This window comes from Agrobacterium sp. CCNWLW155 (assembly GCF_036888815.1).
GTDB lineage: Bacteria > Pseudomonadota > Alphaproteobacteria > Rhizobiales > Rhizobiaceae > Agrobacterium > Agrobacterium radiobacter.
On record NZ_JBAKFW010000006.1, the window covers coordinates 56,355 to 113,540 of the forward strand.

Below are 57,186 nucleotides of genomic sequence, written 5' to 3' on the forward strand. Positions count from 1 at the left end.
GCGAAGCGGCGTCGATGGCGGCGGCCTCATAGAGGTCCTTCGGGATGGCCTGAAGGCCCGCCAGCAGGATGAGCGTATAAAAGCCCATATGGAACCAGACAGAGACCACCACGACGAAGAAACGCGACCAGCCGACATCGAGAAGGAAGATTTCCGGCGGCACGCCCAGCATCTGGAAAAAGGCGTTGAGCAGGCCGTTGCGGTCGAGGAACCATTTCCAGATGAGGCCGATGACGACCGGCGACAGCAGGACCGGGTAAAAAAACATGGCGCGGAAGAAACCGCGCGCGGCGATCGCCCGATTGAGGATGAGCGCGGTGATGAGCGCGACCAGCAGCGTGGCGATGACGTTGAAGCCGACGAACCACAAAGTGTTCCAGATCGCCGTCCAGAACAGGGATTCCCGGCAGCTTCCGGGGTCCATATAGCTCTGGCAATCCAGCAGCTTGCCGAAATTCTCGAAACCGACGAAGGGGCGGTCGGTGATCAAAAGTTCGGTGCCGCCGGTAAAGGCGTAACCGACGGCAATCGCAATCGGCAGGAAGGTGAAAATGCCGAAGAGAACGAGGTTCGGCATCAGGAAAATATAGGGCATGCGCCTCTTGCCGATCAGCCGCTCGATGAAGTTGAGCGGCACTTCGGCAATCGCCATCACGGCATCGAGCACACGGTCGGACAGTCTCGCGAGCTTCGGATTGGCCATGCTACCCTCTCCCTTCGCTCGCAAGGCGCGGCAGCGCCAGTTCGGTGGCGGGATCGAAGACATGCACCTTCTCACGCGCCGGCATGATCTTCAGCACCGAGCCGGAAGCGGGCGCGAAATGGCCCGCCTGATGCACGATGATCTGCTCCTTCTCACCCTTGATATTGCCGTAGAGATAGGTCTCGGTGCCGAGGCTTTCGTGGTACTGCACCTCGAAGGGCAGACCGGCATCCGCGATGGTGAAATGCGAGGGGCGTATGCCCGCCAGAACCGCCTGTCCCGGACTGACGGTTGCCGGATCGACAAGGCAGGGCAGGGACACGTCGTAGCCGGCGTCGATGGCGATGCCGCCGTCGCTGCCCTTGGTGATGACGCCCTTCAGCATGTTCATGCGCGGCGAGCCAAGGAAACCGGCGACGAAGAGATTGCGCGGATTGTCGAAAAGCTCGAGCGGGCTGCCCACCTGCTCGATGCGCCCGGCGCGCAGCACCACGATCTTGTCGGCCATGGTCATGGCTTCCACCTGATCATGGGTGACATAGATCATCGTCGTCTTGATATCGCGATGCAGCCTCGTGATTTCGGCGCGGGTCTGGACGCGCAGCGCCGCATCGAGGTTCGATAGCGGTTCGTCGAACAGGAAGATATCAGGCTCGCGCACGATGGCGCGGCCGATGGCGACGCGCTGGCGCTGGCCGCCGGAAAGCTGTTTCGGCTTGCGGTCGAGATAGGGTTCGATGGCCAGCATGCGCGCCGCCTCGTTGATGCGGCTTTCGATTTCCGCCCGCTTGAAGCGCAGGTTCTCCAGCCCGAATGCAAGGTTCTTGCGCACGCTCATATGCGGATAAAGCGCATAGGACTGGAAGACCATGGCGATCTTGCGCTCGGCGGGAGAAAGCGCGCTGACATCGCGATTGCCGATGGCGATTGTGCCCGACGTGACGTCTTCGAGACCGGCGATGATGCGCAGCAGCGTCGATTTTCCGCAGCCTGAAGGGCCGACGAAAACGACGAATTCGCCGTTTTCGATCTGAAGGTCGATGTCATGCAGCACATGAACGGCGCCGAACGCCTTGTTGAGGTTTTCAAGTTTCAGACTTCCCATCACCTGCTCCCTTCATCAGAGCCCGTCGTCGCGACGATCTCCTGCCTGTTCCAGCCCTCGGGCAAGGGCGTCGATCTTTTAATGGCGACATCATGCGCCGAAAATCCGTGAACGCCCTCAAGGTAGATCGCGGGCATGCCGCCCGGATAATCCTCCATGCCGACGATCCGGCCCTCAGCATCTTGCGTCCAGGCATTGGCGCGGCCGGCCGCATCGGCGCTTGGCGCAATATCGGCATTGGTGGGGCGCAGATCATATTGCAGGCCGGTGCCGAGCTTGCCGGGTTGCTGCGCAAGCGTGATGCGCTCCAGCCGGACATTGTGAATGCCGGCCTTCGAGGTGGCGACGAGGTTGATCGCGCCTTCCATCGAGCCGCTCAGGTCTTCCACGACCAGATTGTCCACACTGCCGGCCTGCCGTTCGGGGCGACGATCGACAACGGTGACGGTGACCGCTTCACCCGAACCCCAGAAGCCGCCCGGCGTTTCGTGGCACTCGGCTTTAATCCGTGAAAAGCGGATGTTGCGCATCGCGCCGCCATCGCGGGAGAAAAGGCCGACACCGCGGTTGGACTGGACGATACTGCAATCCTCGAACACGACATTGGTGAAGTCACCGAAGGATTCCGTGCCCAGTTTCAGCGCGCAGCTCATGCTGGAAACGGTGCAACGGCGAACGGTGATATCGGCGCAGACCCCCACCGCCTTGCCATCCGGTCCGGCGCTGGTCTTCAGGCAGATGCCGTCATCGGCAGTGGAGATAAAGCAGTCCTCAATCAATGCGCGGCGGCAGGCATCCAGCACGATGCCGTCCGTATTCGGCAGGCGGCGGTCGTTTTCGATGCGGAGATTGCGGAAATGGAGGTCTTCGCAATCGACCATATGCAGCGTCCACATGGGTGAAGCGCTGACGTGGAGGTTTTCGAGGCACACGTTGCGGCAGGCTTCCAGCACCATGACGCGCGGGCGTTTTTTGGCTGGAACATAGGTGCCCATGGCCTTGTCGTCGCCGATGATGAAGTTCTCACCGCCGGCCTCGATGCGGCCGGGACCGGTGACGGCGATGTCGTGCGCGCCGCTCGCGATGATCATGCCGCGGTTGGAATCCTCGGCGATGACCGAAACCGTCGTATCCGCATAGGCCTCGTAATCGGAAACGGGTGCAAGTACCGCCTCTTCGGCAAGGTGCAGTTCCACGCCGCTTTTAAGAACAAGGCCGCCGCTGACATGGCGCCCGGCTGCGAGCGATACACGCCCGCCGCCTGCGGCCGATACGGTGTCTATTGCCAGCTGGATAACGGCCGTGGCGTCGCGGCCATCGGCTGCGGCTGTGATTTCGCGGTTCATGCTCATGATGCCTGCGGCCTTTTCAGAAAAACGTCGATCAAAAGCAGCATCGTCAGCGCCTGCCCGTAGGGTGTGGGCAGATTGGGAATGCGGCGGTAGAAGTCGAGATCATGACCCATCGGCGTACCGTCGGAAACGCCGTGGACGACGCCCTCATCGTCGATATTGCCAAGCACCGCCTTCAGCGCGCGTTCCGCATGCGGCCGGTTCTCTTCGCCGAGGATGCCGGCCTCAATGCCGCGCAGAATGCCATAGGCGATGCCTGCCGTCGCCGATGTCTCGACCGGCGATGTGGGATCGTCGAGCAGCGTGTGGAACATGCCGTCCTCACGCTGGTATTGCCTGAGCGACCGCACCTGGCTCGCCAGTACATTGGCGAGGAAACGTTTGTCCTTTCCGGCAAGCGTCGGCACCAGTTCGAAGAGTTCGGGAATGGCGACGGTGATCCAGGAATTGCCGCGCGCCCAGAAGGCGTCAGCGAAATTATGGCGGCCGTTGAAGGTCCAGCCGTGATACCAGAGGCCGGTGACGGGGTCCGACAGATAACGCGTATGGATCATGAACTGATAGACCGCTTCGTCGATCCAGTCCTGGCGTTTGCAGACGACGCCGGCGCGGGCGAGGAACAGACAGGCCATGAACAGCGTGTCGTCCCATAATTCGCCTTCATTCAGCCGTTCCTTGACGACGTGCTGGAAGCCGCCATCTTCGGTTTTCGGCAATTCATGCACCAGCCAGTCGGCCCAGTCTTCCACCAGCGCACGGAAATTCGGCCGGTCGACATGTTCGGTCAGGATGACAAGCGGCAGCATCGGCGCGGAACTGTTGATCTGGCGCGGCGGCAGGCCACGCTCGATCTGCCAGCCATACCATGTCACGAGGTCGTCCAATGCCTTCTGGTCGTTGGCGGCCAGCGCCCGGCGCAGGAAACCGTACAGGCCCACACCCACTTCCCAGTCCCATTCATCGAACTGGATCTTGCCGTCGGAACTGCCGCTGACCAGACCTTCCTGAATGCCCTTGAGGCGGCTGAAGGCGGCGGCGACATTGTCGATCGTCGTCCTGAGAGTGTCTTTTTCCGTGCTTGGCTGGTTCATCTGTCAATTCCGCTTAGGAGTAGAAGGGTCGTGTCGCGCCGCCCGAGGCGGGATCGGCACTTTCGAAGGTAATTTTGGGTTGGGGCTGGTCGTGGTCGAAGGCCATGGCCTGACCGCCGATGGTGAATGCGCCTTCCCAGGTCAGGGTAAGCTCAGGTCCGCCCGGCGGCGTGACCGAGAGCAGCCGCCTTTCGGCATTGAAGGTGACCTGTGTGGCGAGAATTTTCTCGCGGAAACGGGCGAAGGCTTGCCCGTCGCCGCAGCCGATGACGCCCACCCAGCCGGCGCGGCGGCCGGGTGATCTGATCTCGCGATTGGCGGTGGCGCCGGCAGTGATGGGCTGAAGCCCGTTTGTTGCATAAAGCGCGGCAAAGCCACGGCCCGAACGGGTGATGAGCCAGTTGCCCTCCATCAGCACCTCGTCCAGCCCGTCGCGGCCGAGATAGGCATGGGTCCAGTCGTTGCGGTGATCGTCCGTGTCGAAGATCAGCATGGCCAGATCGCGATGCTGCGCCACACGCGGCAGGATGCCGCTTCCCGCCCAATAGGAAGGGCGCTGCGTGCCCCATGGATCGTCTTCACCGGGATGATTGACCCAGAGCCGCGCCATCGGATGGCCGGCAAGCTTGATGTCCATGACATGCTGCTGGTGGCCCTTGCGGCCGGTCTTGTGGTCGACAACGGTGGAAAGCTGGGCGGCCTCATTCTTGAACAGCACAAGCTTGCCGGGCTCCAGCCCCTGCGCATACCGCGCCTCGACCATGCGGCCGGTTTCCAGCTGGGAGAGGGCGGCAAGATGCGCCGGCGGCAGGTAGTCGCCGCAGCAGAACATCGGTAGCGAGGCGACGCCATTATTGAGCCAGCCTTTGCCAAAGGCGACCTCAGCAAAGGGCGCCAGTTCCGTCAGCGGCCCGGCGCGCAGTTCCTTGTCATAGGCTCTGCCTTGCGAACCGGAAGGGACGCCGCCGAGTGTGTGCAACGCGATCATCTCGAAAATGAGATCGAGCTGATGGCGGGCACGGGCGGCAAGTTCCGGCCCCGCCCAATGTTCGATGGCAAGAAGGCCGATGAAATCCACCGGGTAGTAGGCGGCGGAGTTCCATTCGGCGAGGCCATGCGCCTCGACGCTGTCGAACCAGCGCTCCAGACGGTCGGCGGCCAGCGCCGCCTGCTGCCGGCCGGAGCGGCCCGACGCGGTGAAAAGGGCATCCGGCAAATAGTCGCCGGCCAGCAGCTGGCTGGTGTGGAAACAAAGAACATGGTTCTCACTCCAGAACCACATGACGTCATTGCCCGGTTCGTCCACCCAGTAACGATAGCCGAGGATCGTTGCATCGATCCGCGCCCGCATGTCGGCCGGCAGCCGGTCGCCATAGGCGCGCACCAGCCAGAGCAGCGGGATCATCACGAAATCGGAGCAGTCTTCGCGCCTGTCGATGGAATGCAGCGTCGCATCAACGATGCCGCCAATCGTCTCGATGTCATCGCTGCCGGTGGCGACCATCGCCAGCGCGCGGCCGATGCGCCAGGCGCCGAAACGGGCGCTGAAGGAGAGGGCCGCCTTTTTGCGCTCGTTGATATCGGCATTGGATGCTTCCGGCGCGATATCATGCATGAAGGCGGCGTCGATGAGGCGGGTGACCGTCCCCGCTCCCGAACCCATGGTGATCCTGACACCGTGATACCCGTCCGGAATGCCCGACGTTCCGGGGATCGTCAGCGCGGATTGCCCGGCCTTCAGCACGGTGTCCACTTCCGCAAGCGCGGCGCGCTCGTGGCCATGGCTTTTGACGGCAATATGCACCGGCAGGTCGTTTGCCGGGGCCGCGCCGAAGACCAGTTCGAGAGGCGTGCCGGAAAATACATCCCGCGCCGGGTGAACGTCGCGCACCAGTGCGGCCAGACGCTTCGTCTCCTCCCGGTCGAGCGGCACCGGCAGCACGACGGTGAGCGGCACCGAATCGATGACCTCAAGTTCGAAAAACCAGATGATGTCGCGCTCCGCCAGATCTTCGCAGAGCAGCAGCACCTCGTTATCGCCCACCGCAAGATCGAGCGTGATGTCACGGCTGCTTTCGACATTGCGGATAAAGGGTTCGAAACGGACCTGTTCGACGCCGCCGACCCAGATGCGCACGCCGCCGCAGGTGCGCAGCCGGAAATGCGCCTTCCTTGCGGTCTCGCTGCGGAAGGTGCCCTTCAGCCAGCGCTGTACGTGGGTCGGAACATGCCAGAAGCCGGTGAATTCGACGCGGCGGTTGGAGCCTGGCAGGTTGAGGTGTGACACCGGCCACCCGGTATCGGGCGCGATATCGCGGCCGATCATGGTTTCCTGGAAAGCCTTGCGGCAGGGCAGGTCGCCCACATCCACGAAACCATTGATGAAGCGATAGTTCACGCGGTCTTCGGCGGGGGCTGCGATGCCGGGAAACGACGTCTCCACGAGATCGGAGACGATCCAGGCGGTCACCGTCTCGCCATCCGTGACGGTATATGTCGGCTGCGACGCATTCGCCGCAAATGCTCCATCCGTCATAATGGATCGCCTCCCGTCGATCTATAATGAAATTATTTTCACAAACCTGCTTTTCGCTTTTCTGCGCCGATTTGTGCGATTTCGCCAAAACAAACAGCTTGACGTTTATTCTGTCAAGTCGCAAAACATCATAAATCGAATTAAGCAGAGGAGCTTCCATTCGATTTATGAAAATGTTTTCATTGGGAGGATGAGCATGATGAAATTGTTTTCGGGCGTCAGCGCCCTCGTAATGGCCTCCGTCGCCGGTCTTGCGACGGCCCAGGCCGAGACCCGCACGATTACGTTCCTTTTTACCGATGACGACCAGGGGTACGTGCAGCGCATGTCAGAACTCAGCAAGGAGTTCGAGACGGCCAATCCCGGCGTGAAGATCAATTTCGTATCGTCGGGCTATGACGCCGTTTCCAAGCAACTGCCGGTGCAGCTGGCGGTGGGCGAGGGCCCTGACATCGCCAAGATCACCGACTGGCAGCTCGCACCCTATTATCTCGATATGCGGCCGTACATGAAGGATGCGAAAGCCTTTGCGAAGCTGCATGGTTCCAGCCTCGACCAGCTTCGCCTGCCCAATGTCAACGACCCGAAATCAATCAATGGCTATATGGCGTCGCAGACGCTGAACCTGCCTTTCGTCAACAAGACGCTGTTTGAACAGGCCGGTGAACCCTTGCCCGGCCCGACCGCCAAGTTCAGCGAGATCGTGGAAGCGTCCGCCCGCGTCGCCAAGGCGACCGGCGTGCAGATCCCCTTCACCATGGACCGTTCCGGCCACCGCTTTTCCGGCGGCGCCTTCTCTTACGGCTCGACCTATGTGAAGGACGGCAAGTTCAGCTTCCCTGATGATGCGGCGAAAAAATACATTGCCGATCTCTTTTCATGGACGCAGAACGGCAGTTTCCCCAAGGAGATGTGGGGTGCGGCCGGCGGTTCCCAGTACAAGAACATGGGTGACGAGTTCGTCAACGGCAATGTCGTGACGTATCTGGCCGGCAACTGGATGGTCAATCCGTTCCAGAACAAGATCGGCGACGGTTTCGAATGGACCGCGATCAATGCGCCCTGCGGCGATGCCGGCTGCTACGCCATGCCCGGGGGCACCGCAATCGTCGGCTTCAAGCGCACCAAATATCCCGAGGATGTCGCCCATTTCATCGAATTCCTCGGCTCCGAAAAGGTGCAGCGGGAAATTGCCGAGAACTATGTCATCCTGACGGGTGCCGAGATCGTCGATCCGCAATACAAGCTGAAGAGCGAAAACGCCAAGGCGGCGATGAAGGTCTTCCTCGACAACAAGAAGAATGTGCCGCAGGCCGCGCGTGAATTCGAACGCGCCAAGGGCGGCAGCGCCATGTATCAGCAGGTCGTGCAGCGTATGAGCCAGCTCATCGTCGGTGAATTGACGCTCGACCAGACCTACAAGGTTCTGGAGGATGACGTCGCCAAGATCAACGAGGCTGTCGCGGTCAAGAAATAACGGCACGGCCATCCGCTTCTGGCGGAATGGAGAAGCCGTCGGACGATATGCCCGGAGTGATACTCCGGGCATATTCCGCCGTTTCCCTGCGGAGGCGCGCATCGTCGCCAGGGAACCGCCGCAAGAAGCCGTTCCCGTCGGCCATCGAAAAACTGAAATATGCTTTGTTTAAACCTGACGATGAGGCGCGCGGAACGTCGCGCCGCCTGTTTTCGTCACGCGTCACTCGCTGAAAATCATAGGATTCGTCATGGCCAGACTGAAGATGTCGTCTTTCTTTTCCGCACGCTCGACCCTGCTCGCCTCGGTCGCCTTGCTGTTTTTTGTTCCCGGCGCGCAGGCTTTCGATGCCGTCGAACCGGTGGGGCGGGGTTTTGCCATCACGGTGCCGGAACCGGCCGCGACATATCCGCTGCCGCTTGCCGACAATTATCGCAACCAGACCGGCAAGAATGAGAAGGGCGAGGACGTCCGCGCCTACGACGACCGGGATAATCCGATCATTGAAATCCTCTCCGGTTTTAATCGCATCTGGACGATTGGCGATGAAAAATGGGCCGATGGCGGCGCCAATGGCGATGGCCCGGCGGATTTCAGCCATGTCAAGATCGTTGATCCCGCTGTCTGGCAGGAAAACATGCGCTACGTCCTGTCCGTGACCGGCGAGAACCGCACGCGCGCCGCCGCTTTCGAAGCCTATATGAACGACCGCCGCTCGCAGGGCTACAGCGTCATCGACGGCCTGGGCCCGCTTGCCGCATGGTATCGCGAAGGGGCGGGTGCGACGACGACGATCAATCACACGCCTGCGGATTTCGATCCGAACGAGGTCATCACCCGCAAGGAGGACGACAAGGGCACCGAGGCGGGTGCGGCGGATAGCGAGCTGAAGGATTTCGTCACTTTCATGAAGGTGATCCGCGGTCCGGAAGGCACGACATCGCCGGCCAAATATTTCTATTCCTCACCGCGTCCCTGGCGCATGAACGCCAAGGGCGAGGTGATCGAGACGGGTAAGGAAACGATCGGCGACCGCTCATTCGAAAACTATGACAGCGATCCCGGTGTCATCGTGCCGGCACTGAAATATGTGCGTGAAACCCGCGGTCGCGGCAAGGATGGCGGTTTCCCGAGCGGGCACACCAATGCCGCCTATCTCGCCGCCATCGCTTATGCCTATGCTGCGCCGGAGCGCTTTTCCGAATTGCTGACGGCTGCCTCCGAACTTGGCGAGAGCCGTATCGTCGCCGGCATGCATTCGCCGCTCGACGTGATCGGCGGGCGCATCACGGCAACCGCTATGGCTGCGGCCATGTTGCAGGATCCGAAAAATGCCGAGGTGAAGAAGGCGGCGCATGAAGCCTTGCAGGCCTATTTCACTAAGCGCCTGCCGCAGGGGCAGTCGCTCGTCGATTTCGCCCATGGCGCAGGGCCGGATGCCGACCGCTTTGCCGATGCTGCCAAGAACGTGGCGGATTATCGCCGGCGCATGACGTTCTCCTTCAGCCGCGACAAAGCCGTGGGCGATGATGCGCCGATGGTGGTGCCGAAGGGCGCGGAAGTGCTGCTGGAGACTCGCCTGCCTTATCTCGATGCCGCAGAACGGCGCGCCGTGCTGTTTTCCACCGGCATCGAGGCCGGTTATCCGCTGCTCGATGACAGCAATGGCTGGGGCCGCATCAATCTGGTGGCCGCCGCCGGTGGCTACGGCGCGTTTGACGGCGATGTCGAGGTGACCATGGACGCCGCCGCCGGCGGGTTCAATGCGGCAGACCGCTGGACGAACGATATTGCCGGGGCAGGGCGTCTCGTCAAATCCGGCAGCGGGGCGCTGACGCTCAGCGGTCATAACAGCTATGGCGGCGGTACCATTTTGAGGGAGGGAACGCTGGTGGCGTCGTCTGCCGATGCGCTTGGAACCGGCGATATGCTGGTCACCGGCGGCGCGCTTTCGCTCAGGGCAGGCAAAGACGTTGTCATCGGCGGTGACTATATGCAGACGGGCGGCACGCTGATGCTTGATGCGGAAAAGGCTCCGTTGCGGATCAGGGGCAATGCGGTGCTTGAGGGCGCAACGCTGAAGCTCGTTTTCGATGGCGCTGCACCGGCCGCCGGAACGCGGCTCGACGTTATCTCCGCCAACGGCCTGACCGGAACCTTTACGTCGATAGATGCGGGCACTGTAAAAGTGCGGCCGGTCTATACGGGTTCGGCATTATCGGTGGTGGTCGAATAGGGCGCGACAGTGCGGGCGCGGTCATGCCGCCGCGCCCGAAAGGGTCTCGTTTCAGGAATTCTGCCGCCGCATCAGCAGGAATATGAAGGGTGCGGCGAGCACGGAAACGATGGCGGCAAGCGCGAAGGAGGCCTGATAGCCGAATTTTTCGGCAATCGCGCCGGCACCCAAGCCGCCCGCCATGCTGACGATGCCGTCCATGCACTGGAAGAGGGTGAAGTCGACCCCGGCCTGCCGTGGGTCTGACCAGCCCATGAAACAGGCGTAGAGCGCTACAAAGCCGATGGACATGATGCCCGAGGAGCTTGCTACCGCAACCGCCATGACCACCCATTGCGAAACGTCGCGATGGACGCTGAAATAGGCGAAGACGCAGAGCAGCGCCGTCTGTACGAAGATGGCGACGAGCAGAACCCGCGATGCGCCGTAAAGCCTGACCAGCGTGCCGCCGAGCAGCGCACCGGCGAAACCGATAATCATGCTGCCGACACCATTCAATGCGCCGATGGTGGCTAGATCAAAGCCATAATCGACCAGAAACGGGCCGAGCATAGCGAGCCCCCATTTCTGTGCGGCGACATAAACGGCCGCGACCAGAAGGCCGGTGCGCACCTCGCGCCGCTTCAGCGCGTTTCTGATGGAGGGCAGGTGATCCCGCGTCTGCACCACCGTTTTTGCCGCCGGGCCGAACAGGAAGGGCAGGGCAAGCAGGATGACCAGTCCGGCCATCACAAGCGTGGCGCTCGTCCAGCCGGACCGCTCCACCAGCACCAGAAAAAGGCCCGCGCCGATGGCCGAACCGAGATAGGAGCCGCCCACCTGTGCGGCATTGCCCCAGCCGTGATGTTCGGCCGCCAGTGTTTCGACCGCATAACCATCGCAGGCTATATCGACCGTCGCGGTCACCAGCGCGATCACCGACAGGATGACGATTGCGACGGAGACCGGCGAAGGGCCGGTGAAGGCGAGGGTGGCGAGGCCGCAGGCGCAGGCGGCGATGCCCGCGCCGACGATTATCCGCGAACGGTTCCTGCCGACCGGCGGCAGGCGGTAACGCTCCACATGCGGCGACCAGAGGAATTTCAGCGCCCAGGGCAGAACGACGAGATAAAGCAGGCCGATCTGGTCCAGCGGCAGGCCAGCGGTTCTGAGCACTGCGGGCAGACCGAGAAAGGTCAGCCCGCCAATGACGCTCTGGCCGACATAAAGCCCGCCGACCGCCACGAAGACGGCGGCGGGTGACGGTCTTGCTGCGAGGGGGTTCTGCTGCAGCATCAGAAACGATACCGGATGCTGCCGACGATCTTGCGACCCTCGTCGTAATAGCAGAAGCCCGTGGTGCAGACCTGCTTGACCTCGTTGAGGAGGTTGGTGGCGTTGACCTGCAGCTTCACACCTTCCAGCGAGGGCAGGGCCTTGCCGAGATCGTATCGCAGCGAGGCATCGACGAAGGTGCGGGATTCATTGTCGAGAATGGGCGTGTGCTGGTTGTCGCCGAAGCTCGATCCCACGTAACGCAGGCCCGCGCCGATGCCGAGGCCTTCCAGCGCGCCGCCCTGGAATTCATAATCGGCCCAGAGCGAGAAGGTGTGGTAGGGCGAGGAATTGAGCTGCCTGCCAACTGTTTCCGACGTCAGCTTGGTGATTTCGACGTCGTTATAGGAGTAGGAGCCGATAAGGCTCCAGCCATTGTCGAGCGAGGCGGTCGCTTCCAGTTCCACCCCGCGCGAGCGCAGGTCGAGCTGCCGCAGCAGGTTGATGCCGGACGAGGTTTCGTAGACCGTGGCATTGTCCTGATCGAGATTGAAGAAGGCGGCGCTCAGCAAAGCGTTATATTGCGGCAGGGCATATTTTACGCCGAGTTCATATTGCTTGCCGACCGTCGGCTGCGCCTGGCCGATGACCGTTCCCGTGGTGATGATGACGCCCGGATTGGCGACGAAGGAGGTGCCGTAGCTGACATAGGGCATCACGCCGCTGTCGAAGACATAACCGAGGCTGGCGCGGCCCGTCGTTTTTGTTTCATCGCCATCATAGGTGGGAGCCGCTGCCGCACCCGCGGTCTGGGACTGATATTCGGTATCCAGCCAGTCGTGGCGGATGCCGGCCGTCAGGCGCCAGCGATCGATTTCAACCTGATCCTGCGCATAGATGCCGAGGGTGTTCATCCTCTGCTTCAGTATCAGCGACACATCAGGCACATAGGTGAAGGTGTCGGTGAAGGGGCTGGCGCCGTTGCCCTGTTTCGATGTGTAGGACATGTGGCTGAAGTCGATACCCGTCAGCAGGGTATGTTTCGCCGGGCCGGTGTCGAATTCGGTCTTCAGGTAATTATCGGCGGAAACGCCTTCATTATCCTCGATGGTGATGCCGGGATAATTGGCGAAGACCCATTGCTGGTCGGCCGAAAGGCCGGAGTAACGCGCCTTGCTGTAGAAGGTAACATTGTCGTTGATTTCGTGCTCGAACTCATAGCCAATACGCCATTGTTTCTGCTCGAAGTCATTAAAACGGGAATCGCCGCCATAGACCGGCGTCGCGCCGGTTGATTTGCCGTCGTTGCCGTAGTTGTTGATGTAACCCCAGGTGCCGCCGGTGGTGCTGTCCATATATTCGCCGAGCAGTGTCAGCTTGGTGCCTGCATCCGGCTGGAAGGTGAAGGCCGGCGCGATGAACAGCCGGTCGTCCTTGATGGCGCTGATTTCGTTACGTCCGTCGCGGGCCACGCCGGTCAGGCGATAAAGCATGGTCTTCTCGTCATCGACAGCGCCGGAAAGATCGAAAGCGCCCTGCACGCGGCCATAGGAGCCATATTGCAGCTCCACCTCCCGCAATGTCTCCTCCGTCGGGCGCTTCGAGATGATATCGACAATGCCGCCGGAGCTGCTTGCGCCATAGATGGAGGCGGCCGGGCCGCGCAGGATGGAGACCGCTTCCACGCCATAGGGCTCAAGCCGGGCGCTGCCGTTCTGGCTGCTGACCTGCCGCAGGCCGTCGCGGAAAATGCCTGTGGTGCTGAGATCGGTGCCGCGCACCTTGAAGGCGTCGAAGCGCGGCTCCGCACCATATTGGCCGATGCGCGCGCCGGGCGTGTAGTTCAGCGCTTCGGAGAGGTTCTGCGGCTTCAGATCGTCGAGCTGCTTGCGGCTGACGGTGGTGATCGACTGCGCGGTTTCGGCAACAGGCGTATCGGTCTTGGTGGCGGTGCGGCCGGATTTGCCGACATAGCCATTGCTCTCGATGATGCCCCTGGCGCCTTCAAGGCCGGTGCCCTGCACGGTGATTGGCGCAAGCAGGGTGCTGCCGGCGGCGGCAGAACCGCCGCCTTCACCGGTCTGGCCGGCGGGATCGAAAATGCGAACCGTATTGCCGCCGGCCAGCGCATAGTTCAGCCCCGATCCGGAGAGAAGCCCGCTGACGGCCGCCGATACGCTGAGCGTGCCCTTGACGCCCGCAGTGCTGTGGCCTCTGGTGATCGCGGAGGGGTAGACCATGCGCAGATTGGCCTGGCGGCCAAAGCTGAGGATGGCGTTTTCCAGCGGCCCCGCGGGAATGGAGACGGTGACGGTCGCGGATGCGCCACTTGCGGCTGGCGGTGTCTGCGCGCTGGCGGTCGTGGCGCCCGGACCTGCCGCGACGATACCGCCTATGATCGCCGTCGTCGTCAGCCAGAACCAGCCACGTGCCTGCTTGCCCAAATTCATGTCATTCCCTCTCACTCGTGATCATGCCGCCCGCTGAAACGGGTCCTGATTGCCTAGAGTGAAAAGGCGGGTCGCCTCCTGACGTCGGAGCCGCAAAAAGTTATTTTTATCTGGAGCGGACGAAAACCAGCATTCCGGAAAGCCGTGATACCGAAACGGGAAGGCTTTCTTCGAGAATGGTGAGCGCCTGATCCGTATCCTTCAGGTCGAAAATGCCGGAAACGCGCTGTTTCGCCGCCGCCTCATCGAGAATGACGATACGACCCCGGCGATATTGCGAGAGAATATCGAGAACCTCACGCAATGGCTGGCCGGAAAAGACGAGCTTGCCCTCTCGCCATGCCATGCTGTTGGCAACATCCTTGCGGGCGCGCACCAGCCTGCCGTCGCCACCAAGGGTCACGGCCTCTCCGGGCGTGAGCACGGCGACCTCGGCCCCTGTCGTCACCTCCACCCGGCCTTCCTCCACCTGCACTTCCTGCGGCAGTGCGCCATTGCCGGTACGGACCGAATAATGCGTGCCGAGCGCTTTTGCCGTCAGCGCTCCATCCTCCACGATGAAGGGGCGCTCCGGATTTTTCGCGACATCAAAATAGGCCTCGCCGCGAAGAAGGGTAATGCGCCGTTCCTTTTGCGAATAATGGACGGCAATTGCCGTGTCGGTATTCAGGCTGATACGGCTCCCGTCTTCCAGCGCCAGCACGCGCGTTTCGCCGATGCCGGTGTAATAATCCGCCTGCCAGCGGTCCTTTAATCCGCTTTTTTCCGCAAACAGCGCCGCAAGCCCGATGAGGCAGAGACCGGCCAGGCCCGCAAGCATCGCCCGGCGGGCCCCTCGGCGTTTTTGCCGCTCGGCCGGCGCAAGATCGATCTCGGCGAGTTCTCCCCAGAGGCTTTGCATTTCCTCATAGGCGGCAGCATGGGCGGCATCGGCCCGCAGCCAGACATGAAACGCCGCGCGCTCCGCTTCCGTCGCATCTTTTGATTGCATGCGCGCCACCCACAGCGCGGCCTCCTCGGCCAGACCGTCATCGGTCAAGCCGTCATCCTTCAGACCGTCCGGGCGCTCATTCATGTCCTGATCTGCCGTTTGTTACGTGCTGATGTGTATTCCTTTTCCCTTATAGAGTGAAAAAGGATGCGAACACCTGATGCAGGTTTACATTTTTATTTGCACGCGGACCTGACGGCAGTGCAGCAGCGCCTTGATAATGTGTTTTTCCACCATGTTGCGGGAAATGCCGAGCCGGGTGGCGATCTCGCCATTGGAATGGCCATGCAGGCGGCTGAGCACGAAGACCTGCTGGCAGCGTCTCGGCAGGGCCTCGATGGCCCGTGCCATCAAAATCAGGTGCTGCCGTCCGGCGACGATCCGTTCCTGCCCCGGCTCTTCGCAGGCAACGGCAAAACCCGCTTCGTAAGGGGCGAATAACGGCCGCTCGCGCGACTGGCGAATGGCCGTCAGGCGGGCGACGGACCGGGCGATCTGGAAGAGATAGGCCTGCGGATTGTCGATCAGCGTGGCATGCGAGACTTCCAGCGCCCGCAGCAGGGTTTCCTGCATGGCATCGGCGGCATCTTCCCGGTTCTGCAGTCGCCGGCGGAAGAACCGCATCAGGCGGCTTTCCTCCTCGGCATCGAGAACCTGTAACAGGGCTTTGCTCATCAATCGACCCGGTGACGTATTGGCTTGTCGCATGATGCGGCTGCGAATATACGCGCCGCCTCATATCGCAAGAAACATGATTATTATGATCATGTTTACTGCCATCGGGCCTTTGCTGCCAGCCCGTAAAAACCCGGGGGCCAAATTGGCCTCACGTTTCCGTGATGATTGTTGCGGGATTACATCAGGCCGCTTGGGCCAGCCTACAGGAAATAGCGGACTCTGAGCGGCAGCAGCGCAGCGCCGATTGCAGAGGGATCGCCGACCGTTTCGCTAAGAACCAGTTTGGCCTCCTTCGGGCCGACGCCGTAACGGTGTTCGCGCTCCGAGGGCATGTGCGTGCGTTCGATCATCATCTGGCCCAGCGCGCGCGGCAATTGCCCGCCGAAGACGATGGCTTGCGGATCAAGAATCGAGATCAGGCTCGCCACCAGACGGTCCACCTGCGGCATGGTTTCGGTCAGCCATTCCTCGACGCCCGGCCATGCGGGGTCGAACTGCTGGTAAAGCGCCTCGATCGAATGGATGTCGACGCCGTTTTTCTGCAGGGTGGTGATCAGATATTGCAGGGCGGGACGTTTGGGCGCTTCGTCCGGGCTGTATATGCCGCTGAATTCGCCGGCATTGCCGTGAAAGCCGTGAAAAGGCTGGCCGCAAAGGATCAGTCCACCACCGAAACCGTAATTGAACGACAGATAGGCGAAGGTCTGGCACCAGGAGCCGACGCCGCGTAGGCTTTCGCCGATCGCGCCAGTGGTGGCGTTGTTTTCCAGCCAGACCGGCAGGCGGAACCGTTTCTCAAGGATCGGCTTCAGGTCCATCAGCGACCAGTCGCGCAGAGGTTCCGGCGCATTAAAGGCGCGGTCTTCCGACACGAAGAAGCCGGACATTGAAAAACCGAGGCCAAGCAGACGCTCTCGCGGGACGCCGTGTTCGGCCAGCAGCCGTTTGAGGGCCAGCGACAAGGCGGCGAGCGTCTCCTCCCGGTCCTCCGGCAGCATATCAAGTTTTTCCTCGACAATCACGTCGCAGCGAAAATCGGCGATGCAGATCACCACGGAGTCGGTGTTGATGGAAATGCCGAGCGAATAGGCCGCTTCCGGCACCAGCTCGATTGTCGGGCTCGGTTGGCCGCGCGTGCCCTTGAGCGGCGCGCCGGTTTGCAGAAGTTCGCGCTCCAGCAGGCCTTCGATCAGCCGGTGCACGGATTGCTGCGTCAGGTTGGTGTGGCCGGTGATCGATGCACGGGCAATGGGGCCGTGGCGACGGACGATGTCGAGAATAAGACGCTCATTCTCGCTGGCAAGCGGCTGGCGGTCGAAACTCTGGCGCGGGGTTTGATCCATGGTCATGGCTTTGGATAACGGCTGTGCGGGGCGGCGGCAACACGGGGCTTTGGTACACAGGGACATTATTCCCAGCCCTTGTCATAAATATTACGCCTTATGTGTATTAATTGAAGGCGACAAAATCAGCCGACCATGAGACCTGAAAGTCGACCCATGCACCGAACCCTCGCTACCTCCCACAATACCTCCAATCCCTGCAATGTGCTTGCACTCTGCTCGCGCGACAATCCGGCCATCCTGACCATCGCCCACCGTGGTTTCTGGACTGCTACGGCAGAAAACTCACTTGCCTCCGTCCGGGCCGCGGTTGCGGCGGGTGTCGAGATGATCGAGATCGACACGCAGGCGACGGCCGATGGCAGGCTGGTCGTCATTCATGATGAAACGCTCGACCGCACCACGACGGGCAAGGGGACCGTGAGCGCGCTGCCTTTCGAGGTGGTTCGCGCAGCAAAGCTGAAGGCCGGCGCGGGTGGCGATGCGGCTGACGTGACCCATGAATGTGTGCCGACACTGGAAGAACTGCTGGAAGAGGCACGGGGCAAGATCACCGTCAATATCGACATCAAATTCACCCGCGATCTGCCGCAAGTCATGGAAACCGTGCTGCGGCTCGGTGTTGAAGACCAGGTGCTGGTGAAGACCGATATCGATCCTGAGGCCAGCCGTTTCGAGGTGCTCGACACGGACTGGTTCGGCAAGATCCCGCATATGCCGATGTTTCCGGTGAGAAAGGGCAGGTTTGCCGAGGATCTGCGCCGCATCGAGGCATTGAAGGCGCCGATGATCGAGGTGAAATTCACCGATATTGCCGATCTGGCCGAAGGCCGTGCCGAGATGGAGCGTCAGAATATCCGGTTGTGGATCAACACGCTGGATGTAGCCCATTGCCTCGATTTCAACGATACGCGGGCGCTGAAAGAACCGGAGGCGGTGTGGGGCGCACTCGCCGAGGCCGGCGTCGGTGCGATCCAGACGGATGAGGTCGAAGCTTTCGCCAGCTGGCTGAAGATGGATGCCGGCAAGCATGGGCACGATGAACGAGCGCCTTGAAGGCGCCGTCGCTACCGTCGAACAAGCGACGAAGCACGTCCTTCGCTTGTTCGACGCTATCGCCACACGGTGAAGTCGCTATCGGACGTCACCCCGCCTGAGCCAGCGCAATTGCGTCAGGGCCAGCGGGAAAACGGAGCTGGCCGGACACATCATGAACGGCGCTCCAGATCGCTTCGGCGACGTCCTGTTCGCTGGTCGTCATGGCCGGTTTGGCGAAGCCTTCGAGAATTGGGCCTGCGAAGTCCATGTAATCGTCCGGCAGCAGCTCTTCCAGCGGAAGGATGGCATTTGTCGTGAAACGGGTGGTTGGTGCATAGCCCGGTTCCACCAGCTTCACCCGGATGTTGAAATGACCGAGCTCATGGGCAAGCGAACCGGAGAAACCTTCGATTGCCTGCTTGCTGGCGGTGTAGGCGGCGGCGAGCGGAAAGGACGCGAGCGTGGCGCTGGATGTGACGTTGATGATCGCGCCGGACCGGCGCTTTCGCATCTGGGGAATGATCGCCTGCGTCATTGCCATCACACCAAAGCTGTTGGTGTCGAAGATCGCGCGGATTGCCGACATTGGCGTTGCTTCGAAAGCGCCGACCATGCCGATGCCGGCATTGTTCACCAGCACATCGACCGGACCTGCCGCATCGATCAGGGCCGCGATGCTTTGCCCGTCCGTCACATCCAGCGGCAGGACGCGCAACCGGTCATTATTGCCGCCGAAGCGATCGGGATCCGGACGCCGCATGGTCGCAACGACATTCCAGCCACGCGAGAGGAAAAATTCGGCGGTCGCCTTGCCATAGCCGGATGAGGTGCCGGTGATGAGGATCGTCTTGGTCATCATAAGTCTCCATTATTCGATATGACCTGACATAGACGATGTGTCTTGGATGATGTATGCTCTGGGCACCGTAATTCATTATTGATCGTCCAGACAGTGGATCCTCTTAGCGATATCATCGATCTCTTGCGGCCGAGCGCCGCCGTTTCAAAGCCAATCTCCGGCCGGGGCCGTTGGGGTGTGCGTTATCGCGCCTATGGCGCGCCGGGTTTTGCCGTCGTTCTTGCCGGTGCGGCATGGGTCATGATCGATGGCCGGGAGCCCCTGCGGTTGACGAAGGGTGATTTCCTGCTTTTACCCTCCACGCCCGCCTTCTCGCTTTGCAGCGATCCCGACGTCGACTCTATTCCGGTCGAGCCGCAGGGCCGGGCGGTGCGGCATGGTGAACAGGAAGGGGAGCCTGATTTTGTCGCGCTAGGCGGAAGCTTCATGTTCGAGCGGGTCAATGCCGCGCTTCTGCTGTCGCTGATGCCCGACCTGATCCATGTACCGGCGGGCGCGGGCGGAGCATCCCGGCTGGCGCGCCTGATCGAGTTGCTGTCGGAAGAATGCGTGCGCGAGGATGCGGGCAAAGAGCTGATCATCCGGCGCATGCTGGAGGTTCTGCTGGTTGAAGTGCTGCGTCGGCCGAACGCGGGCAGCGAGGCAATTCCGGCGGGGCTGGTGAAGGGGATGCGTTTGCCCGGGCTTGCCCGCGCATTGTCCGCCATGCACGCCAATATCCGTGCGAACTGGACCGTGGCCGAACTGGCCGAACTGGCCGGGATCGCCGGCATGTCGCGCTCGGCTTTCGCAGCGCGTTTTAATGAAATGCTCGGCTGCGCGCCGATCGAATATCTGGCCCGCTGGCGGATGGCGCTTGCCAGAGACGCGCTGATGCGCGGGGTAAAGTCCCTCGATCATATCGCGGAGGAGATCGGTTATGAATCCGCCAGCGCATTCAGCACCGCTTTCCGCAAAAGAAACGGTGTCGCTCCTGGCATCTTTGCCCGCGCAAATGGCGACAGACGCCGACAGCAGGCAATTTTTCTCTAGCAGTTGCCGGTCATGGCGATAAGGGTCGTCCCGGTTTGTCGCGAGGGAGGGGCGGAATAGGCGCGTTCGCTCCACAGCAGGGCTTTGCTCAGCGGATTTTTGACGGCTTCGATGATGCCGCCCGGGAACAGGATGTGGTCTGCGACATCGATGGAACCGACAAGTTCGCAATCCATGGATACCTGGCCATCAGCAAGCCTCGGGCTTGCTGATGGCCAGGTATCCCAGTCTCCAATGCTGAACCGGTCCGGGTGATTTGCCTTTCCCGCAAAGGCATCGGCAATCTCCTCCTGTCCTTTGGCCAATCCTGCAACGGAAAATCGCCTGCTCACGGCGATGAGGTCGACCATGCGGCTGCTGGCGTCGATGGAGATCATCAGCAGCGGCGGCTCAGCGCTGAGCGGCATGAAGGAGGTGATTGTTCGCCCGACCTGCTCTCCGGCGTGGGCGGCCGTGGCCACAGCCACGGCGAAGGCAAGGCCGGCCCATCGAACCCTTGAATTCACGCGGGGAGATTATCGGAGACGCGCAGGCTTTCAGCGGAAGAAGTCACGGGACCTGCACCGGTTCAGCCTGGATAAAACTCCCATAAAAATTGTTGTCGGGTCAGGGGTGCCGACACCCGGCAACTTAATCCGTTATCGGGCAGGAAGGCTACCGACTAACCGCGGCTAAGCCCATCCCTTCAGCGCCCTGCCTGAATAATAGCTGGGCGTCGTGGCACGGTAGATCGGTATGCTGGCGGCACCGAGATGCGGCAGGTCACTCATCATCGATTTGCGTATTTCCGGGGGCTCTACGAAGAAATCCTCACCAAGCATTTCCAGCGACCCGATGCGCTGTACGATATGGTCAAGAATCCAGTCGGGCAATGATCCGCCAAAAATGATGGCGCCGGGATCCATCGTTCGGGCGACGGTCAGAGCCAGCAACCGAAGCTGGTCCGTTGCCCTTTCCAGCCAGGTAACCACGGCGGGATGGTCGCAATAGCTTTCATCGATATCCTTCAAACGCCGGATATCCAACCCGTGGGCGGAAAGCGTGTCGCAAAGATCCTGTCCGGAGGGACGCGGATGTGATTTTGGAAACAGGCCACCAAACTCGCCAGCATTGCCGTTCGTGCCGCGATAGAGATGACGCTGCACCACGACGGCGCCGCCGATGCCATATGTCAGCCAGATCATCGCAAAGTTACGGATACTGCGGCCCGCTCCGTAATAAAGCTCGGAGAGAATGACGGTGTTGCCGTCGTTTTCATGAAAGACCGGGAAATCGAAATAGGGTTGGAAGTCCTTGTCGACGTCGATGTCGCGCCAGCTCTCGAACTGTTTGATGCGAAAGACATGGCCTCGATCGCGCTTGAAGTGGCCCGGAAAGCTGATGCCGCAGCCGAGGACATCCTTTTTTCTGATTTTAGCCTTTTCCAGCACTTGGCGGGCAGCCGTCTCGGCCATCTCCATAATGTGCTCGAAACTGTACCCTTCAAGCTCGGACCGAATTTCCTGCCTGATCGTGCCGTTGAGATCGGCGATACAGACACGCAGATCGTCTGGATTGAAATAGACCCCGAGCGTGAAAAGCCCGTTTGGATTGATTTCGATAGCAGTGGACGGTTTTCCCCGTTTGCCGTCACTGCGCGCTTCTTCTGCTTCTAGGATCAGGCCGGATTCCAGAAGATTGGCGGTCAGGCGGGTGAGGGTTGGCGCGGAGACGTCCATCTCGCGCGCGAGTTCAATGCGCGACATGCCTCCCTTGCCACGCAAGATTTCAAGCAGGCGTCGCTCATTGTAGCCGAGGTCGATCAAACCATTCTCCCGGGAGACGTTACGCCGGATGAATAGCGCAAACTGCGTGATTGTACAGCAAATTTCCCAGCCTAAGCGGAAGCAAGTGTTCCGGACGAAGTCTGACGTTCGTTATAATGCCGTTGTTTATCAGCGATCTAGCGCATTCCGAATTCGGTAGAAAATTCACGCTTGACTTATTAATTTACGTAAAGAAAATAAATATTAGGCAACGAGCCGCGACGGGAAAAACAGCAAAAAATCATGTCGCAGCGTCTCGTCTGTCAGGGAACAAAAAACGGAGCCTCCTTATGCGTCAATCACACACTATTTTTGCGCGCCTTTTTGCTGGCGCGGCATTCATGGCCAGTGCCACTCTTGCCCAGGCGGAAGGTACTGTCGTGGTCTATTCGGCAGCGCCGCAGCAGCTTATGGACGAGTTGCTGCCCCTGTTTGAAAAGAAGACCGGCACCAAGGTCGAGCTTGTCAAAGCCGGATCCGGCGAGCTGATGAACCGCATCAAAGCTGAAAGCGGCAAGGCGGCAGGCGACGTGATCTGGAGTGTCGACGGAACGGTGATCGATTTCTCTGCAGATCTTTTCGAACCTTACAAGCCTGTCGAAGCTGCCTCGATAAACTCCGCCTTTTCGCCAAGTGCGAACTGGGTGCCTTTCACAGCTGTCGTGACGGCCTTCATAGTCAACAAGGAGGCTCTGAAAGGTGCACCGGTTCCGACATCCTGGGCCGATCTTGCCAAGCCTGAATACAAGGGCCTGATCTCTTCGGCTCGTGCCGATCAGTCCGGTTCCGCCTATATCCAGATGGCAACGGTTTTGCAGGACTTCGACAGTGAGGAGAAGGGCTGGCAGATCTATACCGGCATCCTTGGCAACTCTGTCCTATCCACCTCTTCAGGCGCCGTGCCGCGTTTTGTCAATGATGGCGAGCAGGCCGTCGGTATTACGCTTGAAGATGCCGCCCTGCGCTACAAGCTCGGCAGCGCTCCGGTCGAGATTGTCTACCCGAAAGAAGGCACGGCAATTGCGCCTGACGGCATGGCACTAGTCAAGGGTGCCCCGAACGCTGAAAACGGCAAGGCCTTTATCGATTTCATCGTCTCCAAGGAAGCACAGGAAGTCGTGGTCAAAGCCGGTCGTCGTTCGGTCCGAACCGATGTTCCGGCGAACGCGGCACTGGTTCCGCTGTCAGATGTCCCGGATGCGAAGTACGATTTCAAATGGGCTGCGGACAACCGCTCGCGCCTGATGGAAAAATGGAACGAGATCCTTCTCGACGTCCAGTAAGAACATTGCAGGGGGGCGGTACGTCAGGACACTGTCCCCCGCTTATGTCGTTCACATCCGCATCTTCGTTCCGTCCGCCGTGGTCGCGTGCCGCGCAGGATATGTCATGGAGCAGCACATGGCCGCCGTTGAAATTACCAGAATCAAGAAAAGTTACCGGGATGTCGTTGCCCTTTCCGACATCAATATCTCCATCCCATCAGGATCGTTTTTCACGCTTCTAGGACCGAGCGGTTGTGGAAAGACGACGCTTTTGCGAACGATTGCCGGTTTTCATCAGCAGGACAGCGGTAGCATCAGCATCGAAAGGCAGGCGATCGAACATGTGCCCGCCCATAAGCGAGATGTAGGCATGGTCTTTCAGGATTATGCGGTATTTCCGCATATTTCCGTATTTGACAATGTCGCCTTCGGTCTGAAGCAACGCAAGGCGTCTTCCGCCGAGATCCGCGAACGGGTCGGCAAGATCCTCGATATCGTTCAGCTTGCTCCCTATGCCAAGCGTATGCCGCACGAACTTTCCGGCGGCCAGCAGCAGCGTGTGGGCCTGGCGCGCGCGCTCGTCATCAATCCCAAAGTGCTTTTGATGGATGAGCCGCTGTCCAACCTCGACGCCAAACTCCGCGTGGACCTGCGGCGCGAACTGCGCGAAATCCAGCAAGCCATGAACATCACCACCGTCTATGTCACCCATGATCAGGAAGAGGCGCTTGCCATGTCCGATCTGGTTTGTGTCATGTATGGCGGCGTCATTCAGCAGGCTGCACCACCATGGGAAGTCTACAACAATCCCGCCAATCGTTTCGTCGCGTCTTTCGTTGGAGCGAACAACTTTCTGACGCTTGACCGCACGGGCGGACAAACATCCATCTCCGGTCAGAAGATTGCATTGCCGCAGGCCCATGCGATTTCGCCGGAACGGAAGATCGTCGCTGCGGTCCGCCCCGAGGCGATTTCCGTCGGTCCTTCTGCGAACGCTGTTGACGAGCGCATCGAACTGCCGGTGACCATACGCCAGGTCAGTTTCACCGGTCGGGAAATGAATGTCGCGGCCGTACTCTCGTCGGGTGAGGAGATCGAGGCAATTACCAAGCCATCGCCAGAGATCATCGCCCTTCAACCGAATGAGAAAACGACGTTCTCCTGGTGTGCGAGCGTTTCACAGTTGTTCGGTGAGGGTGTAACCGGGGAGCGCCTGTCGTGACGGATATGACTGTGACTTCAACGCCACGAGGTTTTCAGCTGCGGCTGCCGGGTTTCTGGACAAGTGTGACGGTACTTGCCGTTATCCTGCTGGCGATCTTCCTGATCCTGCCGATCTTCAGCGTGTTCTTTATCAGTTTCTTCGATGCCAAAACCGGTGCATTCGGGCTCAGCAACTATGCGGAGGTGTTCACGCGGCGTTTTTATACCGTCGCACTCTGGAATACGCTGCTGATCGGCGTGCTGGGCATGCTTGGTGCGTGTCTTCTCGGTGTCCCGCTTGCCTTTTGCACGTCCCGTTATCGCATCAAGGGACGCACCTTCATCGCCACCTTCGCGGTGCTGGTCCTTTGCGCGCCGCCCTTCATTGGTGCTTATGCCTGGATCATGCTGTTCGGTGCCAATGGTGCGGTCACCAACCTGTTGTCCTTCGCCGGCATTTCTTTGCCGACGATCTATGGGATCCCGGGCATCGTGATGGTCTTTAGCCTGAAGTTCTTTCCGTACATCTATTTGATGACGGAGAACGCTTTGAACACCATTAACAAATCCTATGAGGATGCAGCCGAAAACCTTGGCTGCACATCATTCGAGCGTTTCCGCAAAATCACCTTGCCCTTGGTCTTTCCGGCAGTCAGCACCGGGGCGATCATCTGCTTCGTGCTATCGATCGCCGACTTTGGAACGCCGGCAATCCTCGGCAAAGGGATCAGAACGCTTTCCACAATAGCGTATGCGCAATACACTTCAGAGATGGCCGGCACGCCGACCATGGCTGTGACGATTTCGATGGTAATGATCGCGATTTCCATGGCCGCACTTCTGTTGCAGCGGCACATTCTTGCCAAGCGCCGTTACGCCAGTTCACTGACCAACCGACCGGTCAAGCAGTCGATGCGTCCGCTGAAATCATTCCTCGTGCACGGCTTCTGCTATCTGGTGGTGTTCATCGCCATGTTGCCGTCGCTCACTGTAATCTACACCTCGTTCCTCGCAACCAACGGCCCCGTCTTTACCGGCGGCTTCGGATTGGACAGTTATGCCCGCATTCTGCGGGATTCCCCGCAGGCCATCGCCAACAGCTTCACCTTTGCACTGGCTGCCGTAGTCCTTATTGCGATCGTGTCGGGGCTCTTGTCCTTCATCGTCGTTCGGCGCGACAACGCCGTCTCCGGTTCGCTGGATCTGCTGTTGATGGTACCCTATCTCATTCCGGGCGTCGTCATGGCGATCGGTTACGTCACGACGTTCCGCTATCCGCCTTTTGATATCACCGGTACGGCGCTCATCATCATCCTTCTGGTGTTTATCCGTCGGCTACCCTACGGCGTCCGATCCACAACATCGATCCTCCGGCAGATCAAGCCTTCGATCGAGGAGGCGGCGGTTAATCTTGGGGCTTCACCTGCAAAGACCTTCCTCTCTGTGACGGTGCCATTGATGATGCCCGGCCTGATCATCGGTTCGCTAATGAGCTTCATCACCGCCATTAACGAGCTGTCCTCGACGCTCATCCTTTATACCGCGCGCACGATTACCATGCCGGTCCTCATCTATATTCAGGTGATTGACGGGGAATTTGGCACGGCAGCGGCGCTGTCGACCGTTCTTTTGCTCAGTACAGGTATCTGCGTCTTCGTTGTTTTCCGTCTGTCGGAAGACAAGGAAGCATCCTTCGTCTGACCGCTTGACCATATCATAAAAGACCACAGCAGCGGCGACCGGCGTGTCGTCGCCTGCTCCTCTCTGCAAGGAACAGACACTATGAATATCGCGAGCTTTTCGCAATCGAAATACAAGAACGCGGCAACGCCGGGGGACGATGCGGCAATCATTCTTCCGGGACGCGTTCTCGCTGTTTTCGATGGCGCCACCGACCCGACCGGAGCGAATTACGGCGGACTAAGTTCCGGCCGCATCGCCGCACTTGCCGCCGCAAATGCTGTGGCAGAGATGAGCATTAACGACACCTTGCAGAGTTGTGAGGCCGCTGCGCTATTCCAGACCATCAGCGATATACTGAAAAGGGAGGCGCAGCGCATCAATGCGAACCACCCGCCGTCCACTACTCTCGCAATCGTGGTCGATATGGGCGACAGCTTTCGGCTGCTTTTGGCTGGCGATTCCGGCGTGCGTATCAATGGCACCCGGTTGCTGCAACATGCCAAGCTCATAGACCGCGTCAGCACGTCGGCCCGCATTCACGTCTTTAAACAGCTATTCGCTCTACTTGAAGACGGTGATGCAGCGGAAGCGAAAACGCGAGCCACCATATTTTCCGGCCTGCACGCGGCTGTGAAAGCCGGCATCATGACTATGCCCGAGGCAGAAAATGTCATTGTCGCCGCCGCTGCCGCAAGCGGTCTTCAAAACGATATCGAAGCCGTCGAAGAGTTTCTGATGGGCGGCATTCGTGTCCAGCCACACTATGCAAACAGACAGGGCCATGTTCTCGGGTACGCTTCGGTCAATGGCGGAGAGGTGATAGGGGAGGGCACGGTCGATCTGTCCCTAGCCAAGGATACGGTCACCAGCCTCGAAATCTTCTCCGATGGTTATCTGTCATTGCCAACCGGCACCGACGTCACAGACTGGGAAGCGGAATTCGCCCGCGTCGAGGCAGCAGATTTTCACAAGCTCAGCGACTACCCGTCGGTGAAGGGATCGACAACGAGCGAATTCAGCGACGACAGGACGGTAATATGCCTGAAGGCTCGGTAATAAATCCGCGACGACAGGTATTCCGTCGCTGTCGGTCTTCCGCCGGGTTGCGAAAAATCCCATAACTGATTGCCGGGTTATCGCCACTTTGTGGAAATGCTAGAAGCCGATGAAAAGACGCTGTGTATCTGATCGCCGAGGGGAAGCTCCGGGATCGAGCTCGCTCCTTATCTCCGTGCCGGTATAGGAGCGGTCGCTCCAGAGCAGGGCCTTGCGTGAGGGGTCCGAGACCGATTCGATGATGGCGCCGACAAACAGGATGTGGTCTGCGGCATCGATGGAACCGACAAGTTCGCAATCCATGGATAACAGCGCATCGGCAAGCCTCGGGTTTCCTGAAGGCCAGATATCCCAGCAGCCGATGGAAAACCGGTCCCGCAAGTTGCCTTTTCCCGCAAACACGTCGGCAACTTCTTCCTGCCCTCTGGCAAGCGCCGAAACAGAGAAGCGCCTGCTTGCGGCGATGAGATCTACCATGCGGCTGCTGGCGTCGATGGAGATCATCAGAAGCGGAGGCTCAGTGCTGAGCGGCATGAAGGAGGTGATTGTTCGCCCGACCTGCTCTCCGGCGTGGGCGGCCGTGGCCACAGCCACGGTGAAGGCAAGGCCGGCCATCGAATCCTTGAATTCACGCGGGGAGATCATGGGAGACGCGCAAGTTTTCAGCGGAATATGCGCGTGATTGACGACGCCGCCGGCGATCAGCCTGAAATTATGAGACATGGTGTGCCGGGCTAACCGCCCGCTCCCGGATTTTTCGAAAAAATGGATATCTTTGCCGCAGCACCATTCATGATGTCGGCATTGTCAGGTGGTGACCTTTTCTCATGCACGCGCGGCCAGATGCCGGAATAATGGCGATTGAGGTCGAGCCAGGCATGCAGTCCCGCTTCAGTGTCCGGCCGGATCGCGGCGGCGGGGCATTGCCCCTCGCAGATCCCGCAGTCGATGCACTGATCGGGATGAATGACGAGCATGTTCTCACCTTCGTAGAAACACTCGACCGGACAGACTTCCACGCAGTCCATATATTTGCAGGCGATGCAGTTTTCGGTGACGACATAGGGCATTGAGACGCTCGAAGGGAGTTGCAGCCGGACGGCGGCTGTCCGGCTGCGCCTGATCCGGCCGGCCGCACAAGGCAGCGGGACCGGCCGGATCGGTGGGGCTCAAATCAAAGACGGGCGGCGACTGCCTGCCAGTTCACCAGATTGTCGAGAAAGTTTTCGAGATAAGCCGGGCGCTTGTTGCGGAAATCGATGTAGTAGCTGTGTTCCCAGACATCGCAGCCAAGAAGCGCTTTCTGCCCGAAGCAGAGCGGATTGACCCCGTTTTCGGTGCGGGTGATCTTCAGCGAGCCGTCGGTATCCACCACCAGCCACGCCCAGCCCGAACCGAACTGGGAGGCGCCGGAGAGGGCGAAATTCTGCTTGAACAGCGCGACCGAGCCGAAGGACTGCGTCAGCGCATCTTCCAGCACCTTGGGGATCGCATGATTTTCCGGCCCCATGATTTCCCAGAAGAGATTGTGGTTCCAGTGCTGGGAGGCATTGTTGAAGATGCCGGATTGCGCCACCGCACCCTTCTCATAGGTGCCCCGGACGATGTCCGCGAGGCTGCTTTTCTCCCATTCGGTGCCTGATATCGCCTTGTTGAGATTATCGACATAGGCCTTGTGATGGAGATCATGATGAAACTTCAGCGTCTCCTCGGACATGCCCGAGGGGGCGAGCGCATCATGGGCATAAGGAAGGTCGGGAAGCTGGAAAGCCATGGGGTATCCTTTGTCAACTGTTCGCTCAAGAGCATGGAAAGAGCCTTGCGAAAACAAGGTGACAGTACTTCTAGGACCTCAACCATGGTTCAGGTCAAGAGGTTTTTTAAAGGCCACGCGACGCTGACGGGCAAGCGGGAAGAAAGCGCTTTTGGATCCGGTAGAGCGCTCCGGCAGAGCAGAGCCACTATGCTCCACCGGTCTTAATGGCCTCTAAGACTGCCGTTCTGCTTGATATTTTGGCAGCGACTGCGCAGCATGCTTTCTGTTATCTATGAGAGGGAGAAAGTCTTGGCCAGAGCCGTTGGAATTGGTGGCGTATTCTTCAGGGCAGCAGATGCTGCCGGTCTGGCCGAATGGTATGAAAAACATCTCGGCATTGACGATCTGCATAAATCCGTGTGGCATCAGGAGGCCGGAATGACGATTTTTGGGCCTTTCGACAGAAATAGCGAATACTTCGGTCGTGCTGAACAGCAATGGATGATCAATTTCCGGGTGGATGATCTCGATGCTCTTATCGCGAAGCTGACGGCAGACGGTATCGAGGTTGAAACCCGCGCCGAATGGGATTCGGAGGTGGGACGCTTCGCCAGGATACATGACCCGGAAGGCAATCCGGTGGAATTGTGGGAGCCCGCTCAGAGCTGACGACGTTTGTGCTCACCACGTATGGAGCCGGACGGTGAGTGCCTCCCTAGCGCGACAGTTGACGCCGGATTGATGGCTGCGCCCTTTCGAAATGTGCTTTCGAGGAAGAGGCTCTCAGATTGGGCAAACCCAATCCTGACCCGGGAGATTCCGATCATTGCCGGGCGCGTTCCACCATCTCAATCCAATCGCTTACTTGCCTTGCGGCAAGATCGACACCGTCAAAGCCCGAGGAACTTGAAGGGTTTGGTGTCCTTCAGGCTCTCATTCGCCATGCCCGAATAGATATGGATTTGATTGGGGCCGAGGTCGAGTTTCTTGACCGCACCGGTTTCTTTCGAGAGATCGAGTTTCGTCATGTCGATCCAGAAAATGTTCGGCGTCAGCGCCGATTCGAAGAAATAGAGTTTGCGTTTGTGATCTATCACCGTGCGCCAGCGGGTCGAGGAAATATTCGGCTGGTCCGGCGTGGTGATGCCGTAGGGAACGGAGACGTTGCGGATGACGCTGAAGACGCTCGCGATGGCTTCGACAGGGTTCTCGCTCTTGGGAATGGCATTGGCGTAGAAAGAGGCGCGGGCAAACCGGTCCGATGCGCGGTTGGTGCCCGGCAGCATGACAGTACCGCCGATCTGCTTCCAATATTCGTTGAGCGCCAGCTGGTGGTCGAAGATCGGCGAATTGGTCATCACCTGATACTGACGGCCGTGATGGATGACCTGCTTGCCATCGATGTATTCAACGATTGCGCTGTCGCCGCTCGCATCCGAAAGGGAAAGGTGCAAGGTCGCCAGGCGTTCTTCGCCCGGCACATTGTCGGTCACGATGGTGAAGGGGTTCTTCTCTAGTGCGCTGACCGCCTCTTCGACGGTCGCGAAATTATCGAGCACATATTGCGCCCAGGCGGCGATCGACAGGCCCGGAGTTTTTCCGTCATAAGCGGGGTAACTCGATTCGACCAGCCAGAGGACGTTTGCAGCAAATCCGGCTTCATTCATGCCGTCTGTCGTGGAAATATCATAGCCCGACGCGATGACGCTGCCATATTTCGAGGTCCATTTGACCGAATTCGGGCCGGCCTCGCCGGAGCGCTCCATGCCGCGGGGGAAGACCCAGATATTGGTTCCCACATCCGTTTTCCAATCCATCGACCGGGCCGTCATCACTTGATCATTTTCGCCGAGATAAACGAATCGCGTACAGGCTTCGGCAACCGATGTGGTCAGTGTCGCGACAGACAATATTGCGGCAGTACAGGCGGAAAAAATCGGCAAGGTCTTCAGGCGCATGGAAAAGCCTCCGGTGCTCGCGGCGCAAGATACAGCGTATGATAGAAAATCGGACTTGTTGGCGAGAGTCAAATAAGCTTAGCTACGGGCGATTAATTGGGGAGAAGGCATTGCTAAAATTATCAGTTTTTGCGGCCGTTATGGCTTTTTCCGCAACCGCAGCCGCAGGTGCGGACAACGTAGCTTCCACGCCCGCAAAGGTTGATGACAGCACCGACTGGGCGTTTCAGGCCACGGGTTATCTATGGGCGACTGGTTTGAATGGCAACGTATCGCCGTTCCGGCGTGCACCGACGCTCCATGTGGAAAAATCCTTTTCAGATGTCATGGATGATCTCAATTTCGGTGGGTTTCTCAATATCTGGGGGCGTTACGACCGTTTCGTCCTTTCCGGCGATTTGATGTATGTCAATACCACCGACAGCAAGGCGGCCGGTCCGTTGCCTGCGCTGCAAATTCCGGGTTTACCAACCTTGCCGGCCGGTGCCGCCATCGATGCACATGTGGACACACAGGAATTCATGGCGACCCTTCAGGCGGGTTACCGAGTCATCGATGCTGACGGATTCTCCCTCGACGCGCTTGCCGGTGCGCGCTTCTGGCACATTTCCAATGACGTTGCGGTCACCGCCAGCCATCCCTTGATCGGCAGCGCTTCTGCCAGCCATAGGGAGAGTTTCGGATGGGTGGATCCGGTCATCGGCGCGCGGGCCTTTTTCAGCCTGACGGACAAGCTGTCCGTTCAGGGACAGGTGGATATCGGTGGTTTTGGAGCGGGATCAGATCTTACCTGGTCAGCGCTCGCAACGGTCAACTACATCTTTACCGACACATTGTCGGTCTCGGCGGGCTACAAGGTGCTCGATGTGGATTACTCACACGATGGTTATGTTTTTGATTCCCGGCTGAGTGGACCGGTTGTCGGGTTGACCTATCGGTTCTGACCCTTTGCCCACGGAGTGGCCTTGACACGACCCCCTTGGAGTCTAGACGGGTCTCGTGTTCATTAGGGAGTATAGACATGAAAACGCTGGCAGCCGTTTCGGCATTTGTAGGCAAGACCTTTGCCCTCTGGGTCATCCTGTTTGCCGTGCTCGGCTTCTTTTTTCCGGATACGTTCAAGCAGATCGCACCGTGGATCGTCACGCTCCTGTCGATCATCATGTTCGGCATGGGGCTGACGCTTTCGGTCGATGACTTCAGGGAGGTCGTCAAAAGGCCATTCGATGTGACGATCGGCGTGCTCGGCCAGTTTCTCATCATGCCGCTTCTGGCGGTACTGCTTACCCGGATCATTCCCATGCCGCCGGAAGTCGCGGCCGGCGTCATCCTGGTCGGCTGCTGCCCGGGCGGCACGTCTTCCAATGTCATGACCTATCTCTCCAAGGGCGATGTCGCTTTGTCCGTTGCCTGCACCTCGGTAACAACGCTTGCCGCGCCACTGGTGACGCCATTCCTCGTCTGGCTGTTTGCGAGCCAGTTCCTGCCCGTTGATGGTTGGGCCATGTTCCTCAGCATCGTCAAGGTCGTTCTGGTTCCGCTTGCTCTCGGCGCCGCCCTGCAGAAGCTGCTGCCCGGTCTCGTCAAGGCCGCCGTTCCGGCATTGCCGCTCGTGAGCGTCATCGGCATCGTGCTCATCGTTTCGGCGGTGGTGGGAGGATCCAAGGCGTCTATCGCCCAGTCCGGGCTGATGATTTTTGCCGTCGTAGTACTGCATAACGGGCTTGGCTATCTCCTCGGTTATCTCGCGGCAAAGGCAACGGGCCTTTCGCTTGCCAAACGCAAGGCCATCGCGATTGAGGTGGGCATGCAAAATTCGGGTCTTGGCGCGGCACTTGCCACGGCCTATTTCTCGCCTCTCGCGGCGGTTCCGAGCGCCATTTTCAGCGTCTGGCACAATATTTCCGGCGCAATCCTGGCGAACTGGTTTTCGGGCCGGGTGGAAGCAGGCTCCGGAAACAAAGCCGCCTGAGGCTCCACAACTGTCAGGCCGCCTGCAGTTCAGGCGGCCTGACCCGCCTTAGAGCGGCATAGTTTGACGTGTTACGGTCGGCGGATTGAGACGGGCAAAGCCCGCCTGCCGCTGATACGGGAAATGCGGATAGGGAGCAGTCGTCTCGCTGGCCTCGTCCAGCCGCGCCACCTGTGCGGGTGTCAGCTCCCATCCCATGGCATCGAGGTTCTGGCGAAGCTGCTCCTCATTGCGTGCGCCGATAATGACAGTGGCAACGGTGGGCCGTCTGAGCAGCCAGTTGAGCGCGATCTGCGGTACGGTTCTGCCGGTTTCTTCGGCGATAGCGTCGAGTGCATCGATCACGCGGTAGAGACGCTCATCATCCACCGGCGGGCCGAAACTGGCGGTCTCGTGCAGCCGGCTCCCTTCGGGTAGCGGCGCGCCGCGGCGGATTTTTCCGGTCAACCGCCCCCAGCCTAGCGGGCTCCAGACCATCGCGCCAAGTCCTTGGTCCGCGCCGAGCGGCATCAGATCCCATTCGTAGTCCCGGCCAATAAGGGAATAATAGACCTGGTTGACCACATGACGCGGCCAGCCATATCGGTCCGCGACGGCGAGCGATTTCATGATCTGCCAGCCTGAAAAATTCGAAACGCCGGTATATCGCACCTTGCCGGAGCGGACGAGCGTATCGAGCGTCGAGAGCACTTCCTCAACCGGTGTGAAGGCGTCGAAGGCGTGGAGCTGAAGAATGTCGATATAGTCGGTCTGGAGACGGCGTAGGGCATCATCGACCGCGCGCAGCAGCCGGGAGCGGGACGATCCGGCCTCATTCGGCCCGTCGCCCATCGGCAGGCTGGTCTTGGTTGAAATCAGAACGCTGTCCCGCCTGCCTTTGATGGCCTCGCCGAGCACCTCCTCCGATGCCCCATTGGAATAGACATCGGCCGTATCGAACAGGTTGACGCCGGCTTCGAGACAGATGTCGATCAGGCGCCGGGCTTCCGCAGTATCGGAATTGCCCCAGTTGCTGAAGAGCGGGCCGGAGCCGCCGAAGGTTCCGGTGCCGAAACTCAAAACCGGCACTTTCAGGCCGGATTTGCCGAGATAGCGATATTCCATGGGGTGTTCCTTTGTTGCTTCGGCATGGTTCTGGGCCGGGCGCCTGATGGCGCCGCGCCTCCCATCCCGTCGTGATCTGGCAGACGAAGATTGTGATGCGTTTCAATCGCTGTCTGAAGATAGACGCTGGCTCTTCAATGAAATAGAATGCCGAAAATATTATCACTTGTGAGATGAAGTCATCATGGCGCGACTTGAGATTAACCGGGCAGGGGAGATGGAAATCTTCGTGCGGGTCGTTGAACTCGGAGGCTTTTCCCGCGCGGCCGCAGCGGCGAACATGACGCCTTCAGCGGTGAGCAAGCTGATCGCACGGCTGGAAGGCCGCCTGGGCGCGCGCCTCCTCATCCGCTCCACCCGGCAGCTTCAGATCACGCCGGAGGGCTGCGCTTTTTACGAGAGGGCCACCCGCATCCTCGCCGATCTCGAAGAGGCCGAACGCGCCGCCGGCTTGGGCGAACAGCCTGTCGGCCGCGTGCGGATCAACACCAGCGCTTCTTATGCAACGCATATTCTTGCGCCCATCCTGCCACGCTTTCTGTCGCTGCATCCGGGCATCACGCTCGATATCGTCCAGACCGATCAGGTGGTCGACCTCCTCGCAGAGCGCATGGATGTCGCGGTGCGTGCCGGGCCGCTCAAAAGCTCAAGCCTCGTTGCCCGCAAACTCGGCGAGACAAGGATGATCATCACCGCCGCTCCTGACTATCTGGAGCGCTGCGGTGTGCCGCAAACAATCGCCGATCTGGAAGATCACAATCGCCTCGGGTTTGGATATGCCCGGTCAGTCGACGGGTGGCCATTGCGGGACGACGGAAAGACCGTCCTCATCCCCGCGACGGGACGTGTGCAGGTGAGCGATGGCGAAGGCCTTCGCCGTCTGGCGCTTGCCGGCGTCGGGCTGGTGCGTCTTGCCGCTTTCACCGTGAGGGAGGATATCGCCGCCGGCCGACTGATCCCCGTGCTCGATCATCTCGATACGGGTGAGACGGAGATGTTTCATGCCGTCTATGTCGGCCAGCGAGGGCCGCTTCCCTCCCGCATCCGGGCGTTGCTCGATTTTCTGAGCGAATACGGGCGGGTGAAGTGACCTTCCGGAGGCATTGGAAAACACGACCAGGATGAAGACGGCGGGGGGCAAAAAAAGGGGCGTCCCGAATGACCGGGGCCTATGGTTTCGGACCGGACAGCGTGAAAGCACCAACCGCTTTCAGCGTGATCTGCGTCTCGTCGGCAAGTGTGCTTGGTATCGCACCGCAGAGACTGCCCGTCGTCACGACATTGCCGGCCTTGAGCATGTCGCCCTTGTTGAATGCCGCATTGGCAAAGGCGACAAGCGGGGCGAGCGGATCACCATTTGGATGTTTTACCGTGGCGTCGAAAAGCTGCGCCGACCCCTCGGTAACGGTAAGCTGCGGCAGGTTCTCACCATTTCCGGCAAAGACGTCCACGATGCCTTTATCCACTTCCGGGCCGATGACGAAGCCGTGGTTGGCGAGGCGATCCGCGAGAAAAAGCGGAAACGGCACCTGATTTTTCTCCACCAGCCTGTAGCGGAGAAGTTCAGCACCAAGGTGGACCTTGTCGATATATCCTATCAGGTCGTCCCTGGTCAGCGGCCCCGCCGCCGCTGCGGGGATATCGGCGGAAAGCGTAAAGCAGATTTCGACCTCGACGCCTTCGGTGCCATCTTCAGGAAAAGAAGCGAGATTGGTTTCATCGATCCGAACGCAATCGAACATGGGCGCCCCGATGGCCTCGCCATCCGGGCGGATCGCCAGTTTCCAGCCGGCGACCGGTTCCGCCCATTTTTCAGCAAAAGCCCGCTGGATCGCGATAGCCTCTTCAAGGCCACCGGGAATGAGGCCCTCCGCCTGCAACGCCGCCATAGTGATTTTTGTACCTTCGCGGCTCGCTGTGGTGAAACTTTCGGCCAGTTTTTCGATTGCCGTCATTGCGTCTAGGGTCCCGGATGTTTCAAACGGCAGATGCTGTCATGATTTGGCGCTGTCTGCCAAGGCCATTAGTGTCGAGTTCGCCCGCATCGCCGGCCTTAAAGAGAGGTGGTGCCGAACGATGGTGAGCGTCCGGTGAGCTGTTTTTGCTGATCGGGCAAATCAGGCGATGTTCTGGCATTAGAACCAGCATTAGTGCTGACATTAATACCAGAGCAAAGAAGTTTCATGGCCCGCATGGAGATCATGTCCGGTACCGAGCGCAGGCGGCGCTGGTCGGACGAGGCGAAGCTGAGGATACTGGCGGAAGCGGATGAGCCGGGTGCTCGCATTGGTGAGGTGGCACGCCGGCATGACGTTCATCCCAGCCAGATCCGCGTGTGGCGGAGGTCGTTCAACTATGTGGATCGACCCACGGTGTTCCTTCCAGTGGAAATCATGGAGGAGGTTGGCCTAAGTCAGGCGTCTACCACGGTAACGAGGCCGGCGATCGTCGAGATATTGCTGCGGAACGGTCGGTGCCTGAAGGTGCCGATAGACGTCGAGTTGAAGCTGCTCGGCCCGCTGGTCGCTTGCGTGGAGGCGGCATGATCGGACCATCGGGGAATGTACGGGTCTATCTGGCCTGCGGAGTGACCGATATGCGGCGTGGCATTGATGGTCTGTCCCGCGCTGGTCGAGACGGTCGTGAAGGAGGTGCCGGGCTCGGGCGCAATCTTCGGCTTCCGCGGAAAGCGCGCTGACCGAATAAAACTTCTGTGGTGGGACGGCCAAGGTTTCTGCCTGTTCTACAAGATTTTGGAGCGCGGATACTTTCCCTGGCCGACGGCGAAAAAGGGCGTCGCGCACCTGACGCACGCGCAGCTCTCGATGTTTGTGGAAGGGATCGACTGGCGCCGGCCCGCATGGACGTCCGCTCCTGTTCGAACAGGATAAAAGCCATATTTTGCAGTGACATCCGGGGCTTAATGCTGGCGTGCAAGAGGCAAATCGGCTAGGTTTGCGGATATGGAAACAGCGCCGCTGGACACTCAGGACGAGCTCATTGCTTTGCGCGCACTGGTCGCCGAGCAGGCGGCGAAGCTTGAGAGCCGGGAAGCCGAGGTCATCAAGCGTGATTCAATCATCGGGCTTCTTCGCGCGCAACTGGAGCTGCTCCGCCATCGCCAGCACGGCGACTCTTCGGAAAAGATCGACCGGAAGATAGATGATGCTGGAGGAGATGAGGCTTCCCGTGCCGAGGCTGAACTGCGCTCTGGGAAAACACCCTTGCCGGAGTTGGATGACGCGCCGGACAAGCCGAAGCGCAAACCATTGCCCGATGGGCTTCCAACGGAAGAGCTGATCTATGCGCCTCCCTGTAATTGCCCGACTTGTGGTGGCACCTCGTTCCTAGAGGCGCCCGACAGGGTGGTCCAGGTGCTGGAGCACGTGCCGGCGTCGGTCAAGATTGTCCGCCATGTCGAAAAGCGCATGATTTGCAAAGAGTGCGATACGACAGTGGCTGGCGAGATGCCGACCTTGCCGATCGAGCGCGGCAAGCCCGGGCCTGGATTGCTGGCCCATATCATGGTCGCCAAGTTCGATGATCACATCCCTCTCTACCGCCTGTCCGAGATGTACGACCGGTTGGGGGTAGACATATCGCGCTCCGTCATGGCGGATTGGGTAGGACGCGTGTCGGCCCTGCTTGCGCCGCTCGTTTCGCTCATCAGGACCCATATCGCCGCGCTTGATCGAATACGTACGGACGATACCCCCGTTGATGTTCTCACCCAGGACGGGGTAAGATAAAAACCGGCAGGGTCTGGGTCTATGTCTTTGACGGCAGTGGCTATCAAACCGCCACTCCCGGTGCCATCGCTTACTTCTATAGCCCTGACCGCAAGGGCGCACATCCGGCTGACCACCTCGCCACCTTCAGCGGCGTCATGCATGCCGACGGATATGGCGGCTACAAGAAACTCTACGGCAACCAGATCGTTGAGGCCGCCTGCATGACGCATGTACGCCGCAAGTTCCATGACGTGATCAAGCTGAAGCCTTCCCCGATCGCCGACGAGGCGTTGTCGCGCATCGGCGCGCTCTACGATATCGAGAACCGCATCAGAGGCATGTCGGCTGAGCGTCGTGCCCTGCGCCAACACCACGCCAGGCCCATTCTGGATGAGTTGCGGAGCTGGATAGAAAGTACGCTCTCAACCTTGCCACAGAAGCAGCGCCTGTCTGAGGCGATGCGATATGCGCTGTCGCGATGGACGGCCTTGAGCGTCTACGTCGACGATGGCCGTGTCGAAATCGACAACAACATCGCTGAACGAGCCATGCGTCCACTCGGAATTGGAAGGAAGAACTGGCTGTTTGCCGGCTCGGACAAGGGCGGTGAGCGCATCGCCAACATCCTGACCATCATCTAAACGGTCAAACTGCACGGCCATAATCCGGAGCTCTACCTGACACATGTCCTGACCCGGATCCAGGATCACCCCAAAGACCGACTTGAAGATCTGCTACCCTGGAACTGGATGCCAGCAAAAGCTCGATGCGAGGCCTCCTGATGGCTCGCTCGAGGTTCATCTACACACTCAACCAAGTCGCCGGCATGATCGGAGAGAACCTCGAACTGATCGAAGAGGTGACCGCAAACTCGGACAACATCTCCGAGGGCGAACTGGTTTACGTCAGTGATGGTAGTGAAGATGGCACCAAGTGTCTAACTGAGAATGGCATCGAAGAACTTCAAAGCCTACTTGCCGACATCAGGACGTGGGACGGCGGTATCCGTGAGTTCCTCATCGACACATAGTGCGATCCTGAAATAATCGACCGCATCATGGCCGATGAGATGAAACGCGGCCTATAGATTCCATCTCTCGACCTGCCAAAAATGCGTTCGCCGGTACACCCGTGCTAGCACTACTTTGGCAGATTAACTGACGGTTAATCTGCCAAAGTAGTGCTAGGTCCTGTTGACAAAGTATGGCAACCATATCTTCGCGGCGGCCAGAGCGAGGAATGCTGAGAAGGATTTTCGGGTTTTGTCGTATCGGGTCGCCACGCGGCGGAACTGCTTGAGACGGTTGAACTCCGCTCGATGCGGTTTCGATCCTTGTAGGCTCGAAAGTCGCATGCAGGCGGGTTCTTCCGGTTGGCCTTCGGCGGGATTACCGGTCTGATCCCGTGGATCAGCAGTTCTTCGCGCAAGAAATCGCCATCGTAGCCTTTATCGGCAAGGAACAACCTCGGTTTGCCGACCGGTATTGCCAGCAGATCAGACACGGCGTTGTAGTCCGATGCTTCGCCGCCGGTCAGGACGAAGCCGAGAGGGCGTCCCTGACCGTCTGCGCGAGCGTGGATTTTTGTCGTAAAGCCGCCGCGTGATCGACCAAAAGCCTCCTGATAAGTCCCCCTTTTGCGCCCGCAGCCTGAGAGTGGCCGCGAACCGTGGTGCTATCGATCATGTGCTGCCAGTCATCCGTCAGCCCGAGTTCGACCAGGGTCTCAAGGAGAGCATCCCAAACGCCTTGCTCGGCCCAACGGCGGAAGCGCACATAGACGGAATTCCACTTTCCATAGCGCTCGTGCATGTCGCGCCAGGGACAGCCAACGCGCAGGACGTGAAGCATCCCGTTCAAAAAGCGGCGGTTGTCATGCGATGGGCGAAACTTGCGGCCCCGCTCTCTCGGCAGCAGCGGCTCAACTATCCGCCATTCTGCATCACTCAAATCGCCTCGTTCCAAAACCGCCTCCTAAAAAGCAGTGTTGAATCACGCTTCAAGCGATTTTGGAATCGGGGTCAATTGCAGCTGGTCGGCTTTCGTGTCCAAAGTCTCGCAAATCTCGCCATCGCGAACCTCAACCCAGGCAGATTTCTGACGCTCAGAGCAACGGTCAAATATGGTCCAACCAGGCTGGCCGTCCGCGGTCATAAACGAAGCTATACAAAGCCCGCCTGCCAATTCGATCGAGAGCTCTGGAAGTCGTCCGAATAACGATACATTTTGAACGTCACGACCGATAAGCGACCGAAAAATCTCTTCCCAACCGTTTTCGTCGCTCCAACTTCCGCACACAATCGAGTTTTCATTTTCAACCCGCCAACTCCACTCGATCATGACCGTGAAGTCGCCCTGTGAATTTCCGGCAGTACCGTCGCGTCTCATTTGGGGTGATAAGCGGCCAAATTCCAAGAAAATTGTTGAGCCATGGCCACGCCAAACCGCCGACAACGGCTTTGTCAAAAGCGCAGATCGATACTTATCGAAAACTTCCAAAGGCGCTGGCAACTTGTCCCTCCCAATCCATAAAGGGATGGAACTTTCCGATGATCGAGAACTTTGTCAACAGGGCCTAACCCACTTAACCAGCAAATCGCTGGTCGCAAACTCGGGCAAAATTAATAACAAGCATGGCGTCTTTCTCTGCGACAGCAGCCAAAGAGTCTACATGCTTTTGCATGTAGGCTTCTGCATCGCTCTTTGATCGCCGAGATCGCTCGAAAATGCTTTCCGCCTGAGTAGCCAGCTTGTCGAATTTAGTTTGGTAGCCTGCGGACATTTTGGCGTCTCCAGCTCCTTGGTAAACCTTCGCCATCATCGCAAAGGCCGCTCCACACTGGAAAGGATGCTCATCCGTATTGGGTCCAAGTTCCGCTGAATCTTGACCGTAGCTCGGCGTTCCAAATGCCACGACCAGAAGCAAAATAATCGCACGCATCAAAAGCCCAACCTCTAAACGCTGAGGTTGTTATCATAGCGTCGTAGACACGGAAAACACCACCCCTCGCCGGAAAATCAGTTAACCGGACGCTTACGAACGATGAGCAATTGTTACAATTCTCCCGGTACGCCAAACGAACGGCGATCGTACCAGTGCACCTACGAGGAAAGCGGAAAATCATGGGCAAGGCAGGCTGCAACAATGCCGGCGACAATGCTGATGCCCTTGCACGGAGCGTTATCGGACGGGGAGAGTGCCCCGCCCGACCTGTTCTGACTTACGCGACGTCTGCGTCGAACTGTATGCTGTGAAGCCGCTTATAAAGGCCGTCCGTTGCGAGCAACTCGCGCCGGCTTCCCTGTTCCACAACCTCGCCATTGTCCATCACCACAATCTTGTCTGCGCGGTTGATGGTGGAAAGCCTGTGCGCGATGACAATCGACGTTTTGTTCAGTGTCAGACGTTCCAAGGCATCGCGGACAAGGGCCTCGGATTCCGAATCCAGTGCGCTCGTAGCTTCATCGAGGATCAATATGTCCGCGTCACGCAACATCGCGCGGGCGATCGCCACACGTTGTCTCTGACCACCCGACAGGCCGGAACCGTTTTCGCCGAGCTTCGTGTCATAGCCGTTCGGCATTTTCATGATGAAATCATGCGCATTGGCGGCCTTTGCGGCGGCGATGATCTCTTCGTCGGTCGCATTGTCTCGTCCGACGGAAATGTTGTGTTTAACGGTTCCCGAGAACAGAAACGTTTCCTGACCGACATAGGATACGTGTTCACGCAAACTGGCGAAGGAAACATCGCGCAAATCCATGCCGTTGATTTCGACCGCGCCGTCTTGTGGATCGTAAAGACGCATCATCAGATTGATAATGGTGGACTTGCCGCTGCCGGACGGGCCGACCAAGGCGGTCATTTTACCACCCTCGAAGAGAACACTGACGTCCTTCAGAACCGGCTGATCCGCAACATATTCGAAGCTTACGTTCTTGAGCTCCACATCACCACTCGCCTTGGGAAGCGGCAGGGCATCCTTCTTTTCAGTGAGCGTCAGCGGCGCATCCAGTACCTGGAACATCATGCGAACGCCGATCATGCCACCTTCAATTTGAACTCGCATACGAGCGAGACGTTTAGCTGGTTCATAGGCCAAGAGCAGGGCGGTGATGAAGGCCATCAGGTCCCCTGGCGAGCCGCCCTTCTCGAGCACGGTGTAGCCCGAAACCGCAATTACCACGGCGATGGCAAGGCCCGATAGCGTTTCCATGATCGGACTTGTTGCTGCCTCAAGTTTTGCAATACCGTTAGAACGATGCTCGACGTCGGAAACCGCCTTGTCCATGCGTTGGCGCATAAGCTTCTCGAGTGAAAACGCCTTGATCACACGCACGCCTATGCTTGTTTCTTGTACGACGTTGACAATCTCGCCAATGGAAGCAAGCTCCGCTTCCATTATTTTACGCACACGTTTGAGCACTAGGCGGACGCTGAAGATAGCTATTGGGCCGATAATCATCGAGATTGCGCTCAACAGAAAATTCTGAGCGAACATTACGAAAATTAGACCGAGCAAGGAAAATAGGTCTCGAACGAACGACGTCACGACGGTGTCTATGACACTACGTGCTGACTGGGCGTTGTAGGTCACACGGACGAGCAACTCCGAAGATGGCATATTCTGAAAAAAAGAAACGCCTTGCTTTAGGAGTCTGTCATAAATTTTTCGTTGTTGCTCAGCAACAATACTGTTGCCCGCTTTGCTCAGATAGTAGCTCTGGACAAAGGTCGCCATGCCCTTGACGATAAAGATGGCAGCGACCGCAAATGCGATCTCAAGCACGACGTCGAAACCACGTTTCAGATAAACGCTATTGACGATATCGCGCATAATCCACGCGCTGAGAGACGTCGTGCCAGCAACGACAAACATTGAGGCAATAGCTAGGGAATACCAACCAACGTGCTTTTTGAAATTTTCTTTAAAGAGTCGCACAAGCAACTTCTTGTCGTCTGGCGACAAAAAAGATCCTATCACTGAAACATCCTTGATTTGTTCCTTGGGTGTCTGACGGTGCTGAATTGCTGTCCAGTCAATTATCGCTCGCGCAAAACGAAACGATCACGTATATGTGTAGTGATGGATTTCGCTTTTTTCATGTTGCCTTCGCATATCTGCGACGCCACCGATCCGGCATTGACGCCAAATAGATCGAAGATCGGAGAGTGTCAATGTCCTGAACTTGTCGTCATTCCCGTTTCCAGCCAGTTTCTGGGGACACTCTTGATCCCGTGCACTTGGCTCACTAAGCTACCAGGATATGTCGTCGTCCGGTTCTTAGATGGTGCTTTAACTGGCCTAGATTATCAGTGATCGGGTCAAGATTCAGCACCTTTAGCTTGTAGTACTAGGTTTTTATTTTTGAGTAAAAATGTGCCCCTGAAAAGAAAACAATCCAAAATCTCAAAATTTCGTTCGTGAAGAAAATTGAGAACTGAAACAGCCGTGCTTTCACCTCCACGCTCTGGTCCAGCGTCCACCGCAACGTACTCAACTCGATGAATATTATCTGCAGCGCCCTGGAGCACCTCAGGTTCCATACCCTCCGCCTCTACCTTCAGAAGACGAATGAACGGCTCCTTGATAAAAGTGGAAGCAATCGTATCAAATTTTAACGTCTTAACCTTTATTTCATTCGTGGCGTTTTGTGGCTTGAAAAGGCTCGAGTCCGCTTCACTAGTTGCCAAAAAGAATGATTGTATCTCCTCAGTATTGCTAAGCGCGCACTCGAAAACTTGCTGAGTCGACACGTTCCTTTTCAAGGCTGCAAATGCGACAGGATCTGGTTCAAACCCAAAATACCGAGCACCACGTTCGGTCGCCCATATTCCAAATTCACCGTTGTTAGCTCCTACGTCAACGATTACATCGCCCGGACGCAAAATCGTTTCCTCTATCCGATAATCCCATAACAGTTGCCGGATCCTTGAATCCAACCCGTTTTTATAAAGATTCAATCGACGCTCATGTGCTACGAACACCTTATGTGCGGGAAGCAGATTGCTGTAAACCCCATCTACATTCTTAAAGTGCAGTCCAGCCTGCTCGTCGAAACCAGATCCTTCAAACGGGTCGTCGGTTGTTTGAACCTCTTCTTCGCTGATCGCGCTCCTGGGAGGAGAACTTTCTATTGGTAATTTAGCCCAAAGTCGCCTTAGTATTCTCATATCTTCACCATTTACTAAATTGCTTTAACGCTGCCCTGAATTTTGTCTTAACATCGGATAAAGAGAGCGCGTTCTTCGCAGTTGGAACCGCCTCCTGTTCCTTGGCAGTACCGTAGCCAACATAATATCGATCCGGACGTTTGTATCCCTCAATAGGCCATCTATGAACGGGGGAGTGAAGTATTTCTTCTTTTCTTATGAAGATTAAATCATCTTTAAGTTGTGAGACGGCGAGGGGCATCGTTAACTGATCGCGTCGTGAGTATCGCAGCACGAAGGCAAACCATTGCTCCATTACTTCAACACACAACGGCGACATATGTCGACGGGCAAGGAATCCGCCCCATAACGGCCTCGATGATAGAGTGTCAATGTACCGGGCTTCGATCAAATCGTGTAACTCCGAAAGAATGTGCGGGTGTTCGATGCCAGCGGCACGCACTGCGTCAAATTCATCCGACAAGGTCTCTCTAAAACTATGCCAGAAACAACCAAGAACTATACGATCATCGGGAACTAGGTATTGCCACACTTCCTCCGCAGACGCTGTCAAGCGGACACTAGGATCGACATATATCGATCTTTGGTAAGATTGAAGATAACGATGTGGTCTGAGTTTCTGCTCTCGCGAACTGCGCGGCAGGTCAACTGGAAGAATGGGATCGCATCGTATTAACTCCCAACCGTTACAATAAAGATTAGGTTGGTCAGTAAAGCAAAAGTAATCGGCCTCAGGATCTTGATTTACTGGTGGAAGCACATAGCCGTCGCCAATGATTACGGTGTATATTGCAATTTTATCTCTGGTCATTGTAAGTCCGATGTAATTATTGGACAACTTCAGTAATCAAGTGAAAAGTGGGTTCCTAGAGAAAAATGTCACGATTAGGGTCTCGCTTTGCGGCGCTCCGCGCGGCCCTTTTGCTGAAATTAGGAAGCTTCCTTGAAGTGGCGCCGGAGATTTTGCTCATAAAGAAGTAAGTTAGATAGTGACCTAGCCCAACGAGCGGAGTTTTTCTTGCCGCCATTAAATGGCTTTTAACAGCCTCAAGCTGATTTTTAGTGATATGCATATCATCTATTAAGGAAGAAATTTGTCTCCGACATTCCTCTGTGGCTTGGCGCTCACTCGCAAGCGAGGCTTTCCAGATATCTAACTGCTCATCACTATTTTTTTTTTGGGAGAAAGCCTCTCCAGCCATTTGAAAGTAATTTTCTATGAGCGCGCGGGAATCCTCAGTTGCAATTAAAGACAAAAATGGTGCCAAAGCGTCCGGGATATGCTTGCCCCAAAAAAGCACACCTAGCCCGTGCTCATAAGGGAAATTGATTGAAGGGTGTTCAGAAGCAATTTCAGCCCAAAATCGCCAAACTCCGAAATCCCTTTCTCTGACCTCTGTGTCATGTAACAAAACGACTGCGCGATCAGATAATTTTGGGACCCAAGAAATAAAGTCTTCTTTCACATCGTCGTAAAAATGTCGGCCATCTATATGTAGAATATCTACTGACTTATCTTCGATATCTTCAAGGGCTTGCGCAAACGTCTTTCTAAGCAAAGTGCTGAAAGAGGCATATTTTCTATTCTCCTCAACTACTTTTGAATAAACACTCTCATCGTAGTATCCGGCGTGCTCATCGCCAGCCCACGTATCTACAGCAAAACAGTCCGAAGAAACTTCGCTGACCGCCACCGCTTGACAAAAACTAAAGTATGAAAACCCGTAATGGGTACCTAATTCGACGATACGTCTGGGTCTCATCGTGCGAATTAACCACATCGAGAAAGGCCCATGCCGCAGCCACGCAGTCATCGGCCTGTAGTTTGGCACATCTAAGTGTAGATCTATCAACTTCATTTTATTTCAAGCCCATATTTGCGCAGGATTCTCAACATATCGACAATATGATTCCTCAGCCCTCTTTCCCAAACCGTTTCACTTGGGGTGCGGGGGCCTAAAGAGGCGACCGTTGGCTTATAAGAAAGCGGCCTCCCATTCTCCACGTCGTCGCATCTACACAATTTCGCCCTCCGTCGGTTCCACCTCCCTCGGGCAGGTTGACTTGACACTCGGGTGTCTTTTTCCGCGAAAGTCACATGCGTACACGGCGAATGCTGATGTTTGATCATTGATGTTCTATCTGCCTTCGACGATTTTGGTGATAAGCCGCCCAAAAAACATATTGTATATTTTGATTCTCCTCGAGCGCCATAGCATCCGTCGGTAGACCTTCTTTTTCAGCTTTGTCGACCTTCTTATTACTTGTATGTACTCGTCCATAATCGCGATAAGCTCTTCGCGATGGGCACGCATTTTTTTTTCTTGTTTGCTACTAGGACAGCGTACAGCCCGCCGTGCCTCCCCAATCACCAGTTTAGTGAATCGTGGATGGATGAGGTCTCTGACGAAAAAGCGATTCTTATCTTTATCATCGGGAAAAAGTGCGCAGAGTTTTTTTATGTATTTCAGCCGACTGCGACTCATTCGAATGCTGTAGGAAGTGCTGTCTGTATTGATACACCAAACGGTCACCGGCTCATCTATGAACTTGTTGGTGTAACCACGTCGGAACATCCTCAGAAAAAGATCATCATCCTCATAACCAGTGAACTGCGGATCGAACCCTCCTACGTCTTCAAACGCCTCCCGGCCGATCAGCGACGCCGACGGGAGTACAAACATGTCATTCCCGATCAGATCCGTTATGTGTCGTTTGGGATGGGAACTGTGGTGGGCCACCATTTCAGTGCGGCTAATATTACCATCTCCATCCGCTTCCATTAGATCCGCGTAAACCCACCCGAAATGTAGATCGTTGGGACTGACACCTCGCACAAGGGTTTCGATATGATGTTTAAGAAAGAAATCATCCTGGTCAAGAAAACAGATGTATTTCGACTTCGTGTTCTCAACACCAAAGTTGCGAGCGGAACCTTGCCCGCCATTTTCTTTCCGCAGTACGGTAAAACCGATTTCTCGAGCAATTTCTAAGAGATTTTGATGCTCTTCTTCGGTCGACCCATCGTCAACGACCACAAACTCGTTAGGCCTCATGGTCTGGTTGATCACGCTTAACGCAGATCTCCTGATGAATTTTGACCCGTTATAAAAGGGGATGATGACGGCGACGGTTATCTCGCTGTCTTTCTTTTCAAGCGGGGCACTCATCTAGACTCCAATCACAATTAACGACATCCGCTGATATACTCGCCTTCTCGCCCTGTAAACTATAGAAAGTCAGAGGTTATGTACGTCGATAGGACTTCTGTGGTTGCCGCCCGTTAACCGTCATGCGCGCGCCAGCAATTTCTGGCGCCTGTCCGCGCACAGGTCTCATCATCCCAAGGATCGAATTGAAGACCTGCTGCCCTGGAACTGGACGCAGCAAACACTCGATGCAAGGCCGCCTGATGGCGCGCTCGAAGTTCATCTACACACTCAGCCAAGTCGCCGGCATGATCGGAGAGAACCTCGAACTGATCGAAGAGGTGACCGCAAACTCGGACAACATCTCCGAGGGCGAACTGGTTTACGTCAGTGATGGTAGTGAAGATGGCACCAAGTGTCTAACTGAGAATGGCATCGAAGAACTTCAAAGCCTACTTGCCGACATCAGGACGTGGGACGGCGGTATCCGTGAGTTCCTCATCGACACATAGTGCGATCCTGAAATAATCGACCGCATCATGGCCGATGAGATGAAACGCGGCCTATAGATTCCATCTCTCGACCTGCCAAAAATGCGTTCGCAGGACGCCCACGCGATATGGGTCCTGATCAACAAGACGAGTGGTGTCAGCAAAGCGGATACGCGGCCGACCCAGTCGGCCATCACGGATCCGGAGATGTCTATCCCCAGCGGGTCGTACATCTCGGACAGCCGGTAGAGGGGATGTGATCGTCGAATTTGGCGATCATGATATGGGCGAGCAATCCCGGCCCGGGCTTGCCGCTTACTGTCTAGGCTCATCACTGCCCAACAGTTCTCTAGCCAGCGCTAGAGTTGAGACGGCAAGATCCCGATCTGCCGCGCCACTGCCGACATGTTCACACCGGGCTGACAGGCATACTCAACCGCTGTGGCCTTGAATTCGTCGGACCAAAACCGCCGCTTGCGAAGGCTTCTTCGGCCGGTTGAAAACGGAACTCTTCTATCCACGCGACTGGAAGGCCATCACGATCGAACAGTTCGTCGAAGAAGTGGATGCCTACATCCGCTGGTACAATGAGAAGCGCATTAAGATATCGCTGGGATCGCTCAGCCCGGTCGAGTATCGTAAGAGCCTCGGCCTTAAATTATGAAGCAGTCCAACTTTTTATCCGCATCCCCACCGGCTCAGTTCTGCGCGGAAACCAACACTGGAGATGTCTTTATCCCTGTCTCGATACCCAACGCGTTCGTAAGCGGATGGATGCCAGTGCCAGCGGAAAGCACGACTATGTCTGCTTCAACTTTCTTGTCGCCGACCCAGACGCCAGAGACCCTGCCATTCTCGGTCTCAATGGCAGTGACGGTCACCCCAAAGCGAACTTTGCCTCGGGCGTCAGATGCGGCAGCAACCAAGTCTTGAGCAAGTTTCTGCGGATCAAGCGCGAGATCGTCCGGGGCGAACGGGGCCAGATCAGGAACTTGACGGAGATTAGGCTCCAAAACCCGTAAGGCGTCATGCTTGAGCAATTCGACCCGTTCACCTGCTCTTTGATGAAGTTCCGCAAACCGCTCGGTGTCTTGCGGCGTCTCCTTCCACAGCAACGAACCACGACGTACTGACGCGAATGTTGATGGGAACGTGGCGATTAGTTTTCGATATCCAGCGGTGGCTTGCTGCCAGAGGGCATAGCTTCTGTCCCCGGGTGTTCCATTTATGACATTTATCCAACCAAATGCCCTACCTGTAACGCCCGCACCAGCCATTCGCTTTCCATCGAGAAGAAGAACGTCCGCACCATCCATAGACAGATTGTATGTTATCGCCGAACTGATGATACCAGCGCCAATTACGATTATGCGCGGCCTATGTTGCGTACGGAAGAAACCTCGAGATGACCGATGAGGAAGATTGCTAGGTCACCACTATGACAACGGCATGAAAGATAGGGCATTACCTAACAGGCGCGTTGATGTTGGGTTTTTGCTGTTGCGCGAAACGAACATTAAGCTTTCGTCCGCTCTTGGCGCATTCTTACCATCAATGTAGTAGCGGCATTTTCGGAATGACCAATCGAGCTTGGCCAATGTGCCAGGAAAACACCGCGTACATTCAGAGAACTCGTATGTTCGAAATACCCTACTCAGGATCAGCCGCGCCAGATGGGGTCTCCTTGCCGCTTACTAATGAACGGGAATGGCACTCAATCGCAAGAACGCACTCTTTGCGGGACACGATTCCGGGGCCGGGAATTGGGCGACTATCGCCTCGCTCGTCGAAACCTGCAAGCTCAATTCGGTTGATCCGTTTGCCTGTTTGACCGCGACACTCACAGCCATTGTAAGTGGTCACAGCCAGAGCCGGATCGGATCGACGAGCTGCTCCCTTGGGAATTCAACAGGACCGTCAAGCCAGCCGCTTGACGGGTTCAACTCCACTGGCATACTCGTCGAAGTGATGTGGAAGCTTGGACGTGAGCCATGATCGAAGACGACGAGCCCAATTTGGTGACCTCTGGTAAAAGCAAGAGGATCGTCGTTGATGGCTATCCCTTCTCTATCGACATCTTCCGGCTGGAAACCGATACGACGTGGACGCTTGAAGTGATCGATCACCAAAACACCAGCCACGTCTGGGACGATCAATTCGAATCCGACACAGAGGCTCGGGACGTCGCAGTCAAAACCATCGAGGCAGAGGGTGCCCTTGCGTTCATGCGCGGCAACAATGTCATTCCCTTCCGTCAAGGGTAAATCGGCGTGTCCTTAAAACGGCGCTTACATTGAACTTTCACCCAGCGGCGATAGACTTTGGGCCCGTTAGTTGGAAGTGAACAGTTCGCTGCTCTTAATGTTCCAGATGCGCCATGTTCGCGCCAAGCTCACGTTGGATCCGCCGAGTGTCGATTTTGCTGTTGCGGTCTATACAACGCCTGTGCTTCATTCCTGATTTCCTCCCCGGCGGATCCCGCAATCCGCTCGATTAGCCTCAAAGTCATTTCGGCGCTACCAACCGATAACCAAAGCGGAGATTTTTTTAGGAACTGAAATCCGCGAGCAGTAGAATAACTAGGTAACGTATATACGCTAGCACGGCGCGATACGGCAGTAAGAACTAGAGATATTCGGTCAGATCGCCCTTCGCTGGTTATTGGGTCTTTTTGCAGAACAGTAGATTGGATTGCCTCAAGTCCTTCATCGTCGGGAATAACAAGTTCTCGAGCAATTTTATCTATTTCCTCATTGCTGCATTTCTGGAGCTCCTGATCCAAATTATTTACTTCGTAAGTAGCTCCATGGGAGAAGCCATTCCTTATCGCCCATTGGGATAGTCCAATCTCACCTCGACGGACGGTTCGAGTCTTGTCGCTGCTTATATTGAGCCTCCTCCAAAATCGCACAAAAGCGGCATTCTGGATGATCGTTCTGTTAAAACCGAGCGCGTACGATGCATAATGGAAGTTTCTGTGACCGGTGTTATAGTTCCAATTGATTTTCCGGAATTCGTGAGGGTCCACACGGGGCATAGCATAGTTCGATGTGGCGGCCACGAAGTCTTTATCTAGGGCACGTGCTTGCTCGAACCAACTGCTTTGCTGTGGTACCAACCAGACTGAATCGTTCAGTAGCCACAATCGCTCTAGCGTTCCAAAATCACGGCTTAAGTCAAGAATTCCGTCGCGGTAACCTCCAAAATCGTATCCTACGTTTGGCCGTTCAATTATACGCGAGGTGTAATTCCGTAATAACTTCCGATCGGTATCCGACAGCGGTAGATTCGAAACTACTACAGGTGTGATTCCTTCACGTAACATTTCTTTCAGCATAGTGAGGTGCGAATTTTGAACACCATCGACGGGAAATATCAGATAGATACCTGCTTCGGTGCCTAATGAGACCCCTCCAGAAGTGCGTTTGATGGCGCGCGCGCCGACGAAGTCGTACCATCTTCGTACGACGATTAATTTAAATATTTCTGTTGGCGACCGAAGCAATTGGAGGCCAATTCTTACGAGCTCGCGGCGAATTTTCCGCCAGTAAAGTCTGTTCATAACCATAACGTCTATTTTTGGGAGGGCGGACCACTTCTCATGTTTTTTTATGATGAGAAATATCCCGCTATTCTTGTGTGTTTTGCCGCCGCAGCATTGCCATAGCTCCCGACAACATGCCTAATGCTTTAGATCTTCGCCTTTTAGAGATTATATTTGAAGGGGAGAGGAGAAGTAATAAGGACTGGACGACTGTCGACAACACCGGAAAGGGCCTGCCGTGCTTCTTTCCCACGTAGACTCTTGACATTGCCAAATGGCGTGCTTTGAAATAAGCGATCTCCGGTGAGCGAACAGAAGAACGCCCCGAGCCATGAAACACGTGAGAACCTACTATATAGAATAAGGGGCCAAATCTGCGCAATCTGATAGATAAGTCATCGTCCTCATGATAGAGGAAGATATTCTTGTCAAAGCCCCCCACTAGGTCAAAATTTCGCTTTGATACTAGTAGGGCGGCGCCTGATAACACAGGGACTTCTCTATCGGTTTTCGGCCAACCTCTTTTCATCCACAGAGTACGGGGTAGGAGATAGGAGCGTCGTTTGAAATAGTTCTTTCCGTTGTCGTTGGAAATGCGTGGATTAAATGCCGAACCATCTGGATGATTCTCGACTCCCTCTAGCAAAGCATTGAGCGCGCGCTCTCCCAATCTAGCGTCGGGATTTAAGAACAACAGCAGCGGAGTGGTTGCATATTTCGCCCCCTCGTTGCAACCTTGACCAAATCCATGATTTGACGTGAGCCTGATTATTTTGACACTGCGCTCTTTGGAGACTGTTTCGAATGTATTTGTATATCCGTTGTCAACCAAGATTATAGGTGTACTTTCAGGTACAGAAGCAATCATGCCTGCAATCACCGCGTCGCTATGATAGCAAACTGACACAACTGTTACATCCGAAAGATTGTATATTGTCAAGTTGAGGGGTGCTCTGCTATGGTCGATGCGGCGTTTATACATCATTGCGAGTGAATGAACTGAACTCACAAAGCGCTAGCCCGAAAAAATTAGGCTAGCGACAATATGCCGCTAGTCAACGTGAACCTTGAGTTGACACTTGAGGACGTCTCTGCATATTAGAAATCATCTAACATCGTGGACTGCTTCGATCAAGTGCTTTGACTTAAAAACCCTATTCTCCTCCGGAGTGTGTCGTGTGGTCTGGGCGACTATTGTTGTTTAAGTGGTCACGCCGACCTTAAAAGTTAGTCGCGCGCGAGCTTCCTCAAATATACACCGTAATCCCCCTTTCCGGCACTCTCAGCTAGATCGACGAATTTTGATTTGTCGATGAATCTTTTACCCAAAGCAATCTCCTCCGGGCAGGCAATCTTGAACCCTTGCCGTTTTTCCAGCGTCCGCACGAATTCGCCCGCTTCTAGTAGGCTGTCTGGGGTTCCGGTATCGAGCCAAGCATAGCCGCGCCCCATGATCGAAACTTTTAGTTTGCCCCGCTCGAGATAAATACGGTTTACATCCGTGATCTCATATTCTCCTCGTGCCGATGGTTTTAGATTAGCGGCAATGTTCACCACATCGGCGTCATAAAAATAAAGACCTGTCACAGCCCAGTTGGACTTGGGAGCCAAGGGCTTTTCCTCGATGGAAAGCGCGCGCATTTGATCATCGAATTCAACCACACCGTATCTTTCCGGATCGTTCACCTGATAGGCAAAGACGGTTGCTCCATCAACAATATCCGTGCCACCTTCCAACAGCTCCGGTAATCCGTGGCCGTAGTAAATATTGTCGCCAAGGATCAAGCAGGAAGGGGAGCCATCGATAAAATCCGCGCCAATCATATAGGCTTGCGCGAGTCCGTCGGGGCTCGGCTGCACCGCGTACTTGATCGAAAGACCCCATTGCGAACCATCTTTCAGCAGGTTTTGAAAAAGGGGCATATCGTGCGGTGTCGAGATAATAAGAATCTCACTAATGCCGGCGAGCATCAGTGTGGTCAGCGGGTAGTAGATCATCGGCTTGTCATAGACCGGCAGAATTTGCTTCGAGACCGCCAATGTCATCGGATGCAGGCGCGTGCCGCTGCCTCCGGCCAGAATGATGCCCTTCATGGCGTTTCCTTTTTGCTCTGCGCAAGAGCGGTGACGACCGCGCGCGTTGATGTTTGCCAGTTCGGCAGCCTTATGCCGTAAACTGCTTCCAGCTTGCTGCAATCAAGCCGCGAGTTTGCCGGACGCCGAGCTGGTGTAGGGTATTGCGCAGTTGTGATGTCGTTGACGATCATCGACTTCCCGCCGTTTTCTTCAGAAAATGCGAATATCTGTTTTGCGAAATTCGCCCAGTTCGTTTCACCGGTTCCGGAAAGATGAAAAACTCCACGAAGACGGGGCGAGGAATCTTCCACGAGTTTCCTTGCGATTGCTACGATAGCGGTAGCGATATCGTTGGCCGAAGTAGGGCATCCAAACTGGTCCGCAACCACATTGATCTCGTTGCGGTTCTCGCTCAGCCGGAGCATGGTCTTCACGAAGTTGTTGCCGTATTCTGAATAGACCCATGCGGTTCGCAGAACGGCGTAATTGCCGCTAGCCTCCGAAACGGCTTGTTCACCTTCGAGCTTCGAGCGACCGTAGATGGAAGTAGGGCCTGTCGGATCACTTTCGACATAGGCGGTGGCCTTGGCGCCGTCGAAAACATAATCCGTAGAAAGATGAATGACGGGAATGCCGATGTCACTTGTCGCTTGCGCGACGGCCCTTGCTCCGTCCCGATTAACGGCAAAAGCGATGTCCGGCTCACTTTCTGCCTTGTCGACAGCGGTATAGGCGGCAGCCGATACCACGGCATCGGGTTTTACCTCTCGTAGCGCCTTCAAAACAGTTTCAGGCTGCGCAAGGTCGAGTTCCGGTCGACCTAGAGCCACGATCTCCAGCTCGGCGCTCGCCAGCGCCTGAAGGGCGCTGACGACCTGACCATTTTTGCCGGTAACTGCCAGCCGCATCCGCTCAGCCCTTTGTCAGAACGCCGAGGCGCTCTCCGGCATAAACTCCCTCGCGAAGCGGCTGCCACCACCACTCATTGTCGAGGTACCATTGCACGGTCTTGCGGATGCCCGTCGCAAAATTTTCCTGTGCTTTCCAGCCGAGTTCGGTTTCCAGCTTCGTGGCGTCAATGGCGTAGCGCGCATCGTGACCAGGGCGATCCGTGACGTATTTGATGAGCTCGGCATAGGGTTTGGATTGCGGGCGCAGCTCGTCGAGAATGGAGCAGATGCAGTTCACCACATCGATATTCTTCTGTTCGTTTCTGCCGCCGACATTGTACTTCTCGCCGGCAAGGCCCTTTTGAACGATGAGCCACAGGGCACGGGCATGGTCTTCCACATAAAGCCAGTCGCGGATGTTCGCGCCGTTTCCATAGACCGGCAGCGGTTTGCCCTCCAGCGCGTTGAGAATTATCAGCGGAATGAGCTTTTCCGGGAAATGGAATGGCCCGTAATTGTTGGAGCAGTTGGAAATGACGACCGGAAGGCCGTATGTGCGTTGCCAGGCTGTGGCGAGATGATCGCTTGCGGCTTTGGAGGCGGAGTATGGCGATGAAGGGTCGTAAGGGGTTGTCTCTTCGAAAAGACCATAGTCCCCGAGCGAGCCGTATACCTCGTCGGTTGACACGTGGAGCATGCGGAAATTCGCCTTGGCGTCGTCGGCAAGGCCGCTCCAATATTGCCGTGCTGCCTCCAGCATCGTGAACGTGCCGTTGATATTGGTCTGAATAAAATCAGCGGCGCCGGTTATGGAGCGATCGACATGGCTTTCGGCGGCGAGATGCATCACGTAGTCCGGCTGGAATGTCGCGAACGCGTCATTCATCGCGACCCGGTCACATATGTCGGCCTGAAGAAAGCGGTGATTGGGTGCATTTTCGATTGGCTTGAGGGACGCCAGATTTCCTGCATATGTCAGTTTGTCGATAGTGAGAACATCCGCGCCGATCTCGCTCACAAGATAACGTACGAGGGCAGAGCCGATAAATCCGGCGCCGCCGGTAACTAGAACGCGCATCATCAGTTCCCAGTGCTTTGGTAAGTGAAATACTCAGGCAATTCCGACAGAAGCGGTTGCTTGGCATCCTTCTCGGAAAGAAGGCAACCTTCCAGCTTCGGCCATTTGATGCCAATGGCTGGATCATCCCATTTAACGCCTCGGTCGTGGGCGGCACTATAGGGCGCCGTGACTTTGTACGAGATGACCGTGTCGGCAACGAGCGTCATAAAGCCGTGGGCAAATCCCGCCGGAACCCACAGCTGCTCGCCATTTTCGGGGGAGAGCTCAACAGCCGCCCATTGTCCGAAGGTGGGCGATCCTGTTCTGATATCCACCGCGACATCCAGCAGTCTTCCCCGAATGCAACGAACGAGCTTGCCCTGTGCAAAAGGTTCTGTCTGGAAATGAAGCCCTCGTACCGTCCCTGCTTGTGCTGACAGGGATTCATTATCTTGGACGAATTCCGCATTCGCGACATTCTCACGAAACCACTCGCGCTTGAAAACCTCGCTGAAGTAACCTCTGCTGTCGCCGAAGCGCGCCGGTGTTATCTTCTTCACGCCCGATATCGGGAATGCTTCTAGTTGCATTGCGCGGATCCTGTCTGGTCTGTCTACTGAGGGTGATATGGCTTTATCGGCCGGGACAGTCAATAACGCTTTATTGATCTTCCGCACAAGAGCAGCAGGCTTTTCATCGAACAGTACGCCGGAGCTTCAGGGCCACCTGGTGTTTTTTTGCACTGAAGTTAACGAAGCCCTCGCCAAATTCTTCCTGTTCCCCACCCTCGAGACGTGAAAACCTGTGTTGCTTTCAGGCCACGTTGATCGTGATCCGATGGCGAATTGAATGACTCGCTTATACTGACATGCGGTCGCGCTCTTATTTTCACATCGTCCGCCGTCGCGCTTCCACGTCAATCGGGGCCTCCTGCGCGCTGCGTTCCGAGACGGTTGCCAAAACCGGTGATTGGACATCGTTTTGAAGATTACGGCAGGATCGCCGGTTTGAATCGGGGGCTTGAGGCGTAGACGCGCCGGACGTCTTGCGGGTCTAGCCGCCGGTGACCCAGCAGTAAGGGGTCATCAGCGACAGGCTGTCCTTGGCGGGTCGCAGTGACATGGAATAGCCGGGGCTCTTCCTTCAGTTCCTGCGCGTCGGGAAGCGGCAGTTTGCTTGGTTGCTGGTAGGATCGGGCGGATAAAGCGTCACCTCGGTCAGAAAACGTTCGCGCCGAGAGTAACAGCCGGCGTTCTGCTTGAGTTGCAGCAAAATGACCTTGTAGGTGTCCGCACCTTCGTGGATACGCTCGGTCGTTATGGCGGCGAAATATTGCCAGCCATTTCTCGGGTTATGCCCGGCAGGGCCGAAACCGGTGGCCTAGTCACGCGAGTCACTTGTTTTCATGCAAGACCGGTCTCTGCTGTCCCACGTAATAGGGATTACTGTCGCTAGGTGTGATTTTTAGCGGCCAAGAGGTGTTGCCAGCCTAACGCCCACTCCCTTGCCACCGGACTCTTCTATGAATTCTACGCCGGAGGCTTCAAAAGTAGCGCGCACGGCATTTATTGTGGAGGATTTTAATGCCTCTCCTCTTTCCAAACGCGCCACGGTATCAGGAGAAATTTTGGCCTCTTTCGCCAAATCTCTTGTTCCCCATCCCAGAGCTGCTCGAGCCATTTTGCATTGGATAAAGTTCATTTCGTAACGCTGATACGATTTCTGTTGAATAAGGTAGCGACTTCCGTTATCGTATCAATGATACGAAAACCGCATTTCAAGAAATGACCAAAATCAAGCTTAAGGGAGCTCGGATCATGGATGATTCTGAGAATAGCAGATCTTCGTCTATTGTAACACGACGCAAAGTGCTTTCTGTGTCCGCAGCCTTGCTGGCGTCGCAGGTTGACGTATCTGATGAAGCTGGGGGAACGAAGACGCCGCTTGCTTCAGAGGCTGATTATCGAGTGATCGATCTTTGGCGGAAATGGCTTGCGGCACATGACGAAACTCAACGCTTTTGTAAGTTACAACAAGGCCTTGAAAATAAGATGGTGGCCGCTGTCGGATTCCCGCAGGTCAAAATCGCAGTGCCGGGCAGGGCAGTAACAGTCTGTGTTACGA

General features: G+C 57.0%; 52 protein-coding genes and 7 pseudogenes (2 of these 59 running past the window's edge). 21 read left to right on the forward strand and 38 right to left on the reverse strand.

The window, feature by feature from the left end:
* The 5 genes in view from V6S97_RS18425 to V6S97_RS18445 are tightly spaced (at most 13 nt apart) and all read right to left on the reverse strand, a layout consistent with a single transcriptional unit that may run on beyond the window.
* Positions 1–703 carry the 5' portion of a carbohydrate ABC transporter permease gene (locus V6S97_RS18425; RefSeq protein ID WP_087746824.1) on the reverse strand. Its footprint begins 293 nt before the window's first position, so only the first 703 of its 996 coding nucleotides appear in the window; its start codon is at positions 701–703; the stop codon falls past the left edge of the window.
* Position 704: 1 nt separating this feature from the next.
* On the reverse strand, positions 705–1,808 hold the full coding sequence (locus V6S97_RS18430) for an ABC transporter ATP-binding protein (protein ID WP_334427595.1): 1,104 nt from the start codon (positions 1,806–1,808) through the stop codon (positions 705–707).
* A complete protein-coding gene (pglB, locus tag V6S97_RS18435; protein ID WP_334427596.1) occupies positions 1,808–3,160 on the reverse strand; it encodes a polygalacturonase PglB in 1,353 nt (450 codons plus the stop codon). Before pglB ends, V6S97_RS18430 begins: the two co-directional genes overlap by 1 nt.
* A complete protein-coding gene (gene bglB, locus V6S97_RS18440; RefSeq protein WP_111834862.1) occupies positions 3,157–4,251 on the reverse strand; it encodes a beta-galactosidase BglB in 1,095 nt (364 codons plus the stop codon). The genes pglB and bglB overlap by 4 nt, the downstream gene beginning before the upstream one ends.
* A gap of 13 nt (positions 4,252–4,264) precedes the next feature.
* Entirely contained in the window at positions 4,265–6,787 is a 2,523-nt protein-coding gene (locus V6S97_RS18445; protein WP_334427597.1) for a hypothetical protein, read from the reverse strand.
* A gap of 196 nt (positions 6,788–6,983) precedes the next feature.
* Here V6S97_RS18445 and V6S97_RS18450 point away from each other — a divergent pair, with 196 nt between their 5' ends.
* The gene (locus tag V6S97_RS18450; protein WP_334427598.1) at positions 6,984–8,264 is read left to right on the forward strand and encodes an ABC transporter substrate-binding protein; all 1,281 of its coding nucleotides are present in this window, start codon (positions 6,984–6,986) and stop codon (positions 8,262–8,264) included.
* Positions 8,265–8,514: 250 nt separating this feature from the next.
* Complete coding sequence (locus V6S97_RS18455) at positions 8,515–10,500, forward strand: phosphatase PAP2 family protein (RefSeq protein WP_080864489.1); 1,986 nt, start codon at positions 8,515–8,517, stop codon at positions 10,498–10,500.
* A gap of 51 nt (positions 10,501–10,551) precedes the next feature.
* On the opposite strand, the gene V6S97_RS18460 is transcribed toward V6S97_RS18455, so the two are convergent.
* From V6S97_RS18460 to V6S97_RS18480, 5 genes are all read right to left on the reverse strand, one after another.
* The gene (locus tag V6S97_RS18460) at positions 10,552–11,775 is read right to left on the reverse strand and encodes an MFS transporter (RefSeq protein WP_111791527.1); all 1,224 of its coding nucleotides are present in this window, start codon (positions 11,773–11,775) and stop codon (positions 10,552–10,554) included.
* Positions 11,775–14,204: a TonB-dependent siderophore receptor gene (locus V6S97_RS18465; RefSeq protein ID WP_112495101.1), complete on the reverse strand. Its 2,430-nt coding sequence runs from the start codon at positions 14,202–14,204 to the stop codon at positions 11,775–11,777. The genes V6S97_RS18460 and V6S97_RS18465 overlap by 1 nt, the downstream gene beginning before the upstream one ends.
* A 106-nt stretch (positions 14,205–14,310) precedes the next feature.
* Positions 14,311–15,279, reverse strand: coding sequence for a FecR family protein (locus V6S97_RS18470; protein WP_112207135.1), 969 nt, complete (start codon positions 15,277–15,279; stop codon positions 14,311–14,313).
* Between the two features lie 84 nt (positions 15,280–15,363).
* Entirely contained in the window at positions 15,364–15,870 is a 507-nt protein-coding gene (locus V6S97_RS18475; RefSeq protein ID WP_060727276.1) for a sigma-70 family RNA polymerase sigma factor, read from the reverse strand.
* A 203-nt stretch (positions 15,871–16,073) separates the two neighbouring features.
* Positions 16,074–17,222 (reverse strand): ROK family transcriptional regulator, encoded by a 1,149-nt coding sequence (locus tag V6S97_RS18480; protein ID WP_035212881.1) that lies wholly within the window; start codon positions 17,220–17,222, stop codon positions 16,074–16,076.
* 150 nt (positions 17,223–17,372) lie between these two features.
* On the opposite strand from V6S97_RS18480, the gene V6S97_RS18485 reads away from it, so the two are divergent.
* Positions 17,373–18,272: a glycerophosphodiester phosphodiesterase family protein gene (locus V6S97_RS18485; protein WP_112207133.1), complete on the forward strand. Its 900-nt coding sequence runs from the start codon at positions 17,373–17,375 to the stop codon at positions 18,270–18,272.
* Between the two features lie 88 nt (positions 18,273–18,360).
* Here the strand turns inward: V6S97_RS18485 and V6S97_RS18490 are convergent, their stop codons facing one another.
* Positions 18,361–19,110 (reverse strand): SDR family oxidoreductase, encoded by a 750-nt coding sequence (locus tag V6S97_RS18490; RefSeq protein ID WP_111791538.1) that lies wholly within the window; start codon positions 19,108–19,110, stop codon positions 18,361–18,363.
* A 96-nt stretch (positions 19,111–19,206) separates the two neighbouring features.
* Here V6S97_RS18490 and V6S97_RS18495 point away from each other — a divergent pair, with 96 nt between their 5' ends.
* Positions 19,207–20,145 (forward strand): AraC family transcriptional regulator, encoded by a 939-nt coding sequence (locus V6S97_RS18495; protein ID WP_334427599.1) that lies wholly within the window; start codon positions 19,207–19,209, stop codon positions 20,143–20,145.
* Here the strand turns inward: V6S97_RS18495 and V6S97_RS18500 are convergent.
* A pseudogene (locus tag V6S97_RS18500) lies at positions 20,142–20,685 on the reverse strand (flavin reductase family protein). The gene V6S97_RS18495 and the pseudogene V6S97_RS18500 overlap by 4 nt on opposite strands.
* Positions 20,686–20,816: 131 nt before the next feature.
* Positions 20,817–21,950: an ROK family transcriptional regulator gene (locus V6S97_RS18505; RefSeq protein ID WP_111791521.1), complete on the reverse strand. Its 1,134-nt coding sequence runs from the start codon at positions 21,948–21,950 to the stop codon at positions 20,817–20,819.
* A gap of 290 nt (positions 21,951–22,240) precedes the next feature.
* Here V6S97_RS18505 and V6S97_RS18510 point away from each other — a divergent pair, with 290 nt between their 5' ends.
* From V6S97_RS18510 to V6S97_RS18525, 4 genes are all read left to right on the forward strand, one after another.
* Positions 22,241–23,233, forward strand: a complete 993-nt coding sequence (locus tag V6S97_RS18510; protein WP_111791520.1) for an ABC transporter substrate-binding protein — start codon at positions 22,241–22,243, stop codon at positions 23,231–23,233.
* A gap of 106 nt (positions 23,234–23,339) precedes the next feature.
* A complete protein-coding gene (locus V6S97_RS18515; RefSeq protein ID WP_334427600.1) occupies positions 23,340–24,437 on the forward strand; it encodes an ABC transporter ATP-binding protein in 1,098 nt (365 codons plus the stop codon).
* Positions 24,434–26,119 (forward strand): ABC transporter permease, encoded by a 1,686-nt coding sequence (locus tag V6S97_RS18520; RefSeq protein WP_111791519.1) that lies wholly within the window; start codon positions 24,434–24,436, stop codon positions 26,117–26,119. Before V6S97_RS18515 ends, V6S97_RS18520 begins: the two co-directional genes overlap by 4 nt.
* Before the next feature lie 81 nt (positions 26,120–26,200).
* Positions 26,201–27,157, forward strand: a complete 957-nt coding sequence (locus tag V6S97_RS18525) for a hypothetical protein (protein ID WP_112346309.1) — start codon at positions 26,201–26,203, stop codon at positions 27,155–27,157.
* Between the two features lie 99 nt (positions 27,158–27,256).
* Here the strand turns inward: V6S97_RS18525 and V6S97_RS18530 are convergent, their stop codons facing one another.
* The 3 genes from V6S97_RS18530 to V6S97_RS18540 form a co-directional block, all read right to left on the reverse strand.
* A complete protein-coding gene (locus V6S97_RS18530; RefSeq protein WP_112346310.1) occupies positions 27,257–27,880 on the reverse strand; it encodes a flavin reductase family protein in 624 nt (207 codons plus the stop codon).
* 11 nt (positions 27,881–27,891) lie between these two features.
* Positions 27,892–28,227 (reverse strand): ferredoxin FdxA, encoded by a 336-nt coding sequence (gene fdxA, locus V6S97_RS18535; protein ID WP_112346311.1) that lies wholly within the window; start codon positions 28,225–28,227, stop codon positions 27,892–27,894.
* A 104-nt stretch (positions 28,228–28,331) separates the two neighbouring features.
* Positions 28,332–28,931 (reverse strand): superoxide dismutase, encoded by a 600-nt coding sequence (locus V6S97_RS18540; protein WP_334427601.1) that lies wholly within the window; start codon positions 28,929–28,931, stop codon positions 28,332–28,334.
* Positions 28,932–29,222: 291 nt separating this feature from the next.
* Between V6S97_RS18540 and V6S97_RS18545 the strand changes: the two genes are divergently transcribed.
* Positions 29,223–29,582 (forward strand): VOC family protein, encoded by a 360-nt coding sequence (locus V6S97_RS18545; RefSeq protein ID WP_334427602.1) that lies wholly within the window; start codon positions 29,223–29,225, stop codon positions 29,580–29,582.
* 221 nt (positions 29,583–29,803) lie between these two features.
* Here the strand turns inward: V6S97_RS18545 and V6S97_RS18550 are convergent, their stop codons facing one another.
* Positions 29,804–30,871 carry a linear amide C-N hydrolase gene (locus tag V6S97_RS18550; protein WP_334427603.1) on the reverse strand — a complete coding sequence of 356 codons (1,068 nt, stop codon included), beginning with the start codon at positions 30,869–30,871 and terminating at the stop codon, positions 29,804–29,806.
* A gap of 140 nt (positions 30,872–31,011) precedes the next feature.
* Between V6S97_RS18550 and V6S97_RS18555 the strand changes: the two genes are divergently transcribed.
* Together V6S97_RS18555 and V6S97_RS18560 are read left to right on the forward strand one after the other, a co-directional pair.
* On the forward strand, positions 31,012–31,815 hold the full coding sequence (locus V6S97_RS18555; RefSeq protein WP_334427654.1) for a hypothetical protein: 804 nt from the start codon (positions 31,012–31,014) through the stop codon (positions 31,813–31,815).
* Positions 31,816–31,892: 77 nt separating this feature from the next.
* Positions 31,893–32,843: a bile acid:sodium symporter family protein gene (locus tag V6S97_RS18560; RefSeq protein ID WP_112207130.1), complete on the forward strand. Its 951-nt coding sequence runs from the start codon at positions 31,893–31,895 to the stop codon at positions 32,841–32,843.
* A gap of 48 nt (positions 32,844–32,891) precedes the next feature.
* Here the strand turns inward: V6S97_RS18560 and V6S97_RS18565 are convergent, their stop codons facing one another.
* Positions 32,892–33,947 (reverse strand): aldo/keto reductase, encoded by a 1,056-nt coding sequence (locus V6S97_RS18565; RefSeq protein ID WP_334427604.1) that lies wholly within the window; start codon positions 33,945–33,947, stop codon positions 32,892–32,894.
* A gap of 184 nt (positions 33,948–34,131) precedes the next feature.
* Between V6S97_RS18565 and V6S97_RS18570 the strand changes: the two genes are divergently transcribed.
* Positions 34,132–35,037 carry a LysR family transcriptional regulator gene (locus V6S97_RS18570; protein WP_112495092.1) on the forward strand — a complete coding sequence of 302 codons (906 nt, stop codon included), beginning with the start codon at positions 34,132–34,134 and terminating at the stop codon, positions 35,035–35,037.
* A 79-nt stretch (positions 35,038–35,116) separates the two neighbouring features.
* Here V6S97_RS18570 and V6S97_RS18575 read toward each other — a convergent pair whose 3' ends face one another.
* Complete coding sequence (locus V6S97_RS18575; protein WP_334427605.1) at positions 35,117–35,902, reverse strand: 2-keto-4-pentenoate hydratase; 786 nt, start codon at positions 35,900–35,902, stop codon at positions 35,117–35,119.
* A gap of 228 nt (positions 35,903–36,130) precedes the next feature.
* Here V6S97_RS18575 and tnpA point away from each other — a divergent pair, with 228 nt between their 5' ends.
* The 4 genes and pseudogenes from tnpA (at position 36,131) to V6S97_RS18595 (ending at position 38,708) form a co-directional block, all read left to right on the forward strand.
* A complete protein-coding gene (gene tnpA, locus V6S97_RS18580; protein WP_334427606.1) occupies positions 36,131–36,493 on the forward strand; it encodes an IS66-like element accessory protein TnpA in 363 nt (120 codons plus the stop codon).
* 66 nt (positions 36,494–36,559) lie between these two features.
* Positions 36,560–36,838: an IS66 family insertion sequence element accessory protein TnpB gene (gene tnpB, locus V6S97_RS18585; RefSeq protein ID WP_442886076.1), complete on the forward strand. Its 279-nt coding sequence runs from the start codon at positions 36,560–36,562 to the stop codon at positions 36,836–36,838.
* A 72-nt stretch (positions 36,839–36,910) separates the two neighbouring features.
* A pseudogene (gene tnpC, locus V6S97_RS18590) lies at positions 36,911–38,460 on the forward strand (IS66 family transposase).
* Positions 38,460–38,708 carry a hypothetical protein gene (locus V6S97_RS18595; protein ID WP_334427607.1) on the forward strand — a complete coding sequence of 83 codons (249 nt, stop codon included), beginning with the start codon at positions 38,460–38,462 and terminating at the stop codon, positions 38,706–38,708. Before tnpC ends, V6S97_RS18595 begins: the two are co-directional and overlap by 1 nt.
* Here V6S97_RS18595 and V6S97_RS29200 read toward each other — a convergent pair.
* The 9 genes and pseudogenes from V6S97_RS29200 to V6S97_RS18635 form a co-directional block, all read right to left on the reverse strand.
* A pseudogene (locus tag V6S97_RS29200) lies at positions 38,642–38,788 on the reverse strand (IS5/IS1182 family transposase); the annotation flags it as partial. The gene V6S97_RS18595 and the pseudogene V6S97_RS29200 overlap by 67 nt on opposite strands.
* 73 nt (positions 38,789–38,861) lie before the next feature.
* Positions 38,862–39,642, reverse strand: a pseudogene (locus tag V6S97_RS18600) (IS5 family transposase).
* 27 nt (positions 39,643–39,669) lie between these two features.
* Complete coding sequence (locus V6S97_RS18605; RefSeq protein WP_334427608.1) at positions 39,670–40,188, reverse strand: hypothetical protein; 519 nt, start codon at positions 40,186–40,188, stop codon at positions 39,670–39,672.
* A gap of 73 nt (positions 40,189–40,261) precedes the next feature.
* Positions 40,262–40,618: a hypothetical protein gene (locus V6S97_RS18610; protein WP_334427609.1), complete on the reverse strand. Its 357-nt coding sequence runs from the start codon at positions 40,616–40,618 to the stop codon at positions 40,262–40,264.
* 280 nt (positions 40,619–40,898) lie between these two features.
* Positions 40,899–42,662 (reverse strand): ABC transporter ATP-binding protein, encoded by a 1,764-nt coding sequence (locus V6S97_RS18615; RefSeq protein ID WP_334427610.1) that lies wholly within the window; start codon positions 42,660–42,662, stop codon positions 40,899–40,901.
* 341 nt (positions 42,663–43,003) lie between these two features.
* Positions 43,004–43,852, reverse strand: coding sequence for an FkbM family methyltransferase (locus V6S97_RS18620; RefSeq protein ID WP_334427611.1), 849 nt, complete (start codon positions 43,850–43,852; stop codon positions 43,004–43,006).
* Between the two features lie 4 nt (positions 43,853–43,856).
* Positions 43,857–44,663, reverse strand: coding sequence for a hypothetical protein (locus tag V6S97_RS18625; protein WP_334427612.1), 807 nt, complete (start codon positions 44,661–44,663; stop codon positions 43,857–43,859).
* A gap of 55 nt (positions 44,664–44,718) precedes the next feature.
* Complete coding sequence (locus V6S97_RS18630; protein ID WP_334427613.1) at positions 44,719–45,711, reverse strand: class I SAM-dependent methyltransferase; 993 nt, start codon at positions 45,709–45,711, stop codon at positions 44,719–44,721.
* A gap of 279 nt (positions 45,712–45,990) precedes the next feature.
* Positions 45,991–47,022, reverse strand: a complete 1,032-nt coding sequence (locus V6S97_RS18635; RefSeq protein ID WP_334427614.1) for a glycosyltransferase family 2 protein — start codon at positions 47,020–47,022, stop codon at positions 45,991–45,993.
* A gap of 242 nt (positions 47,023–47,264) precedes the next feature.
* Between V6S97_RS18635 and V6S97_RS18640 the strand changes: the two genes are divergently transcribed.
* Positions 47,265–47,513, forward strand: a complete 249-nt coding sequence (locus V6S97_RS18640; protein ID WP_334427655.1) for a hypothetical protein — start codon at positions 47,265–47,267, stop codon at positions 47,511–47,513.
* Between the two features lie 101 nt (positions 47,514–47,614).
* Here V6S97_RS18640 and V6S97_RS18645 read toward each other — a convergent pair.
* A pseudogene (locus V6S97_RS18645) lies at positions 47,615–47,805 on the reverse strand (IS66 family transposase); the annotation flags it as partial.
* Positions 47,806–47,851: 46 nt separating this feature from the next.
* Complete coding sequence (locus V6S97_RS29205) at positions 47,852–48,013, reverse strand: transposase (RefSeq protein ID WP_442886074.1); 162 nt, start codon at positions 48,011–48,013, stop codon at positions 47,852–47,854.
* Between V6S97_RS29205 and V6S97_RS18650 the strand changes: the two are divergent.
* Positions 47,962–48,156, forward strand: a pseudogene (locus V6S97_RS18650) (IS3 family transposase); the annotation flags it as partial. The gene V6S97_RS29205 and the pseudogene V6S97_RS18650 sit on opposite strands and share 52 nt — an antisense overlap.
* Before the next feature lie 34 nt (positions 48,157–48,190).
* Here the strand turns inward: V6S97_RS18650 and V6S97_RS18655 are convergent.
* Positions 48,191–48,862: an NAD(P)/FAD-dependent oxidoreductase gene (locus V6S97_RS18655; protein ID WP_334427656.1), complete on the reverse strand. Its 672-nt coding sequence runs from the start codon at positions 48,860–48,862 to the stop codon at positions 48,191–48,193.
* A gap of 337 nt (positions 48,863–49,199) precedes the next feature.
* Here V6S97_RS18655 and V6S97_RS18660 point away from each other — a divergent pair.
* Positions 49,200–49,426 (forward strand): annotated as a pseudogene (locus tag V6S97_RS18660) (transposase domain-containing protein); the annotation flags it as partial.
* Positions 49,427–49,483: 57 nt separating this feature from the next.
* Positions 49,484–49,756, forward strand: a complete 273-nt coding sequence (locus V6S97_RS18665) for a hypothetical protein (protein WP_334427615.1) — start codon at positions 49,484–49,486, stop codon at positions 49,754–49,756.
* A 128-nt stretch (positions 49,757–49,884) separates the two neighbouring features.
* Here the strand turns inward: V6S97_RS18665 and V6S97_RS18670 are convergent, their stop codons facing one another.
* The 7 genes from V6S97_RS18670 to V6S97_RS18700 form a co-directional block, all read right to left on the reverse strand.
* Positions 49,885–51,054, reverse strand: coding sequence for a rhamnan synthesis F family protein (locus V6S97_RS18670; protein WP_334427616.1), 1,170 nt, complete (start codon positions 51,052–51,054; stop codon positions 49,885–49,887).
* Positions 51,055–51,121: 67 nt separating this feature from the next.
* On the reverse strand, positions 51,122–52,021 hold the full coding sequence (locus V6S97_RS18675; protein ID WP_334427657.1) for a glycosyltransferase family 2 protein: 900 nt from the start codon (positions 52,019–52,021) through the stop codon (positions 51,122–51,124).
* A gap of 242 nt (positions 52,022–52,263) precedes the next feature.
* On the reverse strand, positions 52,264–53,130 hold the full coding sequence (gene rfbA / locus V6S97_RS18680; protein WP_334427617.1) for a glucose-1-phosphate thymidylyltransferase RfbA: 867 nt from the start codon (positions 53,128–53,130) through the stop codon (positions 52,264–52,266).
* A complete protein-coding gene (gene rfbD / locus V6S97_RS18685) occupies positions 53,127–54,020 on the reverse strand; it encodes a dTDP-4-dehydrorhamnose reductase (protein ID WP_334427618.1) in 894 nt (297 codons plus the stop codon). The genes rfbA and rfbD overlap by 4 nt, the downstream gene beginning before the upstream one ends.
* Positions 54,021–54,024: 4 nt before the next feature.
* Positions 54,025–55,080, reverse strand: a complete 1,056-nt coding sequence (gene rfbB / locus V6S97_RS18690; protein ID WP_334427619.1) for a dTDP-glucose 4,6-dehydratase — start codon at positions 55,078–55,080, stop codon at positions 54,025–54,027.
* Between the two features lie 2 nt (positions 55,081–55,082).
* Positions 55,083–55,652, reverse strand: a complete 570-nt coding sequence (gene rfbC / locus V6S97_RS18695) for a dTDP-4-dehydrorhamnose 3,5-epimerase (RefSeq protein ID WP_334427620.1) — start codon at positions 55,650–55,652, stop codon at positions 55,083–55,085.
* Between the two features lie 874 nt (positions 55,653–56,526).
* Positions 56,527–56,706, reverse strand: coding sequence for a transcriptional regulator (locus tag V6S97_RS18700; RefSeq protein ID WP_442886075.1), 180 nt, complete (start codon positions 56,704–56,706; stop codon positions 56,527–56,529).
* 173 nt (positions 56,707–56,879) lie between these two features.
* Between V6S97_RS18700 and V6S97_RS18705 the strand changes: the two genes are divergently transcribed.
* On the forward strand, positions 56,880–57,186 hold the 5' portion of the coding sequence (locus V6S97_RS18705; protein WP_334427622.1) for a hypothetical protein. Its footprint extends 341 nt past the window's final position; 307 of the gene's 648 nt are visible here — the first part of the coding sequence; its start codon is at positions 56,880–56,882; its stop codon lies off the right edge, out of view.

Bases quoted from the DNA above. Each gene is read 5' to 3' on its own strand.
- V6S97_RS18430 (WP_334427595.1), bottom strand. From the start codon at position 1,808: ATGGGAAGTCTGAAACTTGAAAACCTCAACAAGGCGTTCGGCGCCGTT.
- pglB (WP_334427596.1), bottom strand. From the start codon at position 3,160: ATGAGCATGAACCGCGAAATCACAGCCGCAGCCGATGGCCGCGACGCC.
- bglB (WP_111834862.1), bottom strand. From the start codon at position 4,251: ATGAACCAGCCAAGCACGGAAAAAGACACTCTCAGGACGACGATCGAC.
- V6S97_RS18445 (WP_334427597.1), bottom strand. From the start codon at position 6,787: ATGACGGATGGAGCATTTGCGGCGAATGCGTCGCAGCCGACATATACC.
- V6S97_RS18450 (WP_334427598.1), top strand. From the start codon at position 6,984: ATGATGAAATTGTTTTCGGGCGTCAGCGCCCTCGTAATGGCCTCCGTC.
- V6S97_RS18455 (WP_080864489.1), top strand. From the start codon at position 8,515: ATGGCCAGACTGAAGATGTCGTCTTTCTTTTCCGCACGCTCGACCCTG.
- V6S97_RS18460 (WP_111791527.1), bottom strand. From the start codon at position 11,775: ATGCTGCAGCAGAACCCCCTCGCAGCAAGACCGTCACCCGCCGCCGTC.
- V6S97_RS18465 (WP_112495101.1), bottom strand. From the start codon at position 14,204: ATGAATTTGGGCAAGCAGGCACGTGGCTGGTTCTGGCTGACGACGACG.
- V6S97_RS18470 (WP_112207135.1), bottom strand. From the start codon at position 15,279: ATGAATGAGCGCCCGGACGGTCTGAAGGATGACGGCTTGACCGATGAC.
- V6S97_RS18475 (WP_060727276.1), bottom strand. From the start codon at position 15,870: ATGAGCAAAGCCCTGTTACAGGTTCTCGATGCCGAGGAGGAAAGCCGC.
- V6S97_RS18480 (WP_035212881.1), bottom strand. From the start codon at position 17,222: ATGACCATGGATCAAACCCCGCGCCAGAGTTTCGACCGCCAGCCGCTT.
- V6S97_RS18485 (WP_112207133.1), top strand. From the start codon at position 17,373: ATGCACCGAACCCTCGCTACCTCCCACAATACCTCCAATCCCTGCAAT.
- V6S97_RS18490 (WP_111791538.1), bottom strand. From the start codon at position 19,110: ATGACCAAGACGATCCTCATCACCGGCACCTCATCCGGCTATGGCAAG.
- V6S97_RS18510 (WP_111791520.1), top strand. From the start codon at position 22,241: ATGCGTCAATCACACACTATTTTTGCGCGCCTTTTTGCTGGCGCGGCA.
- V6S97_RS18515 (WP_334427600.1), top strand. From the start codon at position 23,340: ATGGAGCAGCACATGGCCGCCGTTGAAATTACCAGAATCAAGAAAAGT.
- V6S97_RS18525 (WP_112346309.1), top strand. From the start codon at position 26,201: ATGAATATCGCGAGCTTTTCGCAATCGAAATACAAGAACGCGGCAACG.
- V6S97_RS18530 (WP_112346310.1), bottom strand. From the start codon at position 27,880: ATGTCTCATAATTTCAGGCTGATCGCCGGCGGCGTCGTCAATCACGCG.
- fdxA (WP_112346311.1), bottom strand. From the start codon at position 28,227: ATGCCCTATGTCGTCACCGAAAACTGCATCGCCTGCAAATATATGGAC.
- V6S97_RS18540 (WP_334427601.1), bottom strand. From the start codon at position 28,931: ATGGCTTTCCAGCTTCCCGACCTTCCTTATGCCCATGATGCGCTCGCC.
- V6S97_RS18550 (WP_334427603.1), bottom strand. From the start codon at position 30,871: ATGCGCCTGAAGACCTTGCCGATTTTTTCCGCCTGTACTGCCGCAATA.
- V6S97_RS18555 (WP_334427654.1), top strand. From the start codon at position 31,012: ATGGCTTTTTCCGCAACCGCAGCCGCAGGTGCGGACAACGTAGCTTCC.
- V6S97_RS18560 (WP_112207130.1), top strand. From the start codon at position 31,893: ATGAAAACGCTGGCAGCCGTTTCGGCATTTGTAGGCAAGACCTTTGCC.
- V6S97_RS18565 (WP_334427604.1), bottom strand. From the start codon at position 33,947: ATGGAATATCGCTATCTCGGCAAATCCGGCCTGAAAGTGCCGGTTTTG.
- V6S97_RS18570 (WP_112495092.1), top strand. From the start codon at position 34,132: ATGGCGCGACTTGAGATTAACCGGGCAGGGGAGATGGAAATCTTCGTG.
- V6S97_RS18575 (WP_334427605.1), bottom strand. From the start codon at position 35,902: ATGACGGCAATCGAAAAACTGGCCGAAAGTTTCACCACAGCGAGCCGC.
- tnpA (WP_334427606.1), top strand. From the start codon at position 36,131: ATGGCCCGCATGGAGATCATGTCCGGTACCGAGCGCAGGCGGCGCTGG.
- tnpB (WP_442886076.1), top strand. From the start codon at position 36,560: ATGGTCTGTCCCGCGCTGGTCGAGACGGTCGTGAAGGAGGTGCCGGGC.
- V6S97_RS18595 (WP_334427607.1), top strand. From the start codon at position 38,460: ATGGCTCGCTCGAGGTTCATCTACACACTCAACCAAGTCGCCGGCATG.
- V6S97_RS18610 (WP_334427609.1), bottom strand. From the start codon at position 40,618: ATGCGTGCGATTATTTTGCTTCTGGTCGTGGCATTTGGAACGCCGAGC.
- V6S97_RS18620 (WP_334427611.1), bottom strand. From the start codon at position 43,852: ATGAGAATACTAAGGCGACTTTGGGCTAAATTACCAATAGAAAGTTCT.
- V6S97_RS18625 (WP_334427612.1), bottom strand. From the start codon at position 44,663: ATGACCAGAGATAAAATTGCAATATACACCGTAATCATTGGCGACGGC.
- V6S97_RS18630 (WP_334427613.1), bottom strand. From the start codon at position 45,711: ATGAAGTTGATAGATCTACACTTAGATGTGCCAAACTACAGGCCGATG.
- V6S97_RS18635 (WP_334427614.1), bottom strand. From the start codon at position 47,022: ATGAGTGCCCCGCTTGAAAAGAAAGACAGCGAGATAACCGTCGCCGTC.
- V6S97_RS18640 (WP_334427655.1), top strand. From the start codon at position 47,265: ATGGCGCGCTCGAAGTTCATCTACACACTCAGCCAAGTCGCCGGCATG.
- V6S97_RS18665 (WP_334427615.1), top strand. From the start codon at position 49,484: ATGATCGAAGACGACGAGCCCAATTTGGTGACCTCTGGTAAAAGCAAG.
- V6S97_RS18670 (WP_334427616.1), bottom strand. From the start codon at position 51,054: ATGAACAGACTTTACTGGCGGAAAATTCGCCGCGAGCTCGTAAGAATT.
- V6S97_RS18675 (WP_334427657.1), bottom strand. From the start codon at position 52,021: ATGATGTATAAACGCCGCATCGACCATAGCAGAGCACCCCTCAACTTG.
- rfbA (WP_334427617.1), bottom strand. From the start codon at position 53,130: ATGAAGGGCATCATTCTGGCCGGAGGCAGCGGCACGCGCCTGCATCCG.
- rfbD (WP_334427618.1), bottom strand. From the start codon at position 54,020: ATGCGGCTGGCAGTTACCGGCAAAAATGGTCAGGTCGTCAGCGCCCTT.
- rfbB (WP_334427619.1), bottom strand. From the start codon at position 55,080: ATGCGCGTTCTAGTTACCGGCGGCGCCGGATTTATCGGCTCTGCCCTC.
- rfbC (WP_334427620.1), bottom strand. From the start codon at position 55,652: ATGCAACTAGAAGCATTCCCGATATCGGGCGTGAAGAAGATAACACCG.